This window comes from Olsenella sp. SW781, assembly GCF_012027725.1.
GTDB lineage: Bacteria > Actinomycetota > Coriobacteriia > Coriobacteriales > Atopobiaceae > Thermophilibacter.
Window position 1 is genome coordinate 53,735 of the sequence record NZ_SJOU01000004.1, and the last position, 57,281, is coordinate 111,015.

The following is a 57,281-nucleotide window of genomic DNA, read 5'->3' on the forward strand; positions in this document are numbered from 1 at the left end:
TCCACCTTGGCGGTCGGGCTCACACCGTCGGCGCCGTCCGTTCCATCCTTTCCAGGCGCGCCCGGGGCACCCGGCGCTCCGTCGAAGTCCCCGCGCGCGGCGGCTGCCAGGAGATCTTCCTTTGCCTGGGTCGCCGCTGTCGCGGCTGCGTTTGCTGCGGTGATCGCCCCGGAGGCTCCCTGCGCGTCCTCCAGCGCCTCGGCGGCAACGCTCGCCGCCTGCTGCGCCTTCGCCACCGCGTCGGAGATGAGGGCGTCCGCGCCCTCGAACTTCTCGATCGCCTCCAGGAACAGCGAGTACCCGTCGCCGCCCCCTTCGCCCGCGCCCGTGAGCACCTGCGTCACGCGCACAACGAAGGGAAGCGTCGATATCGCCTCTCCGTCGCTCGCCACCATCACCTGTGCGTCCACCGCGCCCTCGGCGCATGCCATCGCGGCGGGCCAGAACACCCGAAACGCGCCCGCCGAGGCGTTCACCGCCTCGAAGGGCTCGCATCCGCGCACGCGCCGCTCCCGGTGCCGCCACAGCAGGTACACCGTGGCGTCGCTCAGGTCCACCGCCTCGCCGCCGCGCGTGACCGTGAGCGCGAGCCCGCGCCCCTCCGCGTCGGCCGGCGAGGCCGTGAAGCATCCGCCCAGCGGCGCATCGCACTCGTCCCACGTCACCGCGCGCAGGCCGTCGCCCGCGAGCGCGAACGTGCTCGTCTCAGACATGTCAGAACTCCTCGCTGCCAAGATCCTCATAAGAGGCCACCGTGTCGGAGGCGGCCGCAGCCGTCTCCTCGACCGCCGTCACGCGCGCGGCCACGTCTGCCGAGGCCGCCCACGTCGTTCGCTCGACCGTGCCAAGCGTGAGCCGCACCGAGGGCGCACCCTCGCCGAGCTCGCGCACGCGCCGCACGCAGCGGGCGCGAAGGTGCCACTCGGGCGAGCGCGACGAGTCGATCACCGCCACGTCGTCGCCCAGCCGCACGCCCGCGCCGCCGTCCACGGCCGCGACGTCCACCTCGTAGGAGACGCGCGGCTCGCACGCCGCCGCGAGCGCCGCCAGCGTCAGCGCCTTCAGCTCGGTGGCGTCCTCGCAGTCCGGGAACACCACGTGCCCGAAGCGGTGCACCCTCCCGCCCGCGCCGTCGGGGCGCCCCCACACCAGGCGCGCGGCGTCGTCGCCCACCCAGTTCACGCCGTTGTTCGCAGAACCGAAGGTCAGCCGCCGCGTGAACCCGCCCGTCGCCACGCCCGTCTCGTCGTAGATCGGCAGGCCCTTGCCGTAGCCGTAGAGCGCCGTGAACACCTCGTCCTCGAGCACCGTGCGCGTGCACGCCGCGAGCGTCTTGCCGTAGGAGAAGCGCGCGCCGCGCCACTCGCCGCGCCGCGCCGGGAGGTTCACCGTCCGCGAGCTCACGCGCCCGCCGGAAACCGCGATCACGGCCTCGGCCTCGCCGCCCCACACCTCCTCGACGCGGCGCAGCGCCGCGAGCGCGTTCACGTGGTAGAGCAGGCACCCCCGTTCCTTCGCGCCAACGCCCACGTCGCCGACCGTCCAGCGCGTGTGCGCGAGAACCGCCGCCAGCGCCTCGGAGGCAGTCTTTACCGCCAGTTGCTCCTCCTCGACGAAGTCGCCCAGCAGCTCGCAGAGCGAGGACTCCGCGTAGACGTGCGCGGGCCCGCCCAGCGGCTCGTCGGTGCGCACCACCACGTGCTCGCGCCAGATGCCGTCCGTCGGGTCGCGCCACAGCAGCCGCTCGCCCTTCTCGGGGGCGAGCGCGCAGTCGAACTCGACCGTGTCCTCGCCGCCCAGCTCCTCGACGTGCGTGACCGCGCCCACAGCGGGCAGGATCCCCAGCCGCCCGTCGAAGCGGTCGAACAGGTAGAGCGTCGGCACCATCTAGAGCCACCTCTCCGTCCACGCCACCGTGTGCGCCGAGCACCCGGAGAAGGCCAGGGAATGAGATCCCGGGGAAAGCGAGAAGAACGTGCTCTCCACGGCCACGTCGGCGGAGGCGTCCTCTCCCTCAACCGTCACGGCCTCGGTGGCGAAGTCCATCACCACCACGTCACCGGCGGCGAACTCGCGCTCCACGAGCACGTATCGCCCCAGACCGTCGGCCACCTTCACCGACGAACCCGCGAGCGCCGTCAGCGTCACCACCGGCCACGTGGCCCACGTGCCGCCGACCGTCAGCGCGCTCGCCGCACTCGACTTCCCGTCTCCGTAGGCCACCGGGTCGAAGCACGTGAACTCGACCTCGCAGGAGCCGCCCTCGAACAGCGTGTCCCAGTCGGACACGCCCGTCACCACCGCGTCGTGCCACGTCAGGTCGGGCTCGCCGGTAAGCGAGAGCTCCGCGCCCGCGGGCGCGACCAGCCACCCGTACATCTCGTGGCGGATCGCGGAGCGCTCCTCGGCCGTGAGCGCCACGCCAGCGTCGAGGAACAGCCGCACCCGCAGCGCGCGGGGAGGCAGCTCGCAGCCCAGGAGCACCGCGCCCGGCCGCCCCGGCACCGCGAGCGCGCGCGGCGAGAGCGCGTGCCCGGCGGGCTCGATGAGCTCGGCCGTCACGTGCTCCGAGAAGTCGTGTCCGCCGTAGGAGAGCGCGCTCACAGCCGCCCCCGGGCCCGCCCGTACGCGGTGGCGCGCCGCTGCTGCTCGCGCCCCATGCGGTCGGTCTCCGCCGAGCCCGCGCGCGCCGTCGTGGCGTCACGCACCGGACGCTCAAGCGGGCTGCTCTTGCGCACCACGTCGTGGTCGTCCATGCCGCGCCCCGCGCGCACCTTGTCACTCATCGAAGTCCCTCGCAATCGTCAGAACGGCGGCGAGCCCCCAGAGCCAGTGCCCCGACCCGTCGCGCCCGAGCGGGCGCGGCGCCGTCGTGTCCACCGCGACGACGCGCACGTGCCACCCGGCGTCCTCGCCCGTCCAGTCCGCGAGGCGCAGGTCGCGCTCCACCGCGTGCGCCGTCGCCTCGGCGTCGCGCGGGTCGTCGCAGCAGACCGTCACGCCCACCGGGAGCGTGCCGCGCTCCGCTCCGTCCACCTGCCGCGCGTCGCGGGCGAACTCGCCCGCCTCGAGCACGATCGGCTCGGCGCAGAGGCTCGGCGCAGGGGGCGCGGTGAACACGTTGGCATAGCCCAAGGAGCGCAGGAGCGCCGCCGCCACGTCGGCCGCGCCGCCGCCCGCCGCGTCCCAGGCGGCCCTGCCCGCGCCGCCGGAGACTCCGAACTCGAATCTCGTCATCAGCCCACCTCCAGTTCCCAGTGGTGAACGACCCCGCGTATCACGCAGCAGCGCCTGCACGAGCGCACGAGCACGCTCGGCCCCGCGCCCACGAGCACGCGCGACCCGGCGGGGATCTCGAAGGCACCCTCCGAGTTCACCGCGTCCACGACCACGAGGCCCGCGCCCCCGTCGGCGCTGCGGTGCGCGTCGGCGACGGCGCTCTCCGTGCGCTCGAAGCGCACGTGGCGCACCAGCACGACCTCGCCGAACGACCCGTCGCCCACGGCGGGCCACACCATCATGTCGTCGGGAAGGAGCCGCCTCGGTATCGGCCTCAGGTAGCGCATCACCGCACCCCCGAGAAGGCCATGCCCGTGCGGCTGAGCTCCGCGAGCGCTGCCTCGCGCGCCACCTCGGCGCCCGTCGTGCCCTCGTCGCGGTAGTTCGTCACCGAGAAGGACCCGACGGAGAAGCCGCCCACGCGCCCCTCGCCGTACTCGGCGAAGGCGTCCGCGGCCGCGCACACGGCGCGCCGCCAGGCTTCGGCCTGATCGTCGTCCCACTCCTCGCGGACCTCGCGCGCCCCCGTGAGCGCGCCCACGCACCGAACCGCCGCCGGCAGCGCCTCCGCGAACGCCTCGGCGGAAAGCGCCCCGCCGTACCCGTCGAGGTAGAAGTCGTAGGAGACGGGCGCGGGGCCGCGGCCCGCCGCGCCCGTCAGCCCCTCGCTCACGCCAGCGGCGCGCAGGAGACGTGCACGCCGTCCAGCTTGTTGTCCAGCAGCTCCACGATGCCGTACTTGCGGTACTTCATCATGTAGCTGTCCAGGTTCTCCAGCTCGTCGGGCGAGAAGACCCTCGACGCCACGTGCTTGTCGAACTTGATGACGGCGGATCGCTCCACCACCATGTAGTTGATCGGCGCGCCCGCGCCCGTGAGCTCGTAGTAGGTGGAGAGGCTGCCCGCGCTCGGGCTCGCCACCTTGGAGTAGCTTCCGCCGCTCTCGGTGTAGTAGGTCTTGCCGGACACGACGGAGCTGTCCGTCGTCTTCACGTACTCGCCCTCGGCGCGCGCGTAGCCGAACCGGTCATCGTCGCCGGAGAGCAGCTCGATCGCGCTGTAGAAGCGCGCCTGCGGCACCTCCACGACGCGGGAGAAGCGCTCGAGCACGCGGTTCGAGCGCGCGGGGTTCGCGAGCGAGAAGTCGTCGAGCACGCCCTTGAGCGTCGGCGTGATGAACAGGATGCGGCTCCCGGCCGTGACCTCCGCCTCGTCCATCGCGTTCGACGCCCCGCGCAGGCTCGCCAGCACGTCCTCGGCCTCGGCGTCGGCGAAGTCCTCCTCGGCGGGCTCCACGCCCTCGTGCCCCGCGATCTCGGAGAAGCAGAAGGCGTCGGCCTCCGGCGCCACCTGCGTGCGCTGGAGCTCCGAGCCCGCCGCCACGAAGCAGTCGAGCACGCCCGCCTCCTCCACGTCCATCACGTCGGCCAAGAGCCTGATGCCGCGGTCGTAGTTGAACGTCTTGGTCTCGAACTCGTAGGTGATGGATCCCGTCTTGTAGCCCACGTTGCGGGTGTAGTCCCCGAGCCCGGAGACCTGGATCTTCGGGACCATGATCTCCCTGGCGTTGCGCCCGGCGCGCGCCATGCGGCGCGGCGAGTTCAGGCACGTCGAGCACGCCGCGCGCCGGTAGACCTCGTCGAGCAGCGCCGTGTAGTTCTTGGTGGATGCGATGGAGTTCGCCATGTCCTATTCCTCCTCGTCGTCGATGCCGGCGATCCTGCGCCAGCGCCTCATCCGCGCGCCCTCGTCGGTGGCCGCGCCCGCGTTCGGCAGCCCCGTCGCGCCCGCCCGCGCCGGGGCGGCTACCCCCGCGCCGAAGAGCCACGGCTCAGCCGCCTTGAGCTTTTCTATGTCGTTGTCGTAATCAGAAAGAAGCGCCCGCGCCGCCTTGACGTTGCGCGTCCCGGCGATCTGCAGCTCGAAGCCCACGCGCTCCTCGTCGCCCTTGCGACGCAGCTCGTCCATCTCCGCGCGCAGCCTCTCGGCCGCCTCGGCCGTCTTCGCGGCCTCCGCGATCTCGCCCTCGAGCTCGGCTATCTTGGCGTCGCGCTCCGCGAGCGCCGCCTCGTAGTCCGCGCGCGCCCGGGCGACGCCCTCGTCCGCAGCGGCGGCAGCCTTCTCGCCGCCCGCGCCGCCGCCAGCAGCGCCCTCGCCGCTCACCTGCGCCGAAGCGCCCTGCGCCTGCTGCGCCGCGCCCTCGTCGACCTGCCTCGCCTCGTCCTGCAAGCCATCCATGACCCGTCCTTTCCATAAGGCGGGCAACAAAAAAGCCCGCACCCATCAGATGGGTACAGGCTATTTGGGTGTCACAAGGAGGCGTTCCGCCACTATGCTTTCTGAAGAAGGTTATAGATTGGCCAGGTTGCGAATCTAGCTCGGGCAGCATCATCAAGAAGCTCGATGCAGGACTGAGCTAAAACTGCCTCGCCTAGCAGTATTCGGTATGACGCCCGCGCTTCGATGCTGGATGTCGAAGCCTCGAGCGCTCTGATTCGGCCCAGCCACTCCGCATCGAGCTTGTGCATTCTGTAAAGCGTTTGGGCCCTGTTGATTGCATACACCTCAGAGTGCGGATCAAGTTCAAACAGCGTCTTTGTAACAGTGTCACAGCAGCTCAGCAACTCGTCTGAGCAGACCGCTCCCTTGTCGTAGGCGTTCAGCATCTCAAGTAGTTTATTGTTTATGAAGTCAGCATTGCCCGTCTTAATGGGTGAGCGAGATAGGCTTTCAATGAGTTTCCCTCTCGTTATGTTTGCAAGCAGCCGATAATCTTCCTCGGTAAAGCTGAATAGCGTCGGCATCGGGTTCTCATCGTCTAGCCTTTCTTGGCCTTCGAGACAGGTGGCGAAAATGAGCGACGAAGAAGTCAAGTCATAAAGCTCGTATCTTCCGTTTTCGTCGAGCTTCCCCAAAACCTTGATTCTTGTGCCGGCTATGTCGCAATTAAAGACGATCAGATTCTCTTTCTGAGCGCCCACTGAAACATGAACGCCCTCAACAAAGGCTGCGTATAGCTGCGAGAGACGACGCTCTCCCGCCTGGTCAAAATCTTCCGGGTTCCAGTCTGCGATAACGCCTAGGCGTTCCATGAGGCCAACAATGCGCCCGTAGGCGTGAATACGCCGCTCGAGTTCGTCGTGATCTACATTGTTCACCGTATCTTTTCGACCGAAAAACTCCCCATCGAAATAGATTTCTCCAGACTCAACAAAACCCTTGAATAGCTTCGCATCCCTCAGGCGGGCGCGAAAACTGCCAACATCGTCGTAAGTGAAAGTACAGACATCATCGAGCCTGAGGGTAATCCCCCCAATCTTAAGAAAATCACCCTTTCGGTCTTCACCGATCGCAACCTGACATTCGCATTCGAAGTCTCCAGCTTTAACTACATGGGTTGAGCTAGATTGGATTGAATCCAAGGGAGGGATTCTGTCGAGAACGTATCGCTTTCCGGCAGATGTCGTGCCATAAAGATACGCCCCGGTTTCAAAGGGTTTAAGGGATGTGGGCATCTCTCCAGGGTAGAGAGTCTTGGTGAACTCGATGGTCTCGAATTTAATTTCTTCGTCTCTCGCTTCACTGGGGGTGAGAAAGCCCACGACGTCGGTGCCGCGCTGCTTGCGGTAGTCGGACACAAACTCTATGCAAAGCCTTTGAAGCTGGACGGGATCCTTGGGAAGAGGGCGGAACTTGTCCGTAATGGTCTTCTGCCCAGCGTGCTTCCTTTCCTTCAAAGCTTTGCGTATGTCAAACGGAAGATACTGCTTGTAATAGATTTCCTTGAGGCTGAGCTTGCTGTCCATAAAGACAACGAAGTAGAGTACTCCTGCATAAACGTCGAGATACTTCTCTAAGTCGACGATGTCCACTTTTCGTTTTACGCCGTCGCGTCCAGCCACCTTTGAGGTTGTCCCTTTAATCTGTACAGGGATTTCCCCGAGCAAAGATTCCTTTGTCATGGCTGTTCCGCTGTACACCTCGATAAACCCATCGACGCATACCCCCGTATCGTTTTTCGCAAAATGGGTAAGCACGTTGGTTACCCCATTGAAGGGGATTTCGAGATGGTTGACCGCACTCTCACCAATCTTTTTATTGTCCGCTTTCAAGAGCCCTCTCAAGTTCCTCTACTGTCTTTGCTTGTATGGCCCCAAAAAACGCTCACCATCGAGATGAATCATATGATCGGGATCGGATGCGCACCAAGCCTCTGTTTCCCACGCAAGATCTTTGAGATACTGCCTCATCACAGCACGATCGGGAAAGCAGGAGACAAAGATTATCTCTCCCTGTTTCTCGGCAAACAAGTCGAGCAACTCACGCTTTCGAATTACGTCGATGGGCCCATGAGTGGAACAAGCCTCCATGAGGAAAAGCCATTTTCTATCCTCCATCCAGACAATCAGATCGGGGGCTTTCCCGCGTTCTGGCATTGAGATGCCCACGGAATTCATCAGCTTTTCCTGCTCTGTTCTATGGGTGTGATCGGTGTCGTCGATATACAGGACACTGCCACCGGGAGCAAATCTTGGGCAGAATTCTTCAACCATCGACTTGATAAGAATGTTTTGTCCCCCAGCAGATAACGTAAGCTCAACTCCGCCAGGTAGAATAACCGGGACTTTATTCATTTCCCGCAGCTCTTCTTGCTGCTCTTTCCACGTGTTGACGCCTTCCAGAAAAGCCTCGAGAGCGTTGCGGTAGCCTTCAGACCCAACAGCCCGTATCACCGTCACCAAATCGGGGACGAGACGGTAATTCCATTTTGGTGAGTTAATCGGCCGGTCGGGACGATCAGCGTTCTCTTGGACAATCCCACCCGCGATAAACTGATGAAGGGTAAAGCGCCTAATGGTCTCCCGAGTATTGGCCGCGTAGTTCTGTCCGAGCTTATCTCGCATCCAATCCATGAGCTGCCTGGTTGTATACATTTCCCCAGAAGCATCGCTCCATGACATCGTGTCGTCAAGCCGAGCGAGAGCAAGCAAGGTAATGGCACTCCGCTCATTGGAGCGTTCCGAGTCCATTCCCAAATCTTCAAGCAGTTGTCTCGCCTGCGCAATCATCGCATCTCGATTCATTTGAGCTCCTCGCAAATCGCGTCAATCATTTCTTGAGTGAGGTCTGCACGCCAGTAAACACCTATTCGCTCCAAATCCGAAAGCGATGGGCACGGCATCGCTTTTATATCGCCGGCGTTCACTTGGGTTGAACCACTAACATCCCGAAACCATTTGTCAATGAAAGTTGAGTTCAGCCAAAGCGCGAGACCTTGAGCCAGCTCCATGGAGGAAAGTGGGACGACTTTTCGCGGCTTTCCGGCATGGATAAAGTTGAGGTGGTTCTCAATACCAATCGGGCTTTGAACATGCAGCGGATACGCAACGACCCTTCTCCGTTCCTCCTTAGAGGAAAATCTTTTCACAACAACATAAAAACCCTCGCGTGTAAGTTGGTTGATTGTCGTTTGCGTATCGGCTCTGAACCATTGAGGCTTTCCGAAATCTAGTGGGTGCTCGATTGCGCCGCCAGCAAAATTGCCCGCATAAACCAGCGGATAGATACCTTCTTCGTTAGGACGGTCGTAATAAATTCTTTCCCTGCTACGAAAGTCAACGACCTTACCCGTAGAAGGACAGAGCCCTTCTGCGGATATTGTGGACTGCACGGATCCATTGCATTCTGGAGCAACCCTGATAACCAGACTATTCGAATCGATAAGGTCTTTTGCTGGATAGCTCTTCCAGGTCACCTGATCGGCTCGTCCGTTCGAGCTGCCCACGTGCACCGTCTCACGCTGTCGATTGTTGGAGATGCGGACTATCATCGTTTCTTGCAGAACGTCGGTCTCAGCGAAGACATTAGTTCTCGATTCATAGATGTGAAACGAATCGATAGAGTAGCCTTCCAGGATAAAACGCCTGAAAGAGGTGAAATACCCCCCATTCATCCAGGATCTCGGAATAATGGCGATCAGCTCGCCCCCCGGGGAAAGCCTTGTAAGCCCAATCGCAACAAAAGCTACATAGAGGTTTGCGGAGCGAAACGGCATAAACTGTTGGCGTGGATCACCGGCAGACATCTTTTTGTAAGGTGGATTGAGGATAACGCGGTCATACTGTTTGGCGGGCGTTGCACGCAAAGCGTCTCCGACAACAAGATTAAATGTAACATTTAATCGGCGAAGCTCATCTTGGCAGACACTAGCAAGCACGGGATCACTTTCGACTACGTCGATATAATCAATTAACTCACCGTAGCGCTCATATACGGCAACAGACAAGATTCCACTTCCTGCTCCGAGATCGAGGCAGCGAAGGGAGCCATCATGGCCATCGGAAAACATGGAAACGGCAAGTTCGGCGGTTTCAGGCGGGGTAAGGTGCTGTGCAAAAGCGCTCCTCTTGCATTCATCCGTATTGTTGATTAAATCAATACGAACTGCAGCAGCGCACTCCAAGGCCGACATCATTCCCTAAGTCCTCCAAACGCCGTAGTCGGCTCGATCCGCCGATGAGCCTCTCAAAAATCTGTAAGACCATATTTTACGGCACATCAAACCTTCTCTCGCGAAGTAGCAGACAATTGCAGCGGAGGATCATCTGCCTCAATTTGGCAAGAGATTAATTGGCGCGGCTAACGCCGCCTTGATCTGTACTCACAGCGTGTCGTAGGCGTCGCAGCGCCTCCCGCAGACCGGGCAGCGGGGCGCCCGCCAGCGGGGCCTGGCGGACACGATTATGGATTCCCCCTCGATTCTGGCGCCCTCGACGACGGCGCCACCGAGCCCGAGGGCGATCTTGAGTACACTGCTGTCCACGGCGGCGGCCCACCTCTCGCATCGATGAATTTTCTTGGCGGAAAACAACGATACACGGTGGCCGCCGTCGCTGCTGGACGCTGCTTTTCACCCGAGGGTCGACCCACACGAACCCCCGAAGAGCCTCATTTAGGGTTATTCGCGCTGAAAGATTTTGACTAGCTTGGTGTCCTTTATTTCGTAAATAATGTCTGCGACGTTCTCGACCAGCCTCTTATCGTGGGAGACGAACACTATCGTTCCGGCATAGGCGCTCATCATCTGCTCGAGGGCTTCGGCGCTCTTGATGTCCAGGTAATTTCCAGGCTCGTCCATGAGCAAGATGTTGTATCTGCCCAGCAGCATCTTCGCGAGCAGCAGCTTGATGACTTCGCCTCCCGAGAGAACGCCAACGTCCTTTGCCAGGTCACGCGGTCCGATTCCCATAGAGGCGAGGATGCTTCGGATTTCGGTCATGCTGTACTCGCAACCATCCTGCATGAACGAGATCGCAGACTGACGGGCGTCGAACTTGTAGCCTGTTTGCTCGAAGTAACCGATCTCTGCCTTGGGAGAGATGTTGATACCGTCGGCGCGTCGAGCGATTGCCTTCAGCAGGCTGGTCTTTCCTGTACCGTTGCCACCGGTGATGGCCACTTTGGCACCGAGCGGTATCTCGAATTTCGCGTGGTCATAGAGCATGCAGTTGCCGAAGCTCAAGTTGAAATCGTCTGCCGAGATGGGAAATTTACTATGCAGTTCCAGGGCCTTGCTCTGGCGGAACCGCACGGTGCGAATGCTGTCAGGGGCCTCAATCCCTTCGAGCGCTTCGAGGCGCTTCTCCATGTTCTTAGCCGCCTGGTACATCCTCTTCTGTTTGGTGCCGGTTGCTTTCTGATGTCCCAATCGACCTGCATTCTCGTTGCTTTTCTTTGCGCCCTTCTGCTTGGCGTCGACCTGCCGTGCTTTTTTCCGTTGTTTTTCGATGGCGGCTTCAAGGCGCTCGCGCTCGCGCATCGCCTCTTCGTATCGAGCCGCCTGAACTTTGCGCTCTTCTTCTTTCTGTCGCAGATAGTCGGAGTAGTCACCCCAGAATTCGGAAATACCGCCGTCTTTGAGCTCCCAGATCTTGTCCACTACCTGATCGAGAAAATAACGGTCATGGCTCACAATGAGCAGGGCTCCATCAAATGCCTTGAGTTGTCCGACGAGAAGACTGATGCCGTCTTGGTCGAGGTGGCTCGTAGGCTCATCAGCAAAGATCGCGCTTGCCTGCTGGGAGAGCGCAGAGGCAATCTTGGCGCGTGTCTCCTCTCCGCCGCTCATCGTCTCCTGCGCCACTCCGGCGACGTTGAGACGGGAGAGCATCTCACCACTGCCCTGAGCCGCATCAAGGTCGAGTTCATCGAGTTGGCCGATGAGGGCAATGCTGCCGAAACGCCTGACGTCGGCGTCCGCAATGGTAAGATTGCCGCTCAGAATTTTAAGCAGGCTGGTTTTGCCTGCGCCATTGTCTCCCACCAAGCCGATGCGATCGTAGGAGTAGATTTCCAACTCTTCGATATCTAGGATATCGCGGCCGGCATATTCCAAAAAGATGTCTTTAGCTTTGACTATGAGTTCCATAGGTTGAACCGCCTTTTGTGTATTAGCGTTTTACTGGAAGCGCAGCCATGCCAAAAAAGATTGCTCACGTCGATTTTTCGCCTTTGCCCAATTGCCGGCGCGAGCGTTTTGGCCTTGCGCAAGCCGGCAAATCCGAAAATGATAGTTGGCGACGAATAAGGAGCGCGATGTGGGATGTCAGTGCAATACCTCGTCGTCGCAAGGGCTTGAAGGCTGACGCTTGAACCGATGGCTGCTGCCTCTTTTTTTCGAATACTTGGGCTATTGAATCTGCCCGGTATCTCTTTTCCCCACGTTTCGGACGCTCGGAGCAAGCAGCATAGCCATCGCAAGCAGTACCATGGTCGCTCCAGAGCCGACGAACCATAACGGAGCTCCAAGCAGATCCGCAAAAACGGAGGGGGCTGCGAGGCCCATGGGCATGGCCCAAGCCATGATGGTTCCGTAGAGGCCGAAAACGCGGCCTAGGTACTCAGGAGGTATCTGCTCCTGCATAAGGGCAGTCTGGGTTCCCGCGTACAACGGGGAGCATGCGCCCATAAGAAAGCTCACCGGCAGGAAAGCAGCGAACAATGACGGGCCGAGCGATCCGGATACGATTGCGGCAATGCCGAAGCCGGCAATCGCGGCGACCATGGTGAACGACCTATTGCGGAACCCTCCCGTAACCGCCAAGATACCGGACCCAGCCAGCATGCCTGCAGAAAAAAGGATTTCCACCAAAGCGGCATCCCCCGTGCTACCGCCAAAATGCCCCAAGGTCATTATTGGGAACAATGCCGCGAGCGGAGAGAACGCGAAAGCGAAGACGAACCCGCACCAAAGAAGGGCGAACAGCCCCCTGTACCCCCTAATCAGCTTGTAGCCGTCCGAAATCTCAGAGAAGAGCTCTCGAACCTTATTGGAAAAGGACAAGCTGCGGTCGGCTTCGTCGAGGCTCCCTGCGTCTATCTGTGCGGCGAGGATGGCTAAAGAAGCGAAAAGCGCTCCCAGCACGTCGAGGACAATCATAGCGGTAATACCCGCCACGGGATAAATCACTGCTGCAAGCGCGGCGCCAAGAATGTATCCGCCGGACTGAATCGCCTGAGTCACCCCCGATAGGCGAACGAGATGCTCCGGTGGGGCGAGATGGGGCGTGAGAGATTGGGAGGCTGGCGTGTAGAACGAAGTACCAACTGCACGGAGAAACAGGGTGATGAGAATTAGCCATGCAGGTAAGCTGCCGGCCAACGAGGCAATCGCCAAGGCGGCACCCACCGCGGCAATGAAGAGGTCGGCGCCGATGAGGACACGTTTCAAAGGCAGTCTGTCGACAACGGCGCCCGCAAGGATTCCGAACAAAGCAATCGGCAGAAAGCCTGCCAGCGATGCTAAGGAGAGGAGAGAAGACGACCCTGTCGTGAGGGCGAGATGCCAAATAAGACCCATTTGGAGAATCGAACTCGTCAATGTCGAAACGAGCTCGCCGCCCCATACGAAACAAAGCTTGAATTGCCATGAATGGCACAGCAGAGCAGACCTGCCCCGAGAGGTTTCAAATATCATGGTTATGTCCAATCGTGAAATGGCGTGCAGAAAAACAGCGCGACGCCACAACAGCGCCGCTTTCTAGGCGCTCATCCACGTGCGGAAAAGACCAACCACGACACCCCTCCTTTGTTAATTCGGTCTGGCAAACCATGTAATATTAACGAGGCTTGAGTTTGCCTGTCAAGAATCGACCATCGGTAAGCGCAGTCCTCTCTGGCCATTCGATTCCTTTTGTATCTATGGCTGCATTTTTCTGCCGCCACCCCGGGGCGCCGGCACAGCCGTCCGCTACGCATCGAGGGCCGCCCGCAGCCCGCCCGCCTCCGCTCCGTGCGCTCGCGGCTCGGGCGTGCCACGCGCCCAGCCCGCGGGAAGCCGACGCATACGGCACCGGGCAGGCTCCGGCCGGGTCTTGCGCACGGCTCGGCAGCGCCCCGCGTCCCGTGCGCGGGGAGGTCGACCACACGGCGCCCCCACGGCTCCGCCGCGTAATGCGCCGCGGCTCGCGTCAGCCCGCTGCGCGGTCTGCCACTCGCGCCGCGCGCATACGCGGCTGCGCCGTGGCGGCGCCTGATGCAAGGAGAACACGCGCACGTGCCGCGGGTCGCTTCCTCGCAGCGGCGCAAGCCCCGGCCTGCGCCAGCCCGGTGCCTGCCGAAAGCCCACCTTCGCGGCTGGGCACGCGTCACGCCCTCGCGGCGCGGCGCACTGCGCTCCGGCAGGCGGGCTGCTGCCCAAGCCGGGCCGCCCGCTACCGGCAGTGCCGTCACCCCAGCCCGGCGGCAGGGCACACGGGGGCGCAGGCGCCACCCGGGGGCTCGCGACCGCCATCCCGGAAGGCTGGGCGGGTGCGCGCTGCGATGACGCGGCCGACCGCGACCAGCGCGGCGGCGTCCGGGCTCGCGCACGGCCCACGACCCGCACGGCGATCGCGGCGCCCATGGGTCGGTGCATCCGGCCCGCGTCAGGGCGGCGCGCGGCCTCGCCTCGCTTCGGCGGACCGCAAGCGGACCGCCTGCGCTTTGCATGCGGTGCCACCGGTCGCGCGCCGCCCAGCCGCCGGCCTGTCCGGGGCCGGGGCATGCGCCGCGCCCGCCGCGCGGCACCGGGCAACCGGCGCTCGCCCTGCCGCCCCCGCGCCCGTCGCTGCCCGTCGGAGGCAGCCCGTGCGCACTCGCCCGGCCTCCCGGCGATACGGCGCCGCTGCCGCAGCCGCAGCGCCCGCAGGCGCCACGCGCTAGTGGGCGCCGCCCGCCCCCGCGACGCCCCTGGCGGTCTCCTCGTCCTCGCCGTACCACTTGGCCCGGTACTCCCACGACTGCATGAGCCCCGCTGCCACCTCGTCCATGTCCTGCCGCTTGTCGCTCGCCGTGTCCGAGATGATGCTGTCGTCGAACGCCACCCGTATCCCGCCCTCGTCGGGCAGCTCGGCACCGAGCGTCCGCTCCACCGCGAGCAGCGCGCGGCAGATGCCCGCGATCGCGCCCTCCAGGGCGTGCTCGTGGCGGCGCACGTTGCGCATGAGCGCCGAGTTGTCGGCCGACACCTCCGTGGCGGTCTTCACGTACCCCGACCCCTCGTCTATGTCGAAGTACTTGAGCCCGAACCCGCACAGGTCGCCGAGGGTCTGCAGCGCGACGCGCAGCGCCCGCTCCTGCGCCTCGGTTCTGAGCGTCGGCGCGAACTCGTGGATCGTGTCCTCCGTGCTCATGACCTTGCGGAACACCGTACAGTCAGCCTTGCCGAAGGGGATGGCCACGCGCGAGCCCTTGCCGTCCCGCTCGACGTCGAACATCACGTCCGACAGGAACACCCTCATCTTCCCGTTGTCTATCTCGCTCATCATCGCGTCGTAGCAGAGGTCCACGGCCTGGATGGCGTCCACCGCGTCCGCGAACACGCTCTGCCCGTAGGGGCTCATGTCCACCCTCGTGTTGTCGATGGCGGGCTTGACTATCGAGAAGGTTGGCCACTCCGAGCCCGTCTCGTGCACCGGGCACACGCCCTCGGGCTCCACCCGGTTCCCGTCCTTATCGAAGCACACCGTGACGATCCGATAGCCACCCTGCTCTCCATCATTCGATAGGCGATAAGAACCCGACGCCGCACTTCCACTGGGCGAGAAGTTCGCAGGCGAGAAGGACGCCCCGTCCGAACCCTTCAGATGCAGCTGCACCTGGTCGATAGCCCGTCCCCGCCAGAACGCCCGCGTCACGAACGCGCACTCCGTCACGCCCTCCTCGTCCCACGTGAGCGGGATCACCATGCGCGCGTCGTAGCGCCTCACGCGCACCTCGCGAGATCCCGCATCGACCCAGAGCGCCCACGCGCCCGTCCCCAGGCCGAAGGCGCGCACCACGCACTCCTGCGCGCTGGCGAGAAAACCCGTCCGCGAGAAGAACGAGGCGAGCCAGTTCGTGCACTCCTGCGCCTCGCACGCCACCTGCGTCTTGTCGTTCAGGAGGAGCGATCCCCACTCCCGGCACACCCGCATCGCCGGGTGGATCGAGCGCCGGTGCACCTCGTACACCCGCCCCACGCCGTCGGTGTCGCGGTAGTCGTAGAAGTCCCCGAGCGCCCGCATCCAGCCATCCCAAGCCCTGATGTGCGGCTCCATGTCCTCCAGCGGCAGCGTGAACCCCAGCGACCTCAGCCACTCCCTCACGTGCTCCGGCACCCAGTACTCGCGATCCAGACCCTCCACAGCGCACCTCCCGCATCATGCCGTTCAATGCGCCCCAGCCTACCCGCCCGTCCCAAACTCCCGCCCATACCGCAGTCCGTGCGGACACGCGAGAAGGCCGTGCCCCTATAGCCGCCGCTCTCTGCCATGCCATCTTTGCCGCCAGCGCCTCTATTCGTGCCCGCGCTTATGCTTCTGCTCTTCCCGTCTACCGCGTCCACGCCTATACCGCTCTTCCCACAGGTGCATATGCACGCGCGCAAAAGCCCCGTCGTATGGCCGCTACCTCTACTATTGCAGGTAAAGGCACTCATGTTCCTGCTTATGCGGGCTGCATAAGCAGGCTCCTCGCGCCCAAGGTCGCTCGTCCGTCGCGCCGCCAAAGTCGGCGCTCCAGCTCCACGCGCCGGCAAGCCGTCGCGTTCCGCACTCCGTTAGCCAGCCCACGCCGCCGCAAGGCATGTCCGCACCCGCCGCAGACCCTCGGCGGCATGGTCTGTCTAACTCCGTAGCTCCGGCAGCCCGCAAGCGGTCTGCCTCCGCAGCTACGGGTGCCTGCTACGCAGTCACCCTCCGCACCGCTCCAAGCCCGCTACGGTCGCTCGCGCTCCCTCCGCGGTCTTTCCGCGGGCTCCGCAAGCCCCCTTCGGGGTCTTGCTCCGCAGGGCGAGAAGAACGAGAAGAACGAACCATCCATGCACGTCAGCCAGCGCTTTTGCACATTCGTTCGAGAATATGTTGATAACCAACCGGCGCGTCCGCGCGTTTCGTTGCCGTCCGTTTCAAAGCGTTTCATGCGGAGAAGAACGCGCCGAGAGGCCCCTGTGGAAAACACGCCATGCGGGCGGCGGGCCTTCCCGTTTTCATGCCGAAGGTTCCACACGGCGCCAATCGGCGCTCACGCAGATCGCTGCTCTCGCCCTTCCGCTAATTAAGCTGCCGAGAAGGACGCCCGCGGGCCTACCCCCTCAGCACGTCGTCCATCATCGCGTATCTCACCGCGTCGATGCTGTGGTCGTTGCCATCCGGGATGTCGTCCAGCCACGTCCCGTCGCGGTCGCGGCCGTACTCCTTGAGCCGGAACTCCTCGTAGGCGAGCGGCGCCCGCTCCGGGTCGATGCAGATCTCGCGCAGCCCCGCAAGCCACTCGTAGGAGAGCCGCCGCATGTTCGACTTCCTCGCCGGCCGCACGCGAAGCCCTGCCTCGCGCCTCCACACGGCCATCGACTGCTTGCCGTCCGGCGTGTCGTCGCACCAGATGAGCTCGTCGTGGAGGTAGGCGTCCTCGCCGGGCTCGTCCGCGTAGGTGAGCGCGCCCGTCACCAGCGCCGCCGTCTCCGCTGGCGTCTTGCGGTTCGCCGAGAGCTCGCCGAAGATCGTGAGCCTGCGCTCGCCGGGCTCCCAGCCGCAGCGCACGAAGCGCCACGGGTCGGGGAACCAGCCCCAGTCCACCCCGCAGCGCGTGCGCGAGAAGCCCCGCACCCGCGCGTCGGAGAGCCGCGTGGCCACCACGTTGTTGAACACAGAGCCGCCCGTCCCTGTCACCTCGCCCAGGTACTCGCTGCGCCACGCCCGCTCGTCCACGCTTCGCAGGTACTCCGCTTCCTCGATGAAGGGCGCGCCGAGCCACTCCGGGTGGCTCTCGACGACGTCGAGGTACGAGCTCTGCCGCACCAGCGTGTCCGCCCGCCGCTCCCGCTCCAGCTCCTCGCGGTTCACCCAGCTCCAGAGCGTGCGCGGCGGGTTGTACGAGTAGAAGATCCAGAAGTCGTCGCCGCCGCGCCGCAGCGAGTTCAGGATCGAGCGCACCGCGTCTATCCCGTCGAACTGGTCGAGCTCCTCGAACCAGATCACCGCCGCGTAGCCGCGCGCGAACTTCACGCCCTTGAGCTTCAGCGGGTCGTCGGCTCCCCTGAACACGATGCGCTGCCCGGTCGGCAGGTAGGTCAGCTCCATCGGCGAGATGCGCGCCCGGAACCACGCGTCGAGCCCCAGCGCCGCGATCGCCCACGTCATCTGCGAGAACACCGAGTCGCGCAGCGTGTTCGAGAACCGCCTCACCACCACCGCGTTCGCCTCCGGGTGGAGCAGAAGGAGAAGGACGATGCACACGCTGATGAAGCTCGACTTGGTGGAGCCGCGCCCGCCGTGGAGCCAGTAGTGCGTGTGGCCGTGCGCCATGACGTCGCCGAGCACGTCGTGGAAGCGCGGGATGACGAGCGAGGAGGCGTCAACCATTCGGGCCGCCCTCGCCGAGCCCGTCCAGCGGCAGGGTCTGCTGCACCGGCTGCGCAACCACGCCGAGCACGATCTTCGGCGCGGCGTCGGCCCTCGCGTCGTCGCGCTGGCGCTCCGCCTTGCCGAACTCGTCGGGGTACTTGCGCTCGAGCAGCCACGCCGCGGCCGTCCAGTACTGGTTCCTCGCCAGGGCCGCCGAGCGGATGGTCGTGAGCAGCGTCCGCTTGAACGCCGACTCCTCCTTTTTTAGTCCCTCGCTTAACTCGCGCTGCAGCTTCGTCTTGGGCTCGCCGATCCAGCGGTAGAAGGTGGACTCGTGGATCCCCAGGGCGCAGACGATGTCGCCGTTGGAAAGGCCGTCCGCCTTGAGGCGGATCGCCTCGTCAATCATCTCCTGCGTCAGCTTCGGACGCCTTGCCATGCGTATCACCCCCGTGAAACTCGTTGGTTCTCTCACGGTGGATTCTCACGTCACGTCACAAAGGCATGGAAAAGGCGGAGCCGTGTCCCGTCGTTTTCCGTCGGGGCGTGCTCCGCCTTCCCCCGTATTCTATCGCCTAGCGACGCTCCCGCTTCCCCTTGAGCCCGTACTTCCTGCACAGCCGGCTGTTGCGCTGCCGCATCTTGTCCCGCTCGCGCCGCACGTCGGCGAGCTCGTCCGACCGCTCGCAGGCGGCGCGCTCGCGCTCCAGCTGCTCGTTGAAGGCGCGCTCCTGCTCCAGGTGGTAGCGCTCGGTGCAGAGCGGGCACATGCCGGTCTGCCGGTTGATCTTCACGCCCACGGCGCCGCAACTCGGGCACACCGTCTGCACGGCGAGCGAGCAGTGGATCCGAGACGCGCGCATCTCCACCGCGCGCACGGAGTGGCGCACGCCGCAGCGCCGCTCTATCTCGGCGGCGGCGTACTCCGCGCCCCTGAAGCTCACCTCGCGCAGGACGTCGTCCTGCTCCTCCGTCCACCAGCTCATCCGCGCCCCCTCCCGTCGCGTCTCATGCTCGAGCGCCGCGCGCCATCGCGCCCGCGCCGCGCCCTTGAGACGGAAAGCAGCCCGCCTGCCAGCGAAAACGCCAGCCGTCTCAACGTCTCAAGCGCCCCGCCGCCAGAGCCCCTCGCGCCCGTGCGCGCGCGTGCGCCCGCGCGCGGTGCGGCCTTGTTCCTCGTTCCCGTCATGACATTGAGACGCCCGCCATAAACCTCCATCCTGACCAGCCTGTACGGCCGTCTCAAGCCCCGTCTCAACATGGCTCGCCGCCTTGAGACGCGATGACGGCCGCACCGGCGCCCGTGGCAGCCCGCTCCAGGAACGCCTCCAGCGCCTCGTTGTCGATGCAGACGCAGTAGACGCGCCCCGCGTTGCGGAACCGCTTCTGCTTGGTATAGCGGTGCCCCGAGTCGCAGACGAGCAGCCCCTCCTCCTCCATGCGGCGAAGGGTCTTCGCCCGGTCGTAGTTCGCGCCCGCGAGCGCCCGGTCGAGCACGCTCGAAAACACATACCAGAGGTAGCCCGTCGCGCAGGTCTTGTCCTCGATCGCGCCCCAGCGCTCCAGCCGGTCGTTCTCGCAGTAGTCGTCGAAGTGGATGCGGTTGCCCACAAGCCACTCGGCCACGAACTGGATGGCCTTGAGGTCGGTGTCGCCGCCCTCGGCACCCGTCGCGTTGCCGAGCGCCCACACCGCCATCGCGAGCGAGGCGTCCAGGCAGCCCTGCCAGTCGCTTCCCGGCGAGAACACGTAGAACTCCGCGAGCGCGTCCGCGAAGGCGAGCAGCGCGATGTTGTCCGCCTGCGGGTGTCCGCACGCGATCGAGGCGACCGAGTCGCGCACCTGCGCGAACTGCCGGGCGTAGAACTCGGCGGGGTTGCGCCGCAGCGCCTCGACAAAGGCGCGCCCCGCCGTGCCGTGCTGCGCGGAGACCAGATGGTGCATTCCCTGCGCGGCCCTCACGTCGGAGAAGGGCTCGGCGTTGAGCTCGAGCGTTCGGTTGGCGGCTCCCTGCTGGGTGGACTCGCCCACGATGGGGATCTCGCCCGTGGCTATCGTGAGGCTGCGCCAAGAGCCCGCCCGCATCATGGAGCGGTCGGAGTTCAGCGCCCCGCGCTCGTGCCCGAGCGAGAGCGAGTAGAGCAGGTCCTCCACGATCTGGCGCTTGGAGGCCTGCCCGCCCGGCGCCCCCTTGCTCTGCAGCTCGTCGATAATGACGGGGATGTCGTGGAAGAGCGCCGCCGCGCGCACGATGCTCTTGGGCGTGTCCGCGAAGGTGCGGAAGTAGGAGTCCGAGCCCTCGGTCGGGTCGCCCCAGACGCTGCCCGCCGCCTTGAGCGTCGGCGTCTTGCCGCTGCGGCTCCTGCCCCACAGGTACACGATGAAGGTCTGCACGCCGAGCAGCGCCACCAGCACGGAGGCAAAGCTCGCCGCCATCACGCACCGGAACGCGGGCGACGCCGCCCGCGCGGGCGCCATGCCCGCCACCCAGTCCGGGAGCGTCCCCGCGGGCTCCATGAACGGCCGCGCCTTCACCGCCTCGTCGGGCGAGGGGTCGAAGCGCACCTCGCCGCCCGCGTCGTAGGGCATGAACGAGGAGAGGGCGCCCTCCGCCCAGCCCAGGTGCACCACGCTGCGCGCGCGGGGGCGCGAGCCCGCGCACCGGCGCTCGCAGTCGGTCAGGTAGCGCACGATGTCCTTCGCGTTCGTGCTCGACACGTTCGCGCCGAGCGGCGCCAGCGCGCCGATGATGCGCGTCTGGTTCAGCAGCACGTCGCGGTCGAGCGCCCGCTCGCGCACGCCGCCCGCCACGGCCACGCGCACGAGCGCGCGGACGTCGCCCGTGTCCAAGTCCACCAGGTCGCACGCGATCCAGGGCGCGGTCGCCGTCACGGTGTAGCGCAGCCCGCCGGCCGCGTCCGCCGCCCAGAGTCTGCCGCGCTCGTCCACGTACCAGCCTTCGACCGAGGGCGCGCCCTCTGTGGCCTCCCTCGGCGCGGCGTCATCGTCGGGTACCCCTTGCTGTTCGCGCCGCGTTGACATCGAACAAGTGTTCTTATTATTAGCACGAGGGCGAGAAGAACCATCACGCCTCGCAGCCCTCGGCTTGTAGAACTCCGTGGCTCCCGATATGGCCCGCTCTATCGTCTGCGCGCCGTAGGTGGTGCCGCCGCGCCTGCTGTCCCACTTGTCGCGCATGAGGCCGCTTGCGCGGAAGATCCTGTCCATGCGCGCGGCGTCGCCCGCGCACCAGAAGGCGAGGTGGCTGCAGAGCGCCATGTCGGCAGCGGAATGGTCGCCGCCCTGCGCCGAGCAGTCTCCCGCCAGAAGGGCGCGGATGTCGCCGCCGCTCCTGCTCGCGAGCATGCGCTCGACGAGCTCGTCGTCGCCCATATCGCCCGGGGAAGCCTCGCGCACCGCGTCTTCCAGGCGCGGCTGCGAAGAGCGCGTCTCGGGTTCGATCCAGGTGCGGTACGCCCTCTCCACGACGCCGGGGTTCTCCGCGAGCGCCCCGCGACCCTCGAAGACGTCCCCCGTCACGGTGAAGTAGCGGTCGTGGTCGTACATCTCCACCACGCGCCCGCCGGGCTGCCCCCTGCGCGAGCGCTCGGCGCCTTCGGGCTTCGCGCCCCGGAAGATCAGGTGCAGGCCGTCACCCGAGGGGGACACTTCGGTGTAGGTGCCCGCCTCCTCGACCACCCAGCGGTACTCAGCGTCCAGCACCCCATCGACAATCACATGGTCGAGGTCGAGCCCGGTGAAGGCGCGGTCCGGCCCGAACACGAACCCCACGCCGTCGCAGCGCCAGCGGCCGACGGCCGCCACCGCCTCCTCGAAGGTCGCCCAGGTCGCCGGGTCGGTGCTCTTGGCCATGCGCCCGTTCGCCGCGCACACCGGGAGCTTCGTCGTCTTGCCGTTTCGCTCCTCGCGCCGCCAGCACACCCAGCGCGGCTCGATCTTCAGCTCCCGGGGGACGCGTGCCAGCGCGTCGGCGAGGGAGCCCGCCTTGTGTGGGCTACTCGCGGCCCTCTCCGTCATTCGAGGCCCCCTTCTTCGCGTTCTTGAAGATCACGTCGCGGCAGATCCGCCAGCGACCGTTCACCTTGTCGGCGGGGATCCGCCCCTCGCGTATGCCGCGCGTGATGGATCCCTCGTGCTCGCCTGTCACGTCGGCGAGCTGCTTGGGGGTCATGAAGTACGGCAGCTCCTCGAAACTCATCTCTCGCTCCTTCTCATCCGATTTGCCTCTGGACCGTACGCACGGCGCCGCCCCGTCTGTCACGAAGTGGCACGTTTCGTCGCCGTCCAGCGGTAGAATATCACAGGAATTGTCAACAAATGAGATTCTTTGCAAGTTTTGAGGTAGAATGAGCCTATGTGATTGAACGGCTTGTCAAGTAGTGATAGAATCTGTAGCGAAGCGTAACATCGCAAGAAGGGCGGCGGCGGACGCCGCTCCACAGGACGCACACATCTCGAGAAAGGCGGACGCCATGGCAAGCAACCTCTTAGAGCTCCGCAAGGCGGCGGGCTACAAGAACGCCAGCGACTTCGCCGAGGCGCACGGGATCCCCTCGTCGACCTACGCGCGCTACGAGTCCAACCCCGACAAGATCCCCATGGACCGCGCCTGGCAGCTCGCGGACATCCTCGGCACCACCATCGACGCCATCGTCGGCCGCGAGGCCCCGGCGCCGGGCACCGCGCGCGGCGAGGTGCAGCTCGAGTACGACGGGCTCACGCCCGAGGCGCGGCAGCTCGCCGACGAGCTCCGCGAGTTCGTGCTCATGAAGGACGAGAAGATCCGCGCACGCCGCCGCCGCGAGGATGAGCGTCCCTACGAGGCGCTCTGCTACCAGTACGAGCAGCAGATGCTCTCCCAGATGCGCGACGGCGCGGCCTTCGGCGAGCTCGTCGCGTTCGAGAGCGCCGAGGCGGCGCGGACTGCCTTCGAGTCCTTCCTCCAGGAGCAGGCGGCGAAGAAGCGCGGAAGGCTCTCCACCAAGGCGGAGAAGGCAATCGACGAAATGACCATCAAGAAGATCATGGCAGCCTACGACCGCACGCACGGCGAGTTCGACTTCGACGGTATGCGCGTGCTGTGGGGCTCCGTCGACCACGGCGTCATGGTCGAGTACGACTCCGAGGCAAGCGGGAGGGGCGGTGATGCGAAGGCATAGAAGTCGAAACAGGTGGGCCCGCGGGAGCTGGCACTCCCACGGGCCCGGCGTCCGGTCCAGAGGCAAATCCAGAAGGGACGGTGACAGTATATGTCATCACTCGCACCCGCCCAAACCCCCTACAAGGCCATCAGCGGCAAAAGAACACTCCAGAGGCTCCGCCGCCAGGCGGGCTACCGCTCCGCGAAGGACTTCGCCGAGGCGCTCGGCATCCCCGGCTCCACCTACGCCCGCTACGAGCGCGCGGGCGACGGCGCCGGCTGCGGCATCCCGCTCCCGGCGGCGTGGCAGATCGCGGATGCGCTGGGCTGCTCCATCGACCTCGTGGTCGGCCGCGAGGACATCGACGCGCCCGAGCCCGAGGGAATCCAGCCCCGCTACGACGCCCTCAGCCCCGAGGGCCGCGCCCTCGTGGACAGCTACCTCTCCTACGTGGAGCTCGGCGAGCGCGCCGCCCGCTCCCAGGGAAGGCGGTGAGCGCCATGGCCAAGGAAGAGAAGAACCTCAGCGTCGTCTCCTTCTCCCTCACGGACGGCTCCGGCGCGGAGATTCCCGCCGTCGCCCTCGTCGCCGCTCCCGGCGAGGCCCTGCGCCTCGACGAGCCCTGGCAGCGCGAGCTCGCCCGCGATCTCGAGTGGCACTACCGCCCGCCCTACGTCGTCGTAGAGGATGGTGAGTGAGCATGGCGAACGTGGAAGGCGGCGGCTACATCGTCCAGCGCGACAAGAGCAAGCCGAAGAGCAAGTGCCGCAAGTGGGAGCTCCGCGTACCCACCGGGCTCGACCCGAGGACGGGAAAGTACAAGACCAAGTCGCGGCGCTTCAACGGGACCTACACGGAGGCGAAGAAGGCGCTCCGGGAGTTCGTGGACGAGATCGAGCACGACTCGGTTCAGGGAAGGACGTGCTACACGTTCGAGGAGTACTGCGAGCGCTTCCTCGAGCGCCGCGCCCTCGGCAAGGAGGTCGCCGAGACCACGCAGAAGCGCCAGAGATGGCAGTTCAAGGCGGCGTGCCGCCATATCGGCAAGGCGAACCTCGCCTCTATCACCCCGGCGATGCTCGACGACATGTACATCGCCATGCTCAAGGGCGACACGCTCTCCGGCAAGCCCTCGAGCGGCTCCTACGTCAACCAGATCCACGACAACATAACGCTCGTGTTCGAGCAGGCCAAGAAGGAGGGAATCCTCGTGAAGAACCCGTGCGACGCCGCCAACCCGCCCAAGATGGACACCAAGGAGAAGCGCGCCCTCAACCCCGACCGCGCCCACGTGTTCATCGCCATGCTCGACGAGAAGGACGACCGCGAGTGCGCCTACCTGCTCGCCATCACCATGGGGCTGCGCCGCGGCGAGATCTGCGGGCTTTCGTGGGGCGACATCGACTTCGAGCGCGGCATCGTCGACATCAGCCACTCCTACGACACCCTGGGCAACCTCAAAGAGACCAAGACCAAGGCGGGCATGCGCCTGCTGCCCCTGCCCGAGAGCGTGGCGGAGGCGCTCAAGGAGCACAAGAGGGCGCAGAAGGAGCGCTACGACCGCACGAACCAGTGGCGCAAGCCGCACGAGGGCTACATCGAGCAGGCCGACGAGTCGCCCGTGATCTCGGACAACACCGGCAGCCGCGTGCTCCCCAGCAGCCTGAGCCGCTGGTGGACCGAGGACCGCGTGAAGTACGGCCTCGAGGGCTGGTGCCTCCACGAGCTTCGCCACACCTACCTCACCATGCTCGCCCTCTCCGGCGTGCACCCGAAGGTCATGCAGGAGCTCGCCGGCCACTACAGCTCCCAGATCACCATGGACATCTACACGCACGTGAACATGGACGCCAAGCGCGACGCCGTGGCGGCCGTCTCGAAGGCGTTCGCGTGATGGCCGGAGGCGCCCGCAAGGCCCGCCCCTACGTGGCGGGGATTCGTCGCGGCATAATTTGTGGCAGATTTGTGGCAGGAGAGTCGAAGATGAAGCCCGACCGATAAGAAACACCAACCCTGACCTGCTGAGATGGAGAAATGCAAAAACCCGAAAACCGCGTCGGCATTATCGAGTGGGAATAAGTAATTTAACTAAATTAGCTTCGTTGCCAGGGGCCGCGGAAGTTCTGCGACCCCTTCTTACTTTTTGAGGCTGGTGAGGACGAAACCGGCAAGGCCGGCCGATCATAGGTCTTCTTGCGTGCGTCGCGGCTGGCCCTGGCGGGTGCCCTGTGGACAAGAGCTGATTTACTTTTACTATTTATTACATTCAAAACCATGTAGCAACCGGGCTCCGGGGCGCTGAAACGGCAGATTGGTGCCTGTTGCTACATGGTTTTGAAGTAGATAAAAAATCTCACTTATATCTGAGACGGCTTCATCTGCTCCTTAGCTCGGGCACTCGGGGGCGTGTTACGATGCTCCAAAGCACACCCAGCCAAGGAGGGCCTCATGAAGGCGCTGGTACATGACGGTTGTGGCAACATCGCGCTTCTCGACCGACCGCGCCCGCGGCTGGCGGAGCCCACGGACGCCATCGTGCGGGTGACGCGCTCGACCATCTGCACGAGTGACCTGCACATCATGCGCGGCGCCGTGCCGCGTGCCCAGCCTGACACGGTGCTCGGCCACGAGTTCGTGGGCGTGGTCGAGGAGGTGGGCCCGGGCGTGAGGTCCTTCTCGCCCGGCGACCGCGTGGCCGTGAACTGCGAGACCTTCTGCGGCGAGTGCTTCTTCTGCCGGCGCGGCTGGGTCAACAACTGCGAGCACGGCGGCTGGCTTCTGGGCTGCACCATTGACGGCTGCCAGGCCGAGTACGTGCGCGTTCCGTATGCGGACAACGCGTTCACGCGCATCCCGGACGGCGTCTCGGACGAGGACGCGCTCTTCCTGGGAGACATCCTGGCCACGGGTTGGTGGGGCGCGCGCCTGGCGGAGATCGAGCCCGGCTCAACCGTCGCGGTGATTGGGGCGGGGCCGGTGGGGCTCACCACCATGATGTGCGCGCGACTGGCCAACCCGGCGCAGGTCATCGCCCTTGACGTGGACGAGCCACGCCTCGCCCTCGCGCGTGAGCGCGGCCTTGCGGACGCCGCCATCAACCCCGCCGAGAAGAACCTCGACGAGGTGGAGTCTCTCGTGCGCGCGCAGACCGGCGGTCGCGGCGCGGATGCCGTGATCGAGGCCGCGGGTGGCGACGACACCTTCGAGATGGCCTGGCGCCTCGCCCGGCCCAATGCCGTCGTGGTGATCTCCGCCATGTACGAGTGCGACCAGACCCTGCCGCTGCCGCGCATGTACGGCAAGAACCTCACGTTCAAGACCGGGGGCGTTGACGCGAGCGGTCTCGACGAAGTGATGGCGCTCATTGCGGCGGGCAGGCTGGACACGAGCCTCCTCATCTCGCGTCGCTACCCGCTGAACGACATCCTGGACGCCTATCGCGCCTTTGAGGCTCGCGAGGACGGCTGCCTCAAGGTCGTCATCACGCCGTGGGAGCCGCGGGGCTGACGTTCTTCTCGCCATGCCTCGCAAGGTACAATAGATGCAAGTATTCGCAGCGTGCGGCCTTGGAGATGAGCTCGATGACCCCTGAGAACAAGCTCGGGATTACCAGTGACGTCGAGCTTGCCCGCGAGGAGGAGCGCCTGACCAAGCTCCGTGCCCTCGAGCTGTACGACATGGGGCTTCTCGACACCTTTGAGGTCGGGACCTTTGCCGGGCTCGCCAAGATTCACGGCTATCTGTTCCAGGACGTCTACGAGTTTGCTGGTGAGCCGCGCACGGTGAACATCTCCAAGGGCAGCTTTCGCTTTGCGTCCGTGATGTATCTGGGCTCGGCCCTCAGGGCAATCGACAAGATGCCTCAGTCCACGTTTGACCAGATTGTCGAGAAGTACGTGGAGATGAACGTTGCCCATCCCTTCCGTGAGGGCAACGGAAGGAGCGCGCGCATCTGGCTCGACTGCATGCTCAAAAGTGAGCTTGGCGTGGTCGTCGATTGGAACCGGGTGGATCGGGAAGACTACCTGCTTGCCATGGAGCGGAGCCCCGTGCGCGATAGGGAGATAAAGTTCCTGCTTAATGAGGCGCTGACGGACGCAGTCGCCGACCGCCGGGTCTACATGAAGGGCATCGACGCCAGCTATCGCTACGAGGGGTATGCGACGTATTCCATGGACGAGCTCGACGGATAGGCGGAAAAGGGGACAGGTTTTTTCTCTCAGGGAATTTGGGACAGGCCTTGGGCGTGAGCTCCAAGGCCTGTCCCAAATTCCCTGAGAGAAAAAACCTGTCCCCTTTTCCAGTATGCTAGGTGACTCTTGCACGCACGCAACCACGGGAGCTGCAACCACATGGACCTTATCGCCACGCTCGCAGAGGAGCTCGGCCTCAAGCCGGAGGCAGTCGACGCCGCCGTCAAGCTCATCGACGAGGGGAACACCATCCCCTTCATCGCGCGCTACCGCAAGGAGGCTACGGGCGGCATGGACGACGTCGCCCTGCGCGCCCTTGACGAGCGCCTCTCCTACCTGCGCAACCTCGAGAAGCGCAAGCAGGACGTCCTTCTCCTCATCGACGCACAGGGCAAGCTCACGCCCGAGCTCGAGGCGGAAATCAAGGCCGCCACGCAGCTCCAGCGCGTCGAGGACCTCTACAAGCCCTATCGCAAGAAGCGCATGACGCGCGCGCAGAAGGCGCGCGAGGCGGGGCTCGAGCCGCTGGCGAACATGATCTTCATGCAGATGTCCACCAAGGGCTCCGCACTCGACGAGGCGGCGCGCTTCGTGACGCCGGAGGCGGCAGAGGCCGGCTTCGACACGCCGGAGAAGGCGCTCGCCGGAGCCCAGGACATCGTGGCGGAGGTCGTGGCCGAGGACGCCGAGAACGTGGCCGACCTGCGTGCCTTCACCGAGGCGACGGCGGACATCGTTTCCGTTGCCACGAACGCGGACGAGAAGACCCCCTATGAGCCGTACTACGACTTCTCCGAGCCCGCGGCCAAGATCCCCAACCACCGCGTGCTTGCCATCGACCGCGGCGAGCGCGAGGAGAAGCTCCGCGTGCGCGTCCGCGTGGACGAGGCCGCGGCGGTGGCGCGCCTCGGCGGGCGCTGGCCGCGCCGCCAGGGCGTCTTTGCGCCCGTCTTTGACGCCGCCATTGCGGATGGCTACAAGCGCCTGATGGCGCCCTCGCTCGAGCGCGAGGTCCGCGCGCGCCTTACCGTGCGCGCCCAGACGGACGCCATCAAGGTCTTTGCCAAGAACCTCGAGGGGCTGCTCTCGGCCCGCCCCGTGCGCGGCGCCCGCATCATCTCGCTCGACCCGGGCTACCGCACCGGCTGCAAGGTGGCGGTGCTGGACGAGACGGGCAAGCTGCTCGACCACGGCGTGGTCTATCCCACCAAGCCGCGCCACGACGTCGCGGGCACCAAGCGCGAGCTCAAGCGCCTTGCGGACAAGTACGCGATCAACACCATCGTCATCGGCAACGGAACGGCCAGCCGCGAGACCGAGGAGGTCGTGTCCGAGTTCATCGCCGAGTCCGCGCCGGACCTGCGCTACACGATCGTCAACGAGGCGGGCGCCTCGGTCTACTCCGCCTCCGAGCTCGCGAGCCAGGAGTACCCGGACCTCGACGTCACCACGCGCGGCGCCATGAGCCTGGGCCGGCGCCTGCAGGACCCGCTCGCCGAGCTCGTGAAGATTCCGCCCCAGTCCATCGGCGTGGGCCAGTACCAGCACGACCTCGACCAGACGGAGCTCGCGCGCACACTGGGCTACGTGGTTGAGGACGTGGTCAACCGCGTGGGCGTGGACGTCAACACCGCGAGCGCGAGCCTTCTGGGCTACGTCTCCGGCATCACGTCCTCCGTGGCCAAGAACATCGTGGCCTACCGAGAAGAGCACGGCGCCTTCACCGACCGCCGCGAGCTCAAGAAGGTCCCCCAGCTCGGCCCCAAGGCGTTCCAGAACGCGGCGGGCTTCCTGCGCATCACCGGCGGCAAGAACCCGCTCGACGCCACGGCCGTGCACCCGGAGAGCTACGACGTGGCCACGGCCCTGCTCGAGCGCGCGGGCGTGGGCGCGGACGAGCTCACGCGCGGCGGCGTGCCGGACATCGAGAAGCGCGTGGGCAGCGTTGCCGCGCTCGCGGGCGAGCTGGACTGCGGCGTGCTCACGCTGATCGACATCGTGGCCGAGCTCAAGAAGCCGGGCCGCGACCCGCGCGACGACGCCCCGGAGCCCGTGTTCAGCCGCGCCGCGCTCTCGATCGACGACCTCCAGCCCGGCATGGAGCTCACGGGTACCGTGCGCAACGTCGTGGACTTTGGCGCCTTCGTGGACGTGGGCGTGCACCAGGACGGCCTCGTGCACATCTCCAAGCTGGCCAACCGCTTCGTCAAGCACCCGAGTGACGTCGTGGCGGTGGGGGACACGGTGAAGGTCTGGGTCGAGCGCGTGGACCGCGACCGCGGCAAGATCTCGCTTACCATGGTGCCAGGGAAGAAGTAGGCGCCGCCCCAGCGTCGGGACGCTGGATTTCTTGGTACAATGCGCAGGCACAGGGGTATCGTCCAATGGTTAGGACAGTGGTTTTTGGTGCCATCAATGTGGGTTCGAATCCTACTACCCCTGCCAGGCTATCTGCGGCCCCGTCTCCCTATGGGAGGCGGGGCCGCTTTGTGGCGGGCGCGGTCCTGTGGCGGGCGCGGCTCCGCGGCGGGCGCGCTTCGGGTTATAGGACAAAAAGTGTGTCCGATCCATCCTCTTATCCGCAGGTAGATGCCGGAAAACAAGGTCCCAGAGTTGGTCCGCCCCAACTGCCCGCCTGGACAAAATGTGTGTCCGACCTTCCGCGAACGACCAGCTAGACCATGCTAAAGCGGCCCGATAAGTTGGTCGTGAGGCGGTTCCTGCGGTGAAGACGAGATCCTGCCCCCTCTGCGGGGCGAAGATGAAGCGAAACGGCAAGACGAGCGCGGGGAGGACGCGGTGGAGGTGCACCTCCTGCGGGGCGAGCTCGGTCAGGAGGATCGACAGCGCGGCCAAGCTCCTGGCGCTCTTCCTGGGCTGGCTGCTCGGCCGCTCCAGGCAGGCGGACATGCCCGGCGGGGGCCGGACGTTCCGCAGGAAGACGGCCGCCTTCTGGGGGATCTGGCCGATGCCGCCGAAGGTGGAGGCGCCCAGGAGGGTCGTCTACCTCGACGGCATACACCTCGGCAGGAGGGCCGTCGTGCTGATAGCCTCCGACGACGGGCACGCGCTCGGCTGGCACCTGTGCCGCGCCGAGAACAGCCGCGCCTGGTCGGCGCTGATGTCGCGCATCGCGGCGCCCGAGGTCGCCGCGTCGGACGGCGGCGACGGCTTCGCCAAGGCGCTCGGGGAGACGTGGCCGGGCACCCGCCACCAGAGGTGCGCGTTCCACGCCTTCTGCCAGGTGAGGCGCTACACCACGAGGAGGCCCCGGACGCAGGCCGGGGCCGAGCTCTACGGGCTGGCGAGGGCGCTGCTCTCGGTCACGACCCTCAGGGAGGCGGACGGGTGGGTCCAGGCGCTGCTCGCGTGGTCCGAGCGCTGGGACTCGCTCCTGGCCGAGACGACCAGGGGCGAGGACGGCAGGGTGACGCTGGCCCACGAGAGGCTCGTGAAGGCCCGCCGCTCGCTCGCGCGCCTCGTCAACGCCGGGACGCTCTTCACCTACCTCGACCCCGGGCTGGTCCGGGACGGCCCGCTCCCCTCGACCAACAACCGGATCGAGGGAGGGGTGAACGCCCAGCTCAGGTCCATGCTCCGCGACCACAGGGGGCTGTCGGTCGAGAGGCGCATCAAGGCGATATTCTGGTGGTGCTACACGCACAGCCCGGACCCGCTGCCCGCCGCCGAGATCCTGCGCGTGATGCCCACGGACCGCTCGATCGCCGCGATCTACGAGCGCCTGGGCGAGCGCGAGAGGCTCGAGGGGACCATCCCGCAGTGGGGTGACGCCGTCGTCTGGTCCGAGCTCCACCATTCGGAGCCCTACCGGATGGACTGGGACTGATCGGACACACTTTTTGTCCTATAAGCCCGCGCTTCATGGCAAGTGACTGGTTTTGGACGGACGCGCGCCCTCTGGCGGCCTCATCCGTTCAAAACCAGTCACTCGGGCGGGGGTGCTGGCGGCTGGCCCCGTCACCCTTGTCGGGCTACGCGAGCTCCAGCCCGTCGAGGGCGGCGCAGATGGCGTCAAGGAGGATGACCGCGAAGGTCTGGGCGTCCCCGACGGTGAAGGCGGAGGTGCCCACGGGGAGCTCGATGCGCGCCGTGGGGGGCGTGGCGTGCGAGCTCTGGACCGCGGTACGCAGGCGCGGCGGGAGCGTGTCGAAGTCGTCGAGCATGACGTTGCCGACGCCCGACGCCACGTTATCGGGCAGCGCGGAGGTGGAGAGGACGAGAAGCGCCTGAACGTCGGGACTCGCGCCCTCGGGCGAGCCGAGGAGCTCGATTCCGCACGAGTCGATCGTGGCGTGCGCGAGGTTCCAGATACGCCCCGCGACGTTGCGGGAGATCGGGTCCTCGGCGGTGATGGCGATGTGGGCGTTCTCGAGCACGCTCGCCGCGCGCGCAAAGCCCATGCCGCCCATCGGGTGGGGACCGTCGGCGGGCTTTCCCGCCCAGACGTGCCGGAGGCGCTCGATGGCGTCAAAGGTGTCGGGGAAGGCCATGCCGTCCGCGAGCACGCCGATGCTCTCCTGGAAGAGCTTCACCGCGGCCTCGGTGTGGACGCCGTAGGTCCCGTCCGGCTCGCCGCAGGAGAACCCGAGGATGTTGAGGCGCTCCTGGAGCTGGCGGACGTCGTTGCCGTGGAAGTTGGGAAGGCGCAGGTAGAGGGTTCGATCCCCGAGCTGGTAGCACTCGTCGACGAGCGAGGACCACGTCGCGGTGTCCACCTCGTCCCCGAGGGAGAGCCCGTGCTCGATGCGGAAGCGCGCGATGGCCGCGGAGGTCGAGGGACCGAACGAGCTGTGCTCCCGCTCGACGGCGTCGATTGCGTAGCCGAGCGACTCGAGCCGCTCCTGAATGTCCTCGACGGCGACACCCGCCGCGCCTTGCCTAATAGCGTCCATCGCCTCTCCTCAAGCGAACATGGGATGGGGACGCGCCTAGCTGGCGCGCTCCACAAAGAAGTCTGACATAGAAAGTAGCAGGTCGCGAGCCTCAACCGTGATGTGACTCGCCTCGGCGAGCTCCCTCGCGCCCTCCTTGGCGCGCTCCGCCATCTGCCCCGCGAGCGTGCGGCAGTGCTCGATGCCGCCGCCCCGATCGATGAGCTCGACGGCCCGGGCAAGCTCGGCGGCATCGGTGGTGGAGCTGCCGAGAAGCGCCACGAGCTCCTCTCGGCCAACGTCATCGAGATGCTCGAGCGCCCACACCACGGCGAGCGTCCGCTTGCCCTCGGTGATGTCCGAGCGGAAGTCCTTCCCCTGGGCCTCGGCGTCTCCCACGAGGTTGAGCAGGTCATCGGCCAGCTGGAAGGCGACGCCGGCGGTGAGGCCCATCTCGAGCAGGCCGCGCGCCGCCTCCTCCGAGCCTCCGCTCACGAGCGCGCCCACGTAGAGCGGCACGGCGGCGGAGTACCACGAGGTCTTGCTCGTGACCATGTAGAGGTAGTCCTCGGAGGTGACGTCCCAGCGCGCGTCGCGAACCCAGCCGAGGTCGAGCGCCTGGCCCTCGAGCGTGTGACGCTCCATGCGCACCAGCTCGGAGAGCGCTCGAAGCCTTCGGTCCGCGGGGAGCGCCTCGTCGCGCAGGACCACCTCGAAGACCTGGGTGAGCGCCAGGTCGCCGGCGTTTATCGCCAGCCCCGTGCCCTCCACGCGGTGCAGGCACGGCTCGCCGCGGCGCAGCTCGCCCTCGTCCGCGATGTCGTCGTGGATGAGGGCCGCGCTCTGGAAGAGCTCGACGGCGACCGCGCACGAGAGCGCGTCCTCGGCCCGCCCGCCCACGGCCTCGGCGCCGAGAAGCGCGAGCACGGGCCGCACGCGCTTGCCGCCGCCTGCGGTGAAGCGGCGGAGCGGCGCGTAGAGATAGCGTGCGAGGTCGTCGGAGACGGGCCCGTCGGTGAGGGGCGCGTCCGCGGCGTCCGCGAGCGCGCGCTCGACGAGGGGCAGGCGCTCCCTCAGGTAGGTGACGAAGAGCTCTTCCATGGTCCTTCTCGTCCTTCTCGCCGGCGCTAGCCCTCGTAGCCGTCGGGGTTGTGGGACTGCCAGTTCCAGGAGTCGCGGCACATGTCCTCGATGTTGAACTTGGCCTCCCAGCCCATGAGGTCGCGGGCCTTGGAGCAGTCGGCGTAGTTGGCGGTGACGTCGCCGGGGCGGCGCGGGTCGACAACGTAGGGGATCTCGTGACCGCAGGCCTTGGAGAACGCCTTGATGATCTCGAGGACCGAGGTGCCCGTGCCGGTGCCGAGGTTGAAGACCTCGACGCCCGTGCGGCCGTTCATCCAGGCGAGCGCCGCGGCGTGGCCGGAGGCGAGGTCGCAGACGTGGATGTAGTCACGCACGCCGGTGCCGTCTGGCGTGTCGTAGTCGTCGCCGAAGACGTGCACGGCGTCGCGCTTGCCGATGGCGGTCTGCGCGACGTAGGGCACGAGGTTGTTGGGGATGCCCTTGGGGTCCTCGCCCATGAGGCCCGAGGGGTGCGCGCCGATGGGGTTGAAGTAGCGGAGAAGGACGACGTTCCACTCGGGGTCGGCCGTGTGGAGGTCCGTGAGGATCTGCTCGATCATCCACTTGGTCCAGCCGTAGGGGTTGGTGGCCGGCTTCTTGGGGCTCTCCTCGGTGAGCGGCAGGGAGTCCGGGTCGCCGTAGACGGTGGCGGAGCTGGAGAAGATGATGGACTTGCAGCCGTGCTCGCGCATGACGTCGACGAGCGTGAGCGTGTTGCCGATGTTGTTGGCGTAGTACTCGATGGGCTTGGATACGGACTCGCCCACGGCCTTGTAGCCGGCGAAGTGGATTACGCGGCTCGGGCGGTGCTCGTCGAAGATCTTGGCGAGCGCGGCGCGGTCGTTGACGTCGGCCTCGTAGAAGGTGAGGTTGGCCGCGGCCGGCTCCCCGACGATGGTCTTGATCCGGTCCATGACCTTGGCGGACGCGTTGGAGAGGTCGTCGACGATAACGACCTGGTAGCCGCGCGTAAGCAGCTCGACGACCGTGTGGCTGCCGATGAAGCCGGCTCCGCCGGTGACGAGCACGCAGGTGTCCTGGGGCGCGATCTTCTCGCTCATGGAAGTCCTTTCGGTTGTGGTGGACGTTTCCCCGTAAATCCCCCCTGCTCATAAGTATACGTCGGCGGGGCGCTGAGAGGTGCGACCTCCAGCTCCCTCAGGGCCGACACTCATGCGCGCCGGCTTGCGACTGCCTGTCGGACGGCACTTCTCGACAAAGTCAGAGAAGAGGCCGACACTCTTTGCCGAGGGTCCGCGGCTCGAGCCGACACGCATGAGTGCCGGATCCCGTTGGGCCGGGCTGTCGGGGAGGGGAGAAGAACGTGCGCAAGCAACTCCTCTGCGCACTTGCGTCGCGGGGCCTTCTCGCTGGCGACGGGGTGACGACCATCTATGGCGAGCCTGCGTGGCGCCCGGTGCCGGCCGGCCGCGAGCCGCAGGCGCTTCTCGACGCGACGCCGCTCCAGAGACGGCTCGTCGAGTGTGCGCATGGAACCGCGGCGATGGGGGAGGGCCTCTGCGCCGCGTGGGTGGAGCGGTCGTTCTCCCGCCTGGGCATGGGCTACGTCTCGGGCGATGCGCGCGAGCTGTACGAGGGGTTCTGTCATCTCACGGACGTGGGCGACCTGCTCGTGGGCATGGTCGTGGCCGTGGGCCGCCACCCGTACGGCGCGGGTGGCTGGGACCATGGCCACGTGGGGCTCTATGTGGGGGACGGTGTTGTCATGGACTGCGTCGACGGGCGCGTGCGTCGCGTCCCTCTGACGCTGTGGCTCTCCGCGTACGGCGTGGCGAGCGAGCCGCGCTGGGGGTGGCTCGGCGCGATGGCGCTGGCGTGAGGGTTTCCCGGCAAACGACCCTGTCACCGTTGCCACGAGAGGGATAGACTGATGGGCGGTGTGAATTTGGCCGGCGGGGGCCGGCCCTGTGAGATGGGAGCATCCATGGCCGAGGACGCCAAGCAGTACGCGCTGGACAAGCACAAGGAGTGGCAGGGCAAGATCGAGGTGATCACCCGCGCCCCCATCACCACGCCGGAGGAGCTGGCCGTGGCCTACACGCCGGGCGTCGCCGCGCCGTGCCTCAAGATCTCCGAGAACGTGGAGGACTCCTACACCTATACCCGCCGCGGCAACCTGGTGGCCGTGGTCACGGACGGCACCGCGGTTCTGGGCCTCGGCGACATCGGCCCCGAGGCGGGCATGCCGGTCATGGAGGGCAAGTGCGCCCTGTTCAAGACCTTCGCGGACGTGGACGCGTTCCCGCTGTGCGTGCGCTCCAAGGACGTGGACGAGATCGTCCGCACCGTCGAGCTCGTCGCCGGCAGCTTCGGCGGAATCAACCTCGAGGACATCTCCGCGCCGCGCTGCTTTGAGATCGAGCGCCGCCTCAAGGAGTGCTGTGACATCCCCGTCTTCCACGACGACCAGCACGGCACTGCGGTCGTGACCTGCGCCGCGCTCATCAACGCCTGCCGCCTCACCGGCCGCGAGCTCGCGGACGTGCGCGTGGTCTTCTCCGGCGCCGGCGCCGCGGGCATCTCCATCGCCAAGCTCATGCAGCGCATGGGCGTGAAGGACGTCATCATCTGCGACCGCACGGGCGCCATCTACGAGGGCCGCGAGGGTCTCAACCCCGAGAAGGCCGAGATCGCCACGTGGACCAACCGCGAGGGCGTGAGGGGCAGCCTCGCCGACGCCGTCAAGGGCGCCGACGTCTTCGTGGGCGTCTCCGCTCCCGGCGTGCTCACCCAGGACATGGTCCGCACGATGGCGCCGGCCCCGATCGTCTTCGCCTGCGCGAACCCCGTGCCGGAGATCATGCCGGACGAGGCGCTCGCGGCAGGGGCCGCCGTGGCCGCCACGGGCCGCTCCGACTTCCCCAACCAGATCAACAACGTGCTCGCGTTCCCGGGCATCTTCCGCGGCGCCCTCGACGTGCGCGCGTCCGACATCAACGACGACATGATGGAGGCCGCGGCCTACGCGATCGCCGGCCTCGTCGACGACGAGCACCGCGCCGCCGACTACATCATCCCCGGCGCCTTCGACGAGCGCGTGGCGCCCGCCGTCGCCGCCGCCGTGGCCGAGGCCGCCCGCAAGAGCGGGGTTGCTCGCCTCTAGAATTTGGGGACGGGTTATTTCTCTCAGGAAAAGCGGGACAGGCCCGGGCCTGTCCCGCTTTTCCTGAGAGAAATAACCCGTCCCCTTTTACGTTTCGGTGAGGGTGAAGAGGTCGTCGGGGCGGCTCTCCATGAGCTCCTGCCAGCTCTGGTAGGCGGCCTCGTACTCCGCCTGGTGGTCGGGGTCGTCCTGATAGATGGACATCTGGGCGCTGAGCTCCGCGTTCTTCTCGTCGAATGCGGCGACGACGTCATCGTAATTATCGCGGATGCCGATGGTGTAGCGCTTCGTCTTGGTCTCCCCGTTTTCGAACGTCACCGTGAGGGCGAGGGTGAGCTGCATGAGCACGTCTATGCTGCGCCGTTCGACGGCGGACCAGAAGGCGTTGCTCGCCCTCATGTCGGCGAGCTCGCCCTCATAGGTGCCATCCCGCGCCTCGAAAAGGGCATTCTGCTGGCGGTAGAGCTCCTCGAGCTCGTCATCCGTGGGGAAGTACGTCCAGATCTGGCGGTTGAAGTCGTCCTGGTCCTGCTCCTGGTTGGCATAGTCCACGGTGAAGCCGTCGAGGGTGCCGCCGTGGTCGGGGTGGGCCTCGCCCTCTCCCACCTGGTCAGGATGGTTGTAGAGCGCGTCGAGATAGGCGTATGGCCGGTCAAGGGGCATCTCCTCCGTGTCACCCTCTGGAAAGCCCACGACGTCCCCCTCGAGCGCATACGCGATCTTCTCGATGCCCGTGCCTGTGACGTCGAAGTTGAGCGTGCGAGCGGCGTACCAGTAGAGTCCCGCTCTGCCGCCGCGTGAGCCGGCGGAGCCTACCATCTGCCTGGCGATGACGGTGTTGTCCCCATAGGGGGTGCCGTCGGCGTAGGCGGCGAGGGCGAAGAAGTTGCCCTCGGGCTCGGCGGTGGGGACGCCTGCGGTCGGCTCTGCGGGACTGGGCCGGGTCACGACGGAGAGCGCGAGGTAGCCCGCTGCAACGCCAAGCGTCCCGAGGCCAGCGGCTATGACGGCTCGCCGTGTGACGGGGCTACCGGCCCCACGTCTCCGACGCGAGCCCCGGGCACACTCGCCCTTCTCGGCCCTGATCTCATCGATTACGGACTTCCGTACGTCCTCGGGCAGCGCCACGCGACGCGCCCGCGTGCGGAACCTCTCAAACTGCTGGCTGCTCATGGCATCTCTCCTTAGTTTCTGGATCGAGCATCTGCCTCATCCTCTTGCGCGCCCGATGCAGGCGCGTGCGCACCGTCGAGGGGGCGCATCCCACCACGCGGGCGATCTCGTCGGTCGTGTACTCCTCAACGTAGTGGAGCAACGCCACCACGCGGAGTTTCTCGGGCAGGGCCTGAAGTGCCTGCCAGACCGGGTCGGCGCGCAGCTCCGCGAGGGCTGCGTCCTCCGTACTCGCGTCGCGCGCCGGCAGCTCGCCCCCGGCGTCCTCGGCGCTCTCCACGCGGCGCCTCCACGGCATGCGGTAGAGCTCGTGGCATCGGTTGACCGTCACGCGCAGAAGCCAAGCGCGCAGGTGCTCGTCGCTGGTGAACGCGGTGCCGTCCGTGAGCAGCCGGCAGAACACGTCCTGCGCCACGTCCTGGGCGTCGTGCTCCGAGCGCGTCTGCGCAAGCGCAACGAGATAGACCGAGTTTCCGTGCGCGGCCATCGCGTGCCGCATGAACTTCTCGGTGCGTGTCTTGGTTTTGTCCACGCTCATCACCTCCCTGCCCAGTACATGCGCCAGCAGTGCATAATGTTCCCGTAGTCGGGCGTGCGAGGGGGGCTGCCACTGGCGTCAGTGGCAGTCCGGGAGGGGAGATGGACGAGCAGAGCCAGGAATACCGGGCGTGCGGGCGCAAGAAGCGCTACGACACGCGGGTCGACGCGCGCAAGGCGGCCGAGAGGAGCTCGCGTCGCAAGGACGCTCCGAAGATCTTCGTCTATGAGTGCCCGTACTGCGGCGGCTGGCACCTCACGCACCACCGGCCGCGGTAGGCGCGACGCAAGCCCCGCGCGCGACGCGGGACCCTAGAGCTTGCCGTGGAGCTTGAGGATCTCGATGATCATGTGGTCGCGATACTCCGCCAGGCTCTCGGGCGTGTTGCCGATCTCGGCCGGGCGCGCGGCGAGCTCCGCGTTCACTCCTTCCTGCGCGGCCTGCGCGAACTCGGGCGGGAAGCTCTTCCAGTCGGCCATGTCGGCAAGCCAGAGGCTGATCGAGTCGTTGAGGTGGCTCATGAGGCCCGAGACGCCGCCCTTGCCGCCCCCCAGCTCAAAGACGAGCGACGGCCCCATGATGCCCCAGCGGATGCCGGGGCCGAAGGTGACGGCCTTGTCGGCGTCCTCGACGGTGCAGACACCGGAGAGCACGAGGTTGGCGACCTCGCGATAGAGGGCCATCTGCAGACGGTTGCAGATGAAGCCGAGCGCCTCCTTCTGCAGCACGACGGGCTCCATGCCCACCCGTGCGTAGAACTCCTTGGCGCACGATACGACCTCGTCGGAGGTGCGCTCGCCCTTGGTGATCTCCACGAGCGGAATGAGGTGGGGCGGGTTGTACGGGTGGCCTCCGCAGAAGCGCTCGGGATGGGCGGCATCCTTGGCGATCTGGCTCACGAGCAGGCCGGAGGTGGAGCTGGCGACGATGGCGTCGGGCGCGGCGGCGGCCTCGATTGCGCGAACGAGCCCCCACTTCACCTCGTAGTGCTCGGCGGAGGACTCCTGGATGAACTGGGCGTCCCGCACCGCCTCCTCGATGGAGGTGGTGTAGTGGATGCGATCGGCGATTGCGGCTGCCTGGGCCTCGTCGTAGACGCCGTTCTTCACGAGCGAGGCGAGCGAGTCCCGTACGCGCTCTCGTGCCAGATTGCCGGACTCCTCGGTGCGGTTCTGCGCCCACACGTCGAGCCCCGCCATCGCGAACTTGAGCGCCCAGCTGTACCCGATGACCCCCGCGCCGATTGACGCGGCGACCCTGATGTCCTCCGCCTTCATCGTGCCTCCTTGGTCGCAAGCGAAAAGATGCCACTACCGTTCTATCACGCGGCGCGCACCACGGCACCCAAGGCGTCGCACGACCGGCGAGCGGCGCTCGGAACGTGGGGAGGCGCCGATTGTCGGTGATTTTCGGCGGAGGCGGTAAGTATCACCGGCGAGGTGACAATTATCTAGCTGCGGAAAGGTCTTTCCTTCGAGGGGGAATACGAGGGCTCCCTCCCAATAATCACCGACAATCGGCGCAAGGCTATGCGCCGCACCCCTTTTCCGGGCGGTTCACGATGACGATGCCCAGGCTCACCAGCGCAAGCGCCGTCACGGCAACGGCGGGGCTCACCACGTTGGTCTCACCGAGAAGGACGGCGGAGAGCAGCACGCCGAAGACCGGGTTCATGAAGCCGAAGACCGCCACGCGCGAGACCGGGTTCGCGGCGAGCGCGACCGACCAGAGCGAGTATGCCGCGGCGGAGATGAAGCCGAGGTAGGCGAGAAGCGTGAGCGCGGGCAGCGGGTTCGCCGCGTCCGCTGGGGCGACGCGGCCGCCAGCGACGAGGCCCACGACCAGCATGATCGCCCCGCCGAAGACGAACTGCCAGCCGGAGAGCAGCACGGGGTCGTGCTCGCGCGAGAAGCGCTTGGCGAGGTTGCTCGACGTGGCGGCGGCGACGGTGGAGAGCAGCACCATCCCCTCACCGGTGAGGGCGAAGCTGAGCCCGCCCGACTCCCCGGCGACGTTCACCAGCACAACGCCCGCAAAGCCCACGAGGCAGCCGAGCACCTTGCGGCCTGTGAGCCGCTCGAAGCGGAAGACGAGCGCCGCGAGAAGGACGCAGAGAAACGAGTTGCTCGCCTCGAGGATGGAGCTCGTCACGCCCGCGCAGTTGGCGAGGCCAACGTAGAAGAGGACGTACTGCAGCACGGTCTGGAAGAGCGAGAGCGTGCCGATCGCGGGCAGGTCGCGCCTTTCGGGCAGGAAGGCGCGCCGCCGCGCCACGCTCATGCCGGCGACCACCATGAGGCCCGCAATCACGAAGCGCGTTCCCGCAAAGGCCAGGATTGACGGCACGTCGGCGGCGTCGACCCCGAACAGCTCGTAGCCGATCTTCACGCACGGGAACGCCGAGCCCCACAGAAAGCACGCTGCCAGGCAGGCCAGCACCACGCCGGGCAGGGTGGCTATGAACGGCGTCTTCTCGGGGCGGGCGTCTGCTTCGCTCACGTTCTTCTCGCTTCCTCTGCGTTTGTACCGCACGTAATCCTAGCAGCATCGCTCGGTGCCGGCGAGAAGAACGACGCGCCCCCGCCGCGCGCCATCTGTGGGCGTTGTCGGAATGGGGGTTATGGCAATCGACGGGCTTCGTGCGTTGCCGAACCTGGGGTTATGGCAATAAGGCCCGAGGGCCAACAGGGGTTTCTCCTCGCCCGTTATAGAAAATGGGGTTATGGCAGCTCGATTTCTGCCATAACCCCAGATTCGATAACGCCTCAGAAGCCGGCGCTGCCACGACCCCCGTTTCCGCAACGCGCGGGGCGGGGCGGGAGGCGCGGACACCACGCCAGCAAAAGGCCGCCCCCCGCGAGCGAGAAGGGCGGCCGATCGAAGCGGGCTACTCCGTGAAGTACGCCACGCCGCTCTCGATGAGCGGCTGGTATGCGTTGCCCGGCACGTTCTTGTAGAGCCCCGCGCCGGAGCGCTCGGTGTGGCCCATCTTGCCGAGGACGCGGCCGTCCGGCGAGGTGATGCCCTCGATGGCGAGGACGGAGCCGTTGGGGTTCACGTCGAGCGACATCCCCGGCACGCCGGCCTCGTCCACGTACTGGGTGGCCACCTGGCCGGCGGCGATGAGCTTCTCGAGCACCTCGGGCGAGGCCACGAAGCGGCCCTCGCCGTGAGAGATCGCGATGTTGTGCACGTCGCCGACCTCGCACTTAGAGAGCCAGGGGCTGAGGTTGCTCGCCACGCGCGTGCGCACGAGGCGGCTCTGGTGACGGCCGATGGTGTTGAAAGTGAGCGTGGGGCAGGTGTCGTCCATCGGGCGGATGTCACCGTAGGGCACAAGACCCAGCTTCACGAGCGCCTGGAAGCCGTTGCAGATGCCGAGCATGAGGCCGTCTCGGGACTGCAGGAGCTCGCGCACGGCCTCGGTGACCTCGGGCGCGCGGAAGAACGCGGTGATGAACTTGGCGGAGCCGTCGGGCTCGTCGCCGCCGGAGAAGCCGCCGGGGATCATGACGATCTGGCTCTCGCGAATGCGGCGCGCGAGCTCGTGGCTGCTCTCGGCCACGGCGCTGGGCGTGAGGTTGTTGACCACGAAGACGTCGGCCACGGCACCGGCGCGCTCGAAGGCGCGGGCGGTGTCGTACTCGCAGTTGGTGCCCGGGAAGACGGGGATGATCACGCGCGGGCGTGCGATCTTCTCGCCTGCGTAGACGTGGGGCGCGTCGCAGGAGAAGGACACGGGCTCAACGGCGGGCAGGGCTGCGGCCTCGTCGGCGGGCGTGCGGTAGGGGAAGACGGACTCGATGCCGCCCTCCCAGGCCTCCTGGAGTGCGGAGAGGTCAATCTGCTCGTCGGCCGTCTCCAGGACGTAGCCCTCGACGGTGGTGCCGAGCGGCTCGATCACCACGTCGTCGGCCGCCTGCGCGAGGACGGCGTCGGCCTCCTCGGAGAGCTCCACGACGAAGCTGCCGTACATCGGCTCGAAGAGGGAGTCAACGTCGACGTCGTCCGCGAGCTCGAGGCCGATCTGGTTGCCCACGCACATCTTGAAGAGCGCCTCGGCGGTGCCGCCGTAGCCGGGCGTGTCGCATGCGAGCGCGGCGCCCGCGGCGGTGAGCGCCTCGACGAGCTCGAGGGCGTGCATGAGCGGGGCGAGCGCGGGGCGGTGGTCGTCGCCGTAGGCGGCGGGCGCGATGCGGACGACGCGGTGGCCGGCGGCCTTGAACTCAGGTGAGGTCACGCGGTCGACCGAGCCCGTGGCAACGGCGAAGGAGACGAGCGTGGGCGGCACGTCGAGGTCCTCGAAGGAGCCCGACATGGAGTCCTTGCCGCCGATGGCGCCGATGCCGAGGTCGGCCTGGGCCATAAGCGCCCCCAGCACCGCGGCGAGCGGCTTGCCCCAGCGCTCCGGGACGTCGCGCAGGCGCTCGAAGTACTCCTGGAAGCTGAGGTAGGCGCGCTCGTGCGCAAAGCCGGTGGCCACGAGGCGGGAGACGCTCTCCACGACGGAGAGGTAGGCGCCCGCGAACTGGTCCGCGCTCATGAGGTAGGGGTTGAAGCCCCACGCCATGCCGGAGACCGTGGTGGTCTCGCCCATGACGGGGAACTTGGCGACCATCGCCTGCGCGGGCGTGAGCTGCGTCCTGCCGCCGAAGGGCATGAGCACGGTGCCGGCGCCGATGGTGGAGTCGAAGCGCTCGGAGAGGCCCTTGTTGGAGCAGACGTTGAGGTCGGTCACAAGCGCGCGCAGGCGCTCCTCGAGGGTGGCGCCGCCCCAGGACGGCTGCCAGACGCTCGGCGCCTCGACGTGCGCGGCCTGATGCTTGGGGGCGCCGTTGCTGGCGAGGAACTCGCGGGAGAGGTCGACGATGACGTCGCCCATCCAGGCCATGCGCACGCGCTTCTCGTGCGTGACCTCGGCGATGACGGTGGCCTCGAGGTTCTCCTCGCGGGCGTAGTCCATGAACTCGTCCACGTCGTCCTCCGCCACGGCCACGGCCATGCGCTCCTGGGACTCGGAGATGGCGAGCTCGGTGCCGTCGAGGCCCTCGTACTTCTTGGTGACCTGGTCGAGGTCGATGTAGAGGCCGTCGGCCAGCTCGCCCACGGCCACGCTCACGCCGCCCGCGCCGAAGTCGTTGCAGCGCTTGATGAGGCGGCACGCGTCGCCGCGGCGGAAGAGGCGCTGGAGCTTGCGCTCCATGGGCGCGTTGCCCTTCTGGACCTCGGCCCCGTCCTTCTCGATGGACTCCACGTTGTGCGCCTTGGAGCTGCCGGTGGCGCCGCCGATGCCGTCGCGGCCGGTGCGCCCGCCCAGCAGGATGATCTTGTCGCCGGGCTGCGGCTCCTCGCGGCGCACGTGGGAGGCGGGGGTGGCGCCCACGACGGCGCCGACCTCCATGCGCTTGGCCACGTATCCCGGGTGGTAGAGCTCGGAGACCTGCCCCGTGGCCAGGCCGATCTGGTTGCCGTAGGAGGAGTAGCCGGCGGCCGCGGTGGTGACGAGCTTGCGCTGCGGCAGCTTGCCCGCCATGGTCTTAGAGACGGGCACGGTGGGGTCGGCCGCTCCGGTCACGCGCATGGCCTGGTAGACGTAGCTCCGCCCGGAGAGCGGGTCGCGGATGGCGCCGCCGATGCAGGTGGCCGCGCCGCCGAAGGGCTCGATCTCGGTGGGGTGGTTGTGGGTCTCGTTCTTGAAGAGGAAGAGCCAGCCCTGGTCCTCGCCGTCCACGTCCACGGTGACCTTGACGGTGCACGCGTTGATCTCCTCGGACTCGTCGAGGCCGGTGAGCTGGCCCGTGTGCGTGAGCCACTTGGCGCCGATCGTGCCCATGTCCATGAGGGTCACGGGGCGCTCGTCGCGGCCGAGCTCGTGGCGCATCACCAGGTAGCGGTCAAAGGCCTCCTGCACCGTGGCGTCGTCGATCGTGACGTCGGTGAGCACGGTGCCGAAGGTGGTGTGGCGGCAGTGGTCGGACCAGTAGGTGTCGATGACGCGGATCTCCGTGATGGAGGGGTCGCGGCCCTCGCCGCGGAAGTACTCCTGGCAGAAGGCGATGTCCGCCGCGTCCATGGCCAGGCCGCGCTCGGCGATGAAGGCGGCGAGGCCGGCCTCGTCGAGCTCGCGGAAGCCGTCGAGCACCTCCACGGGCGCGGGCTCGGGAATCTCGGTCGCGAGCGTTGCGGGCTTGTCGAGGGAGGCGAGGCGCGCCTCGACGGGGTTCACCACGTAGTGCTTCACGGCGTCCACGTCCGTCTCGGAGAGCGCGCCCTCGAGGACGTAGATGGTCGCGGAGCGCACGAGCGGGCGCTCGCCCTGGCTGATGAGCTGGACGCACTCGCTCGCGGAGTCGGCTCGCTGGTCAAACTGGCCGGGGAGGAACTCCACGGCAAAGACCACGGCGCCCTCCGCCACCTCGGGCATCTCCTCGGTGGCGATGTCGGTCTGGGGCTCCGAGAAGACCGTGGGCACGCAGGACGCAAAGAGCTCGGGGGTGATGCCCTCGACGTCGTAGCGGTTGATGAGCCTGAGGCCGGTGAGGGACTCGATGCCGAGGAGCGTCCTGAGCTCGCGCTCGAGCGACGTGGCCTCCCCGTCAAATCCCGGCTTCTTCTCCACGTAGATGCGAGAGACCATGCGCTGCTACCTCCTGCTGTCGAGGGCCCGTTCCCTAACGTCCCATTCTACGGCAAAGCGGCACGGCCGTCGGGGCTGGGGCAGGCGTGCAAAGGGGACAGTCACTTTTGCACGCCTCGCCCTCGCGCGTGCGGCGGCGAGGCGCTAGGCGAGAAGGACGAGCGCGACGAGAAGCGCGGCGGTCAGCAACCCGGCCACGAGCTCCCGGCGTCCGAGGCGCTGCTCGTGGAGGTGCGTGCGGCCCTCGCCCCCCTCGTAGCAGCGGGCGTCGAGCGCGCGGGAGAGCCCGTCGGCATGGCGCAGCCCGCTCGCGAGCAGGGCCACGACCACGGGCACGATGGAGCGCACGCGCTGGACGGGCCCGCCCTCGTCGAAGGCGCCGCCGCGCAGCGACTGGGCGTCGATGATGGCGGAGGCCTCGTCGGCGAGCGTGGGCACGAAGCGCATCATGAGCGAGAAGACCATGGCGATCTCGTGTCCCGGCAGGCCGACGCGCGAGAGCGGGGAGAGCATGCGGTCGAAGGCGTCGGAGAGCTGGGTGGGGGTCGTCGTGAGCATGATGAGCGAGCCGGTCACGAGCGCGAGCGCGAAGCGCGCGGTGTAGAGCGCTGCGGCGGCGACGCCCCCCGAGGTGATCGAGACGGGGCCGAGCGTGGCCACGACGTCGCCCGTCCTCACGAAGAACAGGTTGAAGAGCGAGAGGACGGCGAGAAACACCAGGAGGGGGCGCACCGAGGCGAGGACCCTGCCGGCGGGCACGCGAGAGAGCAGGAGCGTCGCCGCGACAAAGGCGACGGCGATGCCGAGCTGGGCGGCGTTGGACACGCAGAAGATTGCCACGAGTGCCGCGAGCGCGCAGACGAGCTTGACCCGCGCGTCAAGCCGGTGGATGGGGGAGGGGGCGGCGTAGTACTGCCCGACCGTTATTCTCAGCATTTCCCCTCCCGTGCAAAGGGGACAGGCACTTTTGCACGCTCCGCGCGGGCGCGAATCACGGCGACGAGCTCGTCGGTGGTGAGGGGGTCGCCGAGCGGGGGCCAGCCGTGGTCCTCGAGCTCGCGAGCCACGCGCAGGGAGCGTGGGATGCCGAGGCCGCCCTCGCGGAGACGGCGCTCGTTGCCGCGCGAGAAGACCTCGCGGGGGGTGCCTATGGCGACGAGGCGCGACTGGTCGAGCGCGACCACGCGATCGGCGCGCGCCGCATCCTCCATCGAGTGCGTGACCTGCACGAGGGTGATGCCCTGCTTGGACAGGCGGGCAAGCACGCGGCGCAGCATGGCGCGGCCGCGCGGGTCGAGCCCCGCCGCGGGCTCGTCAAGCACGAGGATGCGTGGCCCCATGGCGAGGATGCCGGCGAGCGCGCAGAGCCGCCGCTGCCCTCCGGAGAGCGTGAAGGGCGAGTCCTTGCGGCGGTCGGCGAGGCCCACGGTCTCGAGGGCGCGCGAGACGCGCCGCTCGACCTCGGCCGCGGGCAGCTTGAGGTTCTGAGGCCCAAACGCCACGTCCTTCTCGACCGTCTCGGCGAAGAGCTGACGCTCGGGGTGCTGCATCACGTAGCCGACGGAGCGCTTGGCCGCCCTGCGACCGCGTCGGGAGGACGTGTCATGGCCGTCGACGACGACACGCCCCTCGTCGGGGCGCTCCAGTCCGCAGAGCAGCCGGAGCAGCGTGGACTTGCCCGAGCCGGTCTGCCCGATGACGGCTGTCGAGGAGCCCGCGGGGACCTCGAACGAGATGTCGTCGAGCGCCCGCGTCCCGCGCCCATACGAGAACGACGCGTGCTCGACCCGCAAATTGGGGACGTGTTTTTTCTCGCAGGCGGAACGGGACAGGCCTGGGCGGTCCGTCGGCATCTGCGCGGCGGCCGCGGCAGGCCTGTCCCGTTCCGCCTGCGAGAAAAAACACGTCCCCAATTTGCGGACGACGTCCTGCTCGTCGCAGGTCCAGGGGAGGCCGAGGCGCTCGGAGAGGCGGGCGGCAAACGGCACCTCGAGGCCGAGCCCGGAGAGCTCGGGCCCGTGCGAGAAGACCTCGCCCGGCGTCCCCTCGAGCACGATGCGGCCATGGTCCATGACCAGCACGCGGTCCGCCTCGAGCGCCTCCTCCATGAAGTGCGTCACGTGGACGAGCGTGGTGCCCGCAGCAGCGAGGCGGCCCATCACGCGCAGGATCGCCGCGCGCCCGCGCACGTCGAGGAGCGACCCGGGCTCGTCGAGCACGAGCACGGCCGGCTCCATTGCGAGCGCCCCGGCGATGCACACGCGCTGCCGCTGTCCGCCCGAGAGGCGCGCCGGGTCGGCCCCGGCATACCCCTCCATCGCAACGCGGCGCAGCTCACGGGCCACGCGCGCGGCGATCTCCTCGCGCGGCAGGCCGAGGTTCTCGGGCCCGAAGGCCACGTCGTCCTCGACGACGCTCGTGACGATCTGGTCGTCCGGGTTCTGGAAGACGAGCCCGAGGGAGCGCCTCGCACGACGGTATGCCTCGAGGTCGGGCCTGCCGTCGGCGCACACGCGCTCCCCGGCGAGCTCGACCGCGCCCTCGTCGGGGGCGAGCAGTCCGCAGATCACGGATGCCAAGGTGGACTTGCCCGAGCCGTTGGCGCCGAGCACGCAGACCCGCTCGCCGCGCGCCACCTCGAGGGAGACGTCGTCGAGTGCGCGCACGCCCCCGTCGTAGACGAGGGTCACGTGCGAGAGCCTCACGGGCGGATGCTCGATGGGCGGATGCTCGGCGGGCGCCACGTTCTTCTCGCCGGCCTATCGGGAGACGATCTGCGCGATGGGCTTCTGAATGAGTGCCGTCACCACGCAGTTGATGACGATCTTGAGCGCGTTGAACGGCAGCAGGATGGGCACGATCATCGCGATGACGTCGGCCGTGGAGACCGCCGTGTAGAGCGGCGTCACGACGATGTTGCCCACGATGCACGCGGCGAGCGCGATGACGGCGCCCGCGACCATGCCGACGACGAGGCCACGCGTGCCGCCCATGCGGCGGGCGATGACCGCCGCGGGCACGCAGAGGGCCACGCCGGCGACGATGGCCATGAGGTGGCCCCACACGTTGAACGAGAAGAGCGTCTTGAGCACCCACGGGAGGATGACGACGATCGCGCCGGTGCTCGGGCCGAAGGCGAGCGCGGCGACAAACGCCACGATGCCCGAGGGGTCGTACATGAGCCACGGCGCGGGCGGGAAGATGGGGATCTCCACGAAGGTGAGCACGAACGCCAGCGCGCAGAAGAGCGCCGTCGTGGCGATGCGCCTGGTGGACCAGGAGCCGCCCGCGGTGGTGGAGTGGGTGTCGTGGGACGCGTGCGTGGAAGCAGCCATGGTGGCCTCCGTTTCTTCCATCCGGACTGTAACCGTTGGTCCCGGACTCCCACCGGGTCAGCCGCCTTTTTAGCGGGTCGCGGACTTCGGGGGCCGTGCCGCCCGTTACCGCCAGTGGGGAATTTCACCCCGCCCTGAAACTGTCAGCGGGAGTGTAGCACTTCTCGGCGTCTCGTGTGCCGTCTCGCGCGCTGCTATACTCAAGAAGTTGCATATCCCCTGCCGTCTCCATTGAAGGGAAGCGTGTGGCAGAGCATGTCTGAGAGCGATCAGCCCCTCGCGTGGAGGCTCCGGTCCATCGTCGGCGAGGAGAACGTCCTCGTGGACGAGCCCATGAGCGAGCACACCACGTTCAAGGTCGGTGGCCCGGCCGACCTCTTCGTCACGCCCGAGGACCCCGACGAGGTGCGCGAGGTCCTTCTCGCCTGCGACGAGGCGGGCGTTCCGCGCTTTGTCATGGGCCGCGGCTCTGACCTGCTGGTTTCCGACGACGGCTATCGCGGGGTGATCGTCTCTCTGGCAGAGTGCCTCGTGGGCGTCTCCATGGATGGAACCGAGATGACCTGCCAGGCGGGCGTTGACCTGCGCGAGGCCTCGGAGATGGCCTGCGAGCTGGGGCTATCCGGCCTTGAGTTTGCCTGCGGGATTCCCGGGTCGATCGGCGGCGCCTGCTTCATGAACGCGGGCGCCTACGGCGGGTGCGTGGCTGACGTGCTCAAGAGCGTGCGCGTCCTCCTGCCGGATGGTTCGCAGGAGACGATCGGCGTCGATGACCTGAACCTGGGCTACCGCCGCAGCCGCGTGGCGTCGGACGGCCTCGTGGTGCTCTCGGCGACGTTCGCCCTCGAGAAGGGCGACCCCGAGAAGATCCGCGCCACGATGGACGACCTCATGCGCCAGCGCGAGGAGAAGCAGCCTCTGGAGATGGCGAGCGCGGGGAGCACGTTCAAGCGCCCCGAGGGCCACTTTGCCGGCAAGCTGATCATGGACGCCGGGCTGCAGGGCTACCGCGTGGGCGGGGCCGAGGTCTCCCGCAAGCACGCCGGCTTTGTGGTGAACACCGGCGGCGCCACCGCGGCGGACGTCCACGCGGTGATCGAGCACGTCCAGGACGAGGTCGAGCGCCAGTTTGGCGTGCGCCTGGAGCCGGAGGTCCGCTTCCTGGGGTAGGGCGTTTTTCTCGTTGCCCGTTCCCGTTCCCGCCGACGCCCGTTCCCGCCGACGCCCGCTGTCGCCGACGCCCGCTTAGGTGAGCAAAAAAGCTGAACTTCTACGCACGATTTCCTTAGGTGAGTAAGGTATTCCCAGCTCAGAGGAATCGCATGCGCTTAGGTGAGCAGCGTTGATTCAAGTAATTTGCTCACCTAAGCAGCAGATGCGGTTCGGGGAAGCACATGGCGAGAAGGGCGCGTGGCGAGAAGGACGCGCGGTCGCAGGTTCTTCTCGCTAGTTCTTCAGCGAGTTGAGCGGCGCCGGGAAGCGGCCGCCGCGGTGCGCGAAGACACTGCCGGCGAAGCGGTTGACGGGCATGACCGGCGCGGATCCGAAGAGGCCGCCAAACTCGAGCATGTCGCCCTCCGCCCGTCCGATGGCCGGGATGAGGCGCACCGCCGTGGTCTTGGTATTGATGACGCCGATGGCCATCTCGTCGGCGATGATGCCGGCGATGGTCTCCACGGAGGTGTCGCCGGGCACGGCGATCATGTCAAGGCCCACCGAGCACACGCAGGTCATGGCCTCGAGCTTCTCGAGCGAAAGCGCGCCGTCCACGGCCGCGCGGATCATGCCGGCGTCCTCGGAGACGGGGATGAAGGCGCCGGAGAGGCCGCCCACGGAGGAGGACGCCATGACGCCGCCCTTCTTGACGGCGTCGTTCAGCAGCGCCAGCGCGCAGGTGGTGCCAGGGCCGCCGCACTCGCCCACGCCGACGGTCTCGAGGATCTGGGCCACGGAGTCGCCAGCCGCCGGGGTCGGCGCCAGCGAGAGGTCCACGATGCCCTTCTCCACGCCCAGGCGGCGGCTCGCCTCGCGGCTCATGAGCTCGCCCGCGCGCGTGATCTTGAAGGCGGTCTGCTTGATCTTCTCGGCCACGTCCATGAGGCTCGCGGACTCGGGAAGCTCGGCCAGCGCCGCGGCCATGACGCCGGGGCCGGAGACGCCCACGTTGATGACGGCGTCGGCCTCGCCGGAGCCGTGGACGGCGCCCGCCATGAACGGGGAGTCCTCGACCATGTTGGCAAAGACGACGAACTTGGCGGCGCCGTAGCAGTCGATGTCCACGGTGCGGTGCGCGCACTCGAGGATGGTCTCGGCGGAGAGCAGCACGGCGTCCATGTTGATGCCGGCGCGCGTGGAGGCGATGTTGAGGGAGGAGCACACGCGGTCGGTGGTGGCCAGCGCCTCGGGGATGCTCGCGATGAGGCGGCGGTCGGCGTTGCCCATGCCCTTCTGCACGAGCGCGGAGAAGCCGCCCATGAAGTCGATGCCCAGGGTCTCGGCCGCGCGGTCCATGGCGTGCGCGAGCGGGGAGAGGTCCTCGTCCGGGCAGCCGGCGGCGATCTGGGCGATCGGCGTCACCGAGACGCGCTTGTTGGCGATGGGGATGCCGTACTCGCTCTGCAGGTCGTCGGCGGTCTCCACGAGGTGCTCGGCCGTGCGCGTGATGCGGTCGTAGACCTTGTCGCACATGCGGCCCATGTCCTCATCGGCGCAGCCCGCAAGCGAGATGCCCATCGTGATGGTGCGGAGGTCGAGGTTCTGCTCGGAGACCATCGAGAGGGTCTCGGCAACTTCCTGCGGTGTGATTTCCATGGGCGCCTTTCTCGCGCGGGTTACTGCAACGTTCGATTATACGTGAGCGTGCCGGGCGGCGACGTGGCGGCTCGTCCGGTCCGGTCGGATGCACCCCTGGTTGCCCCCTGGCTGAGTGACCCGTTTCGGACGGACGGGAGCCCTTTGGCGGCCTCGTCTGTCCGAAACGAGTCACTCAGCCGGAGGGGAGTGCCGGCAAGTCGACGTGACAAAGGCGGCAGGTCGCCTTCGTCACGCCTGCGGGCGAGCGAGAAGGACGTTGAGGTAGAAGACGCCGTCCTGGACGCCGGCGTGGAGGGTGCCGCCGTAGCGCTCGGCGATCTGGCGCATGGAGCGCACGCCGAAGCCGTGGTTCATGCCGTCGACCTTGGTGGTGATCGGCAGGCCGTCGGCCGAGAAGTGCGGCAGGTCGGGGCAGTAGTTCTCCACGCTGACGCCGACCATCGCCCCCCGGCGCTGGACGGAGAGCGTGATGGCCCGACGCTCGGGGTCGGGCAGGTCGCGCACGGCCTCGATCGAGTTGTCGAGCGCGTTGCCAAAGAGGGAGTAGATGTCTGCCGGGGCCATGAAGTCGAGCGCGCTGCCCTCGGCCATCACCGTGAGCACGATGCCGCGGTTGGAGCAGGCGAGGCTCTTCTCGGTGAGGATGGTATCGAGCGCCTCGTTTCCGGTCTCCACCACGGAGTCGTAGACGTTGACCTCGCGCTCGATGTCAGCGAGCACGGCGCCGTCCACCACCGCCCCGCTCTGCGCGAGGTGACGGATCTGGTGCTTGATGTCGTGGCACTTGATGTTGATGGCCTCGATGTTCTCGCGCGAGAGGCGGTACTGGCGCTCGCGCTCGGCCAGAAGGCGCTCGGTCTCGGCGCGCTCGATGTCCGCGTGCTTGGCGTAGAGCAGCTCGTACTCGGCGATGAGCACGAACACGCACACCATGGGGTGCACGAGGCGCAGCAGGACGAGCAGGTTGAACGGGATGCCCTTGAACACGAGCGCCTTGATGATGACGTCAAAGCCAATGACCACGATGACCACGACGACGAGCATCGAGAGCATCATGCGGTTCTCGACCTCGAGAAGGCCCTTGACGTTGACCCTCCTCACGAGGAGCCAGTATCCGGCGGCGTAGACCACGGTCGGCACGCCGATTGAAACGACGGCTTCCCATGCGCCGTCGAGCTGGGCGCTCGCACTGTGGGTGACGACGAGCTGGATGAGGATCTCGAGCCCGCTCGCGATGTTCTGAAGCGTGTAGCCGGCCGTGGCACAGAAGATCGCTGTCCAGGGGCGCACGTCATAGACAAAGAGGACGAGCAGGACAAAGACGGCGAGAAGAACGCTGAAGACGACGAACGCCTGCATCGTGTCGAGCCCGGTGACAACCCCCGTCGCCAGCGGCACGACGGCGATGCCGAGAAGGACGGCGAGCACGGCCATGCTTCTCAGCACGTAATGGGGCCGCTTTGGCAGGCGAACGCAGAGCAGCGTGATGGGCACCAGGAGCTGTGCCAGCGGCTCGAGCGACCACCAGGTCTCGAAGAACTCCCTCACCTGCGGCCGCCAAGATAGTCCGTCACCGCGTCCATGACCTCGCGCTTGCGCGTGCGCGAGACGTGCAGCTGCTCGCCGGTGACCATCTGGAGCGTCTGGGGCCGGATGAACGAGATCTTGTCCATGTTGGCGAGGCAGCTCTTGGCCACGCGGACGATGGGAGCACCGTCGAGCTCCTCCTCGACCTGGCCGAGGGAGCCGCGCGCCTCGACCTCCTCGCCGCTCTCGAGGTGATAGGTGAGCTTGTGACCGGTGACCTCGATGTAGACGATCGAGCTGAAGGGTACGACGCGCACGCCGTCCTCGGTGGGAACCATGACCGAGCGCCCGGAGTTCTGCTTGATGACGCGCAGGGCGCGGTCCAGGTTCATGGAGAGGTTGCCCCAGGTGACGGGCTTCACGATGAAGCCGGTGGCGCCGACCTCGTAGCCCTTGACTGCGTACTTGGCGAGGTTGGTGACAAAGATGATGGGCGTCGTCTCGTCGTAGACGCGCATGAGCTGCGCCGCCTCCATGCCGCTGATGCCCGGCAGGTCGATGTCCAGGAGGATGAGGTCGTAGCGCCCCTTGTCGGTGAGCATCTCCATTGCGGACTTGAGCCACGTGATCTGGAACGCCTCGGCATGGGCGTCCCCATAGCGACGCAGGTAGTCGGTGAGCCGGCGAGCCTCGTCCGGCTCGTCCTCAACGATGAGCGCTCGATACATGCTGTTCCCTCCCTGGGCCCGGTCGTAGCCAAACCCATCCCCGGTAAAAGGGTACCTCATAACGTTCGCCGGCAGAACGAGACCGTCTACCGGCGGTAGGTAACGAACGGTGTCACCGTTTGGCGGATTTGCGTGACAGACGCGTCACAAAAAACACACCTCAGGCCAAAACTGACGCCTGCGAGCAGCGCCGCGTTTGAATGGAGCCAACCGCAAAAGGTTGGACCTCGTGCGGGCATATGGGCCCGGCACGGGGAAGGGAGCGAGGAGGAACCCATGAAGAAGCAGTTGATTCTTGCCGCGGCGTGCGCGCTCGCGATCTCGATGCCGCTCGTCGGCTGCGGCGGCAACGGTGGCGGCGGCACCGCCAGCACCGGCGACGACACCGCCCAGTCCGAGTCCGGCGGCGACTTCGACGCCGTCGAGGCCTACTACGGCCAGTGGCACGGTTACGTCGAGATCACCGGTGAGACCGTCTACGGCACCTCGGGTGGCGTCGAGACGATGCTCGATGTCTATCTGGAGCAGGACGGCTCCTGCAGCGTCGAGCCGGTCGAGGCCCACGCCGACCTGCTGACCGACGAGGGCACCTGGGAGGCCACCGAGGGCGAGATCACCCTGCACCTCACCGATGGCGACATCGTGATGACGGTCACGGGCGAGGAGAACGCCGAGGCCAACGCGGCCGACTTCGACATCGCCGACTTCGACACCATCCTGTTCGACTTCTACGGCTAATCCGTAGGCACCTGCGTTAGGGCGGCGCGGCCGGAGCATTCCGGCCGCGCCGAGGGAAGAGATGGCTCCAACAAAGGGAGACAAGCATGAAGAGCATTTCGCGTAGAGGGTTCTTCGCCGGGACCGCGGTTACGGCCGGCCTGCTCGGCCTGGCCGCCTGCGACACCACTACCAACGAGCCTGCCGAGGAGCAGCCCTCCTCCGGCGGCGGCTACACCGAGACGGAGACCGAGGCCGGCTACATCGTCGTCGAGCAGGAGGGCGGCAAGCGCCTGTCCTACTCCAAGGACTCGGGCCTCAAGCTCATCGAGCAGGACGGCTTCGCGTTCAAGGACTTCGAGGGCACTGGCGAGCTCGTTCCCTATGAGGACTGGCGCCTCACGGCCGAGGAGCGCGCCGAGGACCTGGCTGGCCGTATCTCCATCGAGCAGATTGCCGGCCTCATGTGCTTCTCCGCGCACCAGACCTCCATCGAGAGCGACCGTGCCGTTACCGACGAGCAGAAGGAGTTCCTGGACGGCAACGTTCGCGCCGTCCTGAACGCCGCCTCGAGCTTCCCCGCGTTCCAGCAGGCCGAGTGGGCGAACAACATGCAGGCCTACGTCGAGGGCTCCGAGAACAAGATCCCCATCAACTTCTCGTCCGACCCGCGCAACGGCAACAACTGCATCGACTGGCCGGGCAACCTCGCTCTCGCTGCCACGTTCGATCCTGAGATGGCCAAGCAGACCGGTGCTGGCATTGCCCGCGACATGCGTCTCATGGGCATCACCACGTTCCTTGGTCCCCAGATCGACGTCTCGTCCGACCCGCGCTGGCAGCGCTTCTCCGGAACCTTTGGCGAGGACCCCGCGCTCTCCCGTGACATGACCAAGGCGTTCTGCGACGGCATGCAGTCCACCGTCGTTGACGGCGAGGACCAGGGATGGGGCACGGGCTCGCTCGTCGCCATGATCAAGCACTGGCCGGCCGAGGCTGCCGGCGAGGGCGGCCGCGAGGGTCACGTTGACGGCGGCAAGTTCGCCGTCTATCCGGGCGACAACTTCGAGGCCCTCATGATCCCGTTCGTGGACGGCGGCTTCAAGCTCGACGGCAAGACCGGCTGCGCCGGCGCCATCATGACGTCCTACACCATCGCCTACGACGAGAACGAGAAGTACGGCGAGCTCGTCGGCTCCGGCTTCTCCAAGTACAAGGTCGCCGAGCTCCTGCGCGACAAGTACGGCTTCCAGGGCTCTGCGTGCACCGACTGGGCTGTCCTGAATGACCAGGGCGCCGGCATGGCAACCAGCTGGGGCCTCGAGGACGGCAGTGTCTGGAACCCGGCTAAGCGCGCCTCTAAGTCCGTCGAGGTCGGCGTGGACCAGATGGGCGGCTGCAACGACCCGACCCTGCTCGTCTCCGCCTATGAGGACATGGTCGCCAACCTCGGCGAGGAGCAGGCCGACGCCAACTTCCGCGCCTCTGCCAAGCGTCTGCTGCTCGGCTACTTCAACACGGGCCTCTTTGAGGATCCCTACGTTGATCCGGACGTTGCCCGCTCCACCATCGACAAGGAGGGTGGCGACGAGGAATCCGCGGCCGCCGCGCTCGACGCCCAGGTCAAGGGCATTGTTATGCTCAAGAACCACGACGGCGTCATCAAGGCCGCCGAGGGCGACGCCAAGCCCAAGGTCTACGTGCCGATGCGCTACAGCTCCTCCTATCAGTCCGCGAGCATGTTCGGCGGCATCTCCACGACGCCGTCCTCCTGCGAGCTCCCGCTGCTCCAGGGTACGCTCGAGAAGTACTTCGAGGTCGTGACTGACACTGTCGCCGAGACCTACACCGGTCCTGCTGACGAGGACGGCAACCCCACCGTGGCCGAGGCCGACATCACCCGCCTCACCGCCGCCGACATTGCCGACTGCGACTACGTCGTCGTCTGCGCGGCGGCCCCGACCAACCTCGACGAGCGCGGCGGCAAGGACCTCGACGGCAACTTCATCCCGCTGTCCAACCAGTACCGTCCGTACACGGCTGACAACGAGTACGTCCGCCAGGTCTCTCTTGCCGGCGACATCCTCGAGGACGGCACCAAGGAGAACCGTTCCTACTACGGCAAGACCTCCATCATGACCAACGAGGTCCAGCTCGACCAGATCCTCCAGGCCGCCGCGACGGCGCACGAGGCCGGCAAGCCCTGCATCGTGATCCTGGACATCGCCAAGCCGATGTGCGTCCACGAGTTCGAGCCCGAGGTCGACGCCATCCTCGTCTCCATGTCCGGCGCGACCGAGGCGGCCTGCCGCATCATCTGCGGCACCGACGAGCCCTCCGGCCTGCTGCCCATGCAGATGCCCAAGGACATGCTCGACGTCGAGAAGCAGCTCGAGGACGTCCCGAGGGACATGGAGTGCTACACCGACGCCGACGGCAACAAGTACGACTTCGGCTTCGGCCTCAACTACTCCGGCCCCATCAGCGACGAGCGCACCGAGAAGTACTGCGTCGAGCCGCTGACCGCGCCCGAGGCGTAAACACGCGCTGAAGGACCCAAAGGGGCGCGCCGCTGCCATCCTCCCTGGCGCGGCGCGCCCTTCCTCTATCGAGGTTCTTCTCGATACGTTTTCCGGCGTTCTTCTCGCCCGCCGCTCGAATGCGCGACGTGCGGTTTGCGCCGTCAAAACGACAGGTTGCGGGAAAGGCGAAACAAGCTTCGCCCGAACCCGTTGAATGAAGGTACCTGCAACAGAAGGGAAGGGGAGTACCCATGGCTGATGCCAAGAAGCCCAGGAAGAAGATGACCCGTCGCGGGTTCATCGCGAGCGGCGCCACGGCCGCCGGCCTCGTCGGCGTTACGGTTGCCGCCAACGTGGGCACCAACATGTTCAAGTCCGCCATCGACCACTACATCGGCGGCGGCGAGACCACCATCACCAACGCCCCCGGCTCCGAGGATTGGGACACCGCGTACTACGACCAGCAGTACCGCGGCCGTGGCCGTGCCACGGAGGAGGCCAAGAACATCGTCATCGAGATCGAGGGCGAGGGCATCGTCCTTCTCAAGAACGACAACAACGCGCTGCCGCTGGCCGCCGGCGAGTCCGTCTCCCTCATCGGCCGCTACGCCGCCGACCCCGTCTACGGCGGCGCCGGCTCCGGCACCGTCGACC

The 57,281-nt window shown here is 66.7% G+C and carries 50 protein-coding genes, 1 tRNA gene and 1 riboswitch (2 of these 52 running past the window's edge); of the genes, 16 read left to right on the forward strand and 35 right to left on the reverse strand.

Annotated features, from left to right (window positions below; genetic code table 11):
- The 21 genes from E0L17_RS03275 to E0L17_RS03375 form a co-directional block, all read right to left on the reverse strand.
- Positions 1-713, reverse strand: partial view of a collagen-like domain-containing protein gene (locus E0L17_RS03275; RefSeq protein ID WP_167929831.1) — the start only. It extends 787 nt beyond the left edge of the window; the window shows 713 of its 1,500 coding nt (coding positions 1-713); it begins with the start codon at positions 711-713; its stop codon lies beyond the left edge, outside the window.
- Between the two features lies 1 nt (position 714).
- Positions 715-1,887 carry a phage tail spike protein gene (locus E0L17_RS03280; protein ID WP_167929832.1) on the reverse strand — a complete coding sequence of 391 codons (1,173 nt, stop codon included), beginning with the start codon at positions 1,885-1,887 and terminating at the stop codon, positions 715-717.
- A complete protein-coding gene (locus E0L17_RS03285) occupies positions 1,888-2,604 on the reverse strand; it encodes a distal tail protein Dit (protein ID WP_167929833.1) in 717 nt (238 codons plus the stop codon).
- On the reverse strand, positions 2,601-2,786 hold the full coding sequence (locus E0L17_RS03290; RefSeq protein WP_167929834.1) for a hypothetical protein: 186 nt from the start codon (positions 2,784-2,786) through the stop codon (positions 2,601-2,603). The genes E0L17_RS03285 and E0L17_RS03290 overlap by 4 nt, the downstream gene beginning before the upstream one ends.
- Positions 2,779-3,237, reverse strand: coding sequence for a hypothetical protein (locus tag E0L17_RS03295; RefSeq protein ID WP_167929835.1), 459 nt, complete (start codon positions 3,235-3,237; stop codon positions 2,779-2,781). Before E0L17_RS03295 ends, E0L17_RS03290 begins: the two co-directional genes overlap by 8 nt.
- Positions 3,237-3,566: a minor capsid protein gene (locus E0L17_RS03300; RefSeq protein WP_167929836.1), complete on the reverse strand. Its 330-nt coding sequence runs from the start codon at positions 3,564-3,566 to the stop codon at positions 3,237-3,239. Before E0L17_RS03300 ends, E0L17_RS03295 begins: the two co-directional genes overlap by 1 nt.
- Positions 3,566-3,952 (reverse strand): hypothetical protein, encoded by a 387-nt coding sequence (locus tag E0L17_RS03305; protein WP_353652941.1) that lies wholly within the window; start codon positions 3,950-3,952, stop codon positions 3,566-3,568. The genes E0L17_RS03300 and E0L17_RS03305 overlap by 1 nt, the downstream gene beginning before the upstream one ends.
- Complete coding sequence (locus E0L17_RS03310) at positions 3,949-4,965, reverse strand: hypothetical protein (protein WP_167929837.1); 1,017 nt, start codon at positions 4,963-4,965, stop codon at positions 3,949-3,951. The genes E0L17_RS03305 and E0L17_RS03310 overlap by 4 nt, the downstream gene beginning before the upstream one ends.
- 3 nt (positions 4,966-4,968) lie before the next feature.
- Positions 4,969-5,517 carry a hypothetical protein gene (locus E0L17_RS03315; protein ID WP_206108988.1) on the reverse strand — a complete coding sequence of 183 codons (549 nt, stop codon included), beginning with the start codon at positions 5,515-5,517 and terminating at the stop codon, positions 4,969-4,971.
- Positions 5,518-5,609: 92 nt separating this feature from the next.
- Positions 5,610-7,403 carry a hypothetical protein gene (locus E0L17_RS03320; RefSeq protein ID WP_167929838.1) on the reverse strand — a complete coding sequence of 598 codons (1,794 nt, stop codon included), beginning with the start codon at positions 7,401-7,403 and terminating at the stop codon, positions 5,610-5,612.
- Between the two features lie 6 nt (positions 7,404-7,409).
- On the reverse strand, positions 7,410-8,363 hold the full coding sequence (locus tag E0L17_RS03325) for a BsuBI/PstI family type II restriction endonuclease (RefSeq protein WP_167929839.1): 954 nt from the start codon (positions 8,361-8,363) through the stop codon (positions 7,410-7,412).
- Positions 8,360-9,754 carry an Eco57I restriction-modification methylase domain-containing protein gene (locus tag E0L17_RS03330; RefSeq protein ID WP_167929840.1) on the reverse strand — a complete coding sequence of 465 codons (1,395 nt, stop codon included), beginning with the start codon at positions 9,752-9,754 and terminating at the stop codon, positions 8,360-8,362. Before E0L17_RS03330 ends, E0L17_RS03325 begins: the two co-directional genes overlap by 4 nt.
- A gap of 186 nt (positions 9,755-9,940) precedes the next feature.
- Positions 9,941-10,102, reverse strand: coding sequence for a hypothetical protein (locus E0L17_RS03335; RefSeq protein WP_167929841.1), 162 nt, complete (start codon positions 10,100-10,102; stop codon positions 9,941-9,943).
- Positions 10,103-10,237: 135 nt separating this feature from the next.
- Positions 10,238-11,707, reverse strand: a complete 1,470-nt coding sequence (gene abc-f / locus E0L17_RS03340) for a ribosomal protection-like ABC-F family protein (protein WP_117734620.1) — start codon at positions 11,705-11,707, stop codon at positions 10,238-10,240.
- A 261-nt stretch (positions 11,708-11,968) separates the two neighbouring features.
- The gene (locus E0L17_RS03345) at positions 11,969-13,255 is read right to left on the reverse strand and encodes an MFS transporter (protein WP_117798973.1); all 1,287 of its coding nucleotides are present in this window, start codon (positions 13,253-13,255) and stop codon (positions 11,969-11,971) included.
- A 1,222-nt stretch (positions 13,256-14,477) separates the two neighbouring features.
- On the reverse strand, positions 14,478-15,944 hold the full coding sequence (locus tag E0L17_RS03350; protein WP_167929842.1) for a hypothetical protein: 1,467 nt from the start codon (positions 15,942-15,944) through the stop codon (positions 14,478-14,480).
- Between the two features lie 939 nt (positions 15,945-16,883).
- Complete coding sequence (locus tag E0L17_RS03355) at positions 16,884-18,161, reverse strand: PBSX family phage terminase large subunit (RefSeq protein WP_167929843.1); 1,278 nt, start codon at positions 18,159-18,161, stop codon at positions 16,884-16,886.
- Positions 18,154-18,582, reverse strand: coding sequence for a helix-turn-helix domain-containing protein (locus tag E0L17_RS03360; protein WP_167929844.1), 429 nt, complete (start codon positions 18,580-18,582; stop codon positions 18,154-18,156). The genes E0L17_RS03355 and E0L17_RS03360 overlap by 8 nt, the downstream gene beginning before the upstream one ends.
- 136 nt (positions 18,583-18,718) lie before the next feature.
- Entirely contained in the window at positions 18,719-19,129 is a 411-nt protein-coding gene (locus E0L17_RS03365; protein WP_167929845.1) for a hypothetical protein, read from the reverse strand.
- Positions 19,130-19,397: 268 nt separating this feature from the next.
- Positions 19,398-22,181, reverse strand: coding sequence for a phage NrS-1 polymerase family protein (locus E0L17_RS03370; protein ID WP_167929846.1), 2,784 nt, complete (start codon positions 22,179-22,181; stop codon positions 19,398-19,400).
- On the reverse strand, positions 22,159-22,362 hold the full coding sequence (locus E0L17_RS03375) for a helix-turn-helix domain-containing protein (protein ID WP_087220893.1): 204 nt from the start codon (positions 22,360-22,362) through the stop codon (positions 22,159-22,161). Before E0L17_RS03375 ends, E0L17_RS03370 begins: the two co-directional genes overlap by 23 nt.
- 274 nt (positions 22,363-22,636) lie before the next feature.
- Here E0L17_RS03375 and E0L17_RS03380 point away from each other — a divergent pair, with 274 nt between their 5' ends.
- The 9 genes from E0L17_RS03380 (at position 22,637) to E0L17_RS03420 (ending at position 31,345) form a co-directional block, all read left to right on the forward strand.
- Positions 22,637-23,323: a helix-turn-helix domain-containing protein gene (locus E0L17_RS03380; protein ID WP_167929847.1), complete on the forward strand. Its 687-nt coding sequence runs from the start codon at positions 22,637-22,639 to the stop codon at positions 23,321-23,323.
- A gap of 90 nt (positions 23,324-23,413) precedes the next feature.
- Positions 23,414-23,800 carry a helix-turn-helix domain-containing protein gene (locus E0L17_RS03385; RefSeq protein ID WP_167929848.1) on the forward strand — a complete coding sequence of 129 codons (387 nt, stop codon included), beginning with the start codon at positions 23,414-23,416 and terminating at the stop codon, positions 23,798-23,800.
- A 5-nt stretch (positions 23,801-23,805) separates the two neighbouring features.
- On the forward strand, positions 23,806-24,003 hold the full coding sequence (locus E0L17_RS03390) for a hypothetical protein (RefSeq protein WP_167929849.1): 198 nt from the start codon (positions 23,806-23,808) through the stop codon (positions 24,001-24,003).
- 2 nt (positions 24,004-24,005) lie between these two features.
- Entirely contained in the window at positions 24,006-25,199 is a 1,194-nt protein-coding gene (locus tag E0L17_RS03395) for a site-specific integrase (protein WP_167929850.1), read from the forward strand.
- 554 nt (positions 25,200-25,753) lie between these two features.
- A complete protein-coding gene (locus tag E0L17_RS03400; protein WP_167929851.1) occupies positions 25,754-26,812 on the forward strand; it encodes an alcohol dehydrogenase in 1,059 nt (352 codons plus the stop codon).
- Between the two features lie 65 nt (positions 26,813-26,877).
- Positions 26,878-27,498, forward strand: a complete 621-nt coding sequence (gene fic, locus E0L17_RS03405) for a protein adenylyltransferase Fic (RefSeq protein ID WP_502706247.1) — start codon at positions 26,878-26,880, stop codon at positions 27,496-27,498.
- A gap of 159 nt (positions 27,499-27,657) precedes the next feature.
- The gene (locus E0L17_RS03410; protein WP_167929852.1) at positions 27,658-29,817 is read left to right on the forward strand and encodes a Tex family protein; all 2,160 of its coding nucleotides are present in this window, start codon (positions 27,658-27,660) and stop codon (positions 29,815-29,817) included.
- A 51-nt stretch (positions 29,818-29,868) separates the two neighbouring features.
- Positions 29,869-29,943: transfer RNA gene (locus E0L17_RS03415), tRNA-Gln, on the forward strand.
- A gap of 280 nt (positions 29,944-30,223) precedes the next feature.
- Positions 30,224-31,345: an IS1249 family transposase gene (locus E0L17_RS03420; protein ID WP_167929853.1), complete on the forward strand. Its 1,122-nt coding sequence runs from the start codon at positions 30,224-30,226 to the stop codon at positions 31,343-31,345.
- Between the two features lie 145 nt (positions 31,346-31,490).
- Here the strand turns inward: E0L17_RS03420 and E0L17_RS03425 are convergent, their stop codons facing one another.
- The 3 genes from E0L17_RS03425 to galE are packed head-to-tail and all read right to left on the reverse strand — an operon-like array spanning position 31,491 to position 34,573.
- The gene (locus tag E0L17_RS03425; protein ID WP_167929854.1) at positions 31,491-32,411 is read right to left on the reverse strand and encodes a peptidoglycan-binding domain-containing protein; all 921 of its coding nucleotides are present in this window, start codon (positions 32,409-32,411) and stop codon (positions 31,491-31,493) included.
- Between the two features lie 36 nt (positions 32,412-32,447).
- The gene (locus tag E0L17_RS03430; RefSeq protein WP_167929855.1) at positions 32,448-33,491 is read right to left on the reverse strand and encodes a polyprenyl synthetase family protein; all 1,044 of its coding nucleotides are present in this window, start codon (positions 33,489-33,491) and stop codon (positions 32,448-32,450) included.
- A gap of 26 nt (positions 33,492-33,517) precedes the next feature.
- Positions 33,518-34,573: a UDP-glucose 4-epimerase GalE gene (galE, locus tag E0L17_RS03435; protein ID WP_167929856.1), complete on the reverse strand. Its 1,056-nt coding sequence runs from the start codon at positions 34,571-34,573 to the stop codon at positions 33,518-33,520.
- Positions 34,574-34,836: 263 nt separating this feature from the next.
- On the opposite strand from galE, the gene E0L17_RS03440 reads away from it, so the two are divergent.
- Together E0L17_RS03440 and E0L17_RS03445 are read left to right on the forward strand one after the other, a co-directional pair.
- Positions 34,837-35,352, forward strand: a complete 516-nt coding sequence (locus E0L17_RS03440; protein ID WP_167929857.1) for a hypothetical protein — start codon at positions 34,837-34,839, stop codon at positions 35,350-35,352.
- Between the two features lie 105 nt (positions 35,353-35,457).
- Positions 35,458-36,636 carry an NAD(P)-dependent malic enzyme gene (locus E0L17_RS03445; RefSeq protein ID WP_167929858.1) on the forward strand — a complete coding sequence of 393 codons (1,179 nt, stop codon included), beginning with the start codon at positions 35,458-35,460 and terminating at the stop codon, positions 36,634-36,636.
- Positions 36,637-36,723: 87 nt separating this feature from the next.
- On the opposite strand, the gene E0L17_RS03450 is transcribed toward E0L17_RS03445, so the two are convergent.
- Both E0L17_RS03450 and E0L17_RS03455 read right to left on the reverse strand, forming a co-directional pair.
- Entirely contained in the window at positions 36,724-37,809 is a 1,086-nt protein-coding gene (locus E0L17_RS03450; RefSeq protein ID WP_167929859.1) for a hypothetical protein, read from the reverse strand.
- A complete protein-coding gene (locus tag E0L17_RS03455; protein ID WP_206108990.1) occupies positions 37,790-38,341 on the reverse strand; it encodes an RNA polymerase sigma factor in 552 nt (183 codons plus the stop codon). Before E0L17_RS03455 ends, E0L17_RS03450 begins: the two co-directional genes overlap by 20 nt.
- A gap of 107 nt (positions 38,342-38,448) precedes the next feature.
- Between E0L17_RS03455 and E0L17_RS03460 the strand changes: the two genes are divergently transcribed.
- A complete protein-coding gene (locus E0L17_RS03460; protein ID WP_167929860.1) occupies positions 38,449-38,625 on the forward strand; it encodes a hypothetical protein in 177 nt (58 codons plus the stop codon).
- A gap of 33 nt (positions 38,626-38,658) precedes the next feature.
- On the opposite strand, the gene E0L17_RS03465 is transcribed toward E0L17_RS03460, so the two are convergent.
- The 6 genes from E0L17_RS03465 to E0L17_RS03490 all read right to left on the reverse strand — a co-directional run bounded on the left by E0L17_RS03465 (position 38,659) and on the right by E0L17_RS03490 (position 48,319).
- Complete coding sequence (locus E0L17_RS03465) at positions 38,659-39,624, reverse strand: 3-hydroxyacyl-CoA dehydrogenase family protein (RefSeq protein ID WP_167929861.1); 966 nt, start codon at positions 39,622-39,624, stop codon at positions 38,659-38,661.
- Positions 39,625-39,874: 250 nt separating this feature from the next.
- Positions 39,875-40,846: a DMT family transporter gene (locus E0L17_RS03470; protein ID WP_167929862.1), complete on the reverse strand. Its 972-nt coding sequence runs from the start codon at positions 40,844-40,846 to the stop codon at positions 39,875-39,877.
- Between the two features lie 388 nt (positions 40,847-41,234).
- Positions 41,235-44,984: a phosphoribosylformylglycinamidine synthase gene (locus E0L17_RS03475; RefSeq protein WP_167929863.1), complete on the reverse strand. Its 3,750-nt coding sequence runs from the start codon at positions 44,982-44,984 to the stop codon at positions 41,235-41,237.
- Positions 44,985-45,128: 144 nt separating this feature from the next.
- On the reverse strand, positions 45,129-45,920 hold the full coding sequence (locus tag E0L17_RS03480) for an energy-coupling factor transporter transmembrane component T family protein (RefSeq protein ID WP_167929864.1): 792 nt from the start codon (positions 45,918-45,920) through the stop codon (positions 45,129-45,131).
- Positions 45,914-47,728, reverse strand: coding sequence for an ABC transporter ATP-binding protein (locus E0L17_RS11200; RefSeq protein WP_167929865.1), 1,815 nt, complete (start codon positions 47,726-47,728; stop codon positions 45,914-45,916). Before E0L17_RS11200 ends, E0L17_RS03480 begins: the two co-directional genes overlap by 7 nt.
- 15 nt (positions 47,729-47,743) lie before the next feature.
- Positions 47,744-48,319: an ECF transporter S component gene (locus E0L17_RS03490; RefSeq protein ID WP_206108991.1), complete on the reverse strand. Its 576-nt coding sequence runs from the start codon at positions 48,317-48,319 to the stop codon at positions 47,744-47,746.
- A gap of 5 nt (positions 48,320-48,324) precedes the next feature.
- Positions 48,325-48,465, reverse strand: a riboswitch (FMN riboswitch).
- 109 nt (positions 48,466-48,574) lie between these two features.
- Here E0L17_RS03490 and murB point away from each other — a divergent pair.
- Positions 48,575-49,489 (forward strand): UDP-N-acetylmuramate dehydrogenase, encoded by a 915-nt coding sequence (gene murB, locus E0L17_RS03495; RefSeq protein ID WP_167929867.1) that lies wholly within the window; start codon positions 48,575-48,577, stop codon positions 49,487-49,489.
- A 276-nt stretch (positions 49,490-49,765) separates the two neighbouring features.
- Here murB and E0L17_RS03500 read toward each other — a convergent pair whose 3' ends face one another.
- The 3 genes from E0L17_RS03500 to E0L17_RS03510 all read right to left on the reverse strand — a co-directional run bounded on the left by E0L17_RS03500 (position 49,766) and on the right by E0L17_RS03510 (position 53,388).
- Complete coding sequence (locus E0L17_RS03500) at positions 49,766-51,130, reverse strand: PFL family protein (RefSeq protein WP_167929868.1); 1,365 nt, start codon at positions 51,128-51,130, stop codon at positions 49,766-49,768.
- A gap of 231 nt (positions 51,131-51,361) precedes the next feature.
- Positions 51,362-52,681 carry an ATP-binding protein gene (locus tag E0L17_RS11205; RefSeq protein ID WP_167929869.1) on the reverse strand — a complete coding sequence of 440 codons (1,320 nt, stop codon included), beginning with the start codon at positions 52,679-52,681 and terminating at the stop codon, positions 51,362-51,364.
- A complete protein-coding gene (locus tag E0L17_RS03510) occupies positions 52,678-53,388 on the reverse strand; it encodes a LytR/AlgR family response regulator transcription factor (protein ID WP_167929870.1) in 711 nt (236 codons plus the stop codon). Before E0L17_RS03510 ends, E0L17_RS11205 begins: the two co-directional genes overlap by 4 nt.
- A gap of 276 nt (positions 53,389-53,664) precedes the next feature.
- On the opposite strand from E0L17_RS03510, the gene E0L17_RS03515 reads away from it, so the two are divergent.
- The 3 genes from E0L17_RS03515 to E0L17_RS03525 form a co-directional block, all read left to right on the forward strand.
- A complete protein-coding gene (locus tag E0L17_RS03515) occupies positions 53,665-54,126 on the forward strand; it encodes a hypothetical protein (RefSeq protein ID WP_167929871.1) in 462 nt (153 codons plus the stop codon).
- 86 nt (positions 54,127-54,212) lie between these two features.
- Complete coding sequence (locus E0L17_RS03520) at positions 54,213-56,645, forward strand: glycoside hydrolase family 3 protein (RefSeq protein ID WP_167929872.1); 2,433 nt, start codon at positions 54,213-54,215, stop codon at positions 56,643-56,645.
- A 233-nt stretch (positions 56,646-56,878) separates the two neighbouring features.
- Positions 56,879-57,281, forward strand: the 5' portion of a protein-coding gene (locus E0L17_RS03525) for a glycoside hydrolase family 3 protein (protein ID WP_167929873.1). It continues 2,537 nt past the right edge of the window; the window shows 403 of its 2,940 coding nt (coding positions 1-403); it begins with the start codon at positions 56,879-56,881; the stop codon falls past the right edge of the window.

Bases quoted from the DNA above. Each gene is read 5' to 3' on its own strand.
- E0L17_RS03385 (WP_167929848.1), top strand. From the start codon at position 23,414: ATGTCATCACTCGCACCCGCCCAAACCCCCTACAAGGCCATCAGCGGC.
- murB (WP_167929867.1), top strand. From the start codon at position 48,575: ATGTCTGAGAGCGATCAGCCCCTCGCGTGGAGGCTCCGGTCCATCGTC.
- E0L17_RS03465 (WP_167929861.1), bottom strand. From the start codon at position 39,624: ATGAAGGCGGAGGACATCAGGGTCGCCGCGTCAATCGGCGCGGGGGTC.
- E0L17_RS03500 (WP_167929868.1), bottom strand. From the start codon at position 51,130: ATGGAAATCACACCGCAGGAAGTTGCCGAGACCCTCTCGATGGTCTCC.
- E0L17_RS03450 (WP_167929859.1), bottom strand. From the start codon at position 37,809: ATGAGCAGCCAGCAGTTTGAGAGGTTCCGCACGCGGGCGCGTCGCGTG.
- E0L17_RS03410 (WP_167929852.1), top strand. From the start codon at position 27,658: ATGGACCTTATCGCCACGCTCGCAGAGGAGCTCGGCCTCAAGCCGGAG.
- E0L17_RS03355 (WP_167929843.1), bottom strand. From the start codon at position 18,161: ATGGTTGACGCCTCCTCGCTCGTCATCCCGCGCTTCCACGACGTGCTC.
- E0L17_RS03445 (WP_167929858.1), top strand. From the start codon at position 35,458: ATGGCCGAGGACGCCAAGCAGTACGCGCTGGACAAGCACAAGGAGTGG.
- E0L17_RS03370 (WP_167929846.1), bottom strand. From the start codon at position 22,181: ATGACGGAGAGGGCCGCGAGTAGCCCACACAAGGCGGGCTCCCTCGCC.
- E0L17_RS03515 (WP_167929871.1), top strand. From the start codon at position 53,665: ATGAAGAAGCAGTTGATTCTTGCCGCGGCGTGCGCGCTCGCGATCTCG.
- E0L17_RS03325 (WP_167929839.1), bottom strand. From the start codon at position 8,363: ATGAATCGAGATGCGATGATTGCGCAGGCGAGACAACTGCTTGAAGAT.
- E0L17_RS03520 (WP_167929872.1), top strand. From the start codon at position 54,213: ATGAAGAGCATTTCGCGTAGAGGGTTCTTCGCCGGGACCGCGGTTACG.
- E0L17_RS03460 (WP_167929860.1), top strand. From the start codon at position 38,449: ATGGACGAGCAGAGCCAGGAATACCGGGCGTGCGGGCGCAAGAAGCGC.
- galE (WP_167929856.1), bottom strand. From the start codon at position 34,573: ATGAGCGAGAAGATCGCGCCCCAGGACACCTGCGTGCTCGTCACCGGC.
- E0L17_RS03310 (WP_167929837.1), bottom strand. From the start codon at position 4,965: ATGGCGAACTCCATCGCATCCACCAAGAACTACACGGCGCTGCTCGAC.
- E0L17_RS03345 (WP_117798973.1), bottom strand. From the start codon at position 13,255: ATGATATTTGAAACCTCTCGGGGCAGGTCTGCTCTGCTGTGCCATTCA.
- E0L17_RS03300 (WP_167929836.1), bottom strand. From the start codon at position 3,566: ATGCGCTACCTGAGGCCGATACCGAGGCGGCTCCTTCCCGACGACATG.
- E0L17_RS03395 (WP_167929850.1), top strand. From the start codon at position 24,006: ATGGCGAACGTGGAAGGCGGCGGCTACATCGTCCAGCGCGACAAGAGC.
- E0L17_RS03425 (WP_167929854.1), bottom strand. From the start codon at position 32,411: ATGGACGCTATTAGGCAAGGCGCGGCGGGTGTCGCCGTCGAGGACATT.
- E0L17_RS03480 (WP_167929864.1), bottom strand. From the start codon at position 45,920: ATGCTGAGAATAACGGTCGGGCAGTACTACGCCGCCCCCTCCCCCATC.
- E0L17_RS03380 (WP_167929847.1), top strand. From the start codon at position 22,637: ATGGCAAGCAACCTCTTAGAGCTCCGCAAGGCGGCGGGCTACAAGAAC.
- E0L17_RS03475 (WP_167929863.1), bottom strand. From the start codon at position 44,984: ATGGTCTCTCGCATCTACGTGGAGAAGAAGCCGGGATTTGACGGGGAG.
- E0L17_RS03295 (WP_167929835.1), bottom strand. From the start codon at position 3,237: ATGACGAGATTCGAGTTCGGAGTCTCCGGCGGCGCGGGCAGGGCCGCC.
- E0L17_RS03400 (WP_167929851.1), top strand. From the start codon at position 25,754: ATGAAGGCGCTGGTACATGACGGTTGTGGCAACATCGCGCTTCTCGAC.
- E0L17_RS03290 (WP_167929834.1), bottom strand. From the start codon at position 2,786: ATGAGTGACAAGGTGCGCGCGGGGCGCGGCATGGACGACCACGACGTG.
- E0L17_RS03375 (WP_087220893.1), bottom strand. From the start codon at position 22,362: ATGAGTTTCGAGGAGCTGCCGTACTTCATGACCCCCAAGCAGCTCGCC.
- abc-f (WP_117734620.1), bottom strand. From the start codon at position 11,707: ATGGAACTCATAGTCAAAGCTAAAGACATCTTTTTGGAATATGCCGGC.
- E0L17_RS03280 (WP_167929832.1), bottom strand. From the start codon at position 1,887: ATGGTGCCGACGCTCTACCTGTTCGACCGCTTCGACGGGCGGCTGGGG.
- E0L17_RS03510 (WP_167929870.1), bottom strand. From the start codon at position 53,388: ATGTATCGAGCGCTCATCGTTGAGGACGAGCCGGACGAGGCTCGCCGG.
- fic (WP_502706247.1), top strand. From the start codon at position 26,878: ATGAGCTCGATGACCCCTGAGAACAAGCTCGGGATTACCAGTGACGTC.
- E0L17_RS03360 (WP_167929844.1), bottom strand. From the start codon at position 18,582: ATGGCAAGGCGTCCGAAGCTGACGCAGGAGATGATTGACGAGGCGATC.
- E0L17_RS03390 (WP_167929849.1), top strand. From the start codon at position 23,806: ATGGCCAAGGAAGAGAAGAACCTCAGCGTCGTCTCCTTCTCCCTCACG.
- E0L17_RS03490 (WP_206108991.1), bottom strand. From the start codon at position 48,319: ATGGCTGCTTCCACGCACGCGTCCCACGACACCCACTCCACCACCGCG.
- E0L17_RS03315 (WP_206108988.1), bottom strand. From the start codon at position 5,517: ATGGATGGCTTGCAGGACGAGGCGAGGCAGGTCGACGAGGGCGCGGCG.
- E0L17_RS03330 (WP_167929840.1), bottom strand. From the start codon at position 9,754: ATGATGTCGGCCTTGGAGTGCGCTGCTGCAGTTCGTATTGATTTAATC.
- E0L17_RS03365 (WP_167929845.1), bottom strand. From the start codon at position 19,129: ATGAGCTGGTGGACGGAGGAGCAGGACGACGTCCTGCGCGAGGTGAGC.
- E0L17_RS03430 (WP_167929855.1), bottom strand. From the start codon at position 33,491: ATGGAAGAGCTCTTCGTCACCTACCTGAGGGAGCGCCTGCCCCTCGTC.